The sequence below is a fragment of the Halomonas sp. JS92-SW72 genome (genome assembly GCF_003547075.1).
In the GTDB taxonomy this organism is placed as follows: Bacteria; Pseudomonadota; Gammaproteobacteria; order Pseudomonadales; family Halomonadaceae; genus Halomonas; species Halomonas alkalicola.
The window spans coordinates 3,759,401-3,815,112 of record NZ_CP032147.1 but is presented as its reverse complement, the minus strand read 5'-3'; the positions used below and the strand labels follow the sequence as shown (position 1 = coordinate 3,815,112).

54 protein-coding genes, 3 tRNA genes and 1 pseudogene (3 of these 58 only partly in view) are annotated in these 55,712 nt (G+C 65.2%); 28 read left to right on the top strand and 30 right to left on the bottom strand.

Annotation, left to right across the window (positions count from 1 at the left end; all coding sequences use genetic code 11):
* On the top strand, positions 1-3 hold the 3' end of the coding sequence (locus D1793_RS18015; protein WP_119023362.1) for an MFS transporter. The gene continues 1,206 nt to the left of window position 1, outside the view; 3 of the gene's 1,209 nt are visible here — the last part of the coding sequence; its start codon lies beyond the left edge, outside the window; the stop codon is at positions 1-3.
* Positions 1-569, top strand: partial view of a phosphonate metabolism protein/1,5-bisphosphokinase (PRPP-forming) PhnN gene (phnN, locus tag D1793_RS18010; RefSeq protein WP_119023361.1) — the 3' portion only. Its footprint begins 1 nt before the window's first position; 569 of the gene's 570 nt are visible here — the last part of the coding sequence; its start codon straddles the left edge of the window (only 2 of its three bases are visible, at positions 1-2); it ends in the stop codon at positions 567-569. Before D1793_RS18015 ends, phnN begins: the two co-directional genes overlap by 4 nt.
* Complete coding sequence (phnP, locus tag D1793_RS18005) at positions 560-1,315, top strand: phosphonate metabolism protein PhnP (RefSeq protein WP_119023360.1); 756 nt, start codon at positions 560-562, stop codon at positions 1,313-1,315. The genes phnN and phnP overlap by 10 nt, the downstream gene beginning before the upstream one ends.
* A gap of 202 nt (positions 1,316-1,517) precedes the next feature.
* Here phnP and D1793_RS18000 read toward each other — a convergent pair whose 3' ends face one another.
* Entirely contained in the window at positions 1,518-3,692 is a 2,175-nt protein-coding gene (locus tag D1793_RS18000; RefSeq protein WP_119023359.1) for an AAA family ATPase, read from the bottom strand.
* A gap of 64 nt (positions 3,693-3,756) precedes the next feature.
* Between D1793_RS18000 and D1793_RS17995 the strand changes: the two genes are divergently transcribed.
* Together D1793_RS17995 and D1793_RS17990 are read left to right on the top strand one after the other, a co-directional pair.
* A complete protein-coding gene (locus tag D1793_RS17995; RefSeq protein ID WP_119023358.1) occupies positions 3,757-4,911 on the top strand; it encodes a DUF927 domain-containing protein in 1,155 nt (384 codons plus the stop codon).
* A gap of 20 nt (positions 4,912-4,931) precedes the next feature.
* Entirely contained in the window at positions 4,932-5,762 is an 831-nt protein-coding gene (locus D1793_RS17990) for a hypothetical protein (RefSeq protein WP_162900023.1), read from the top strand.
* Between the two features lie 925 nt (positions 5,763-6,687).
* On the opposite strand, the gene D1793_RS17985 is transcribed toward D1793_RS17990, so the two are convergent.
* Together D1793_RS17985 and D1793_RS17980 are read right to left on the bottom strand one after the other, a co-directional pair.
* The gene (locus D1793_RS17985) at positions 6,688-6,984 is read right to left on the bottom strand and encodes a BrnA antitoxin family protein (RefSeq protein ID WP_119023356.1); all 297 of its coding nucleotides are present in this window, start codon (positions 6,982-6,984) and stop codon (positions 6,688-6,690) included.
* Positions 6,944-7,228, bottom strand: a complete 285-nt coding sequence (locus D1793_RS17980) for a BrnT family toxin (protein ID WP_119023355.1) — start codon at positions 7,226-7,228, stop codon at positions 6,944-6,946. Before D1793_RS17980 ends, D1793_RS17985 begins: the two co-directional genes overlap by 41 nt.
* Before the next feature lie 173 nt (positions 7,229-7,401).
* Here D1793_RS17980 and D1793_RS17975 point away from each other — a divergent pair, with 173 nt between their 5' ends.
* Both D1793_RS17975 and D1793_RS17970 read left to right on the top strand, forming a co-directional pair.
* Positions 7,402-8,016 (top strand): recombinase family protein, encoded by a 615-nt coding sequence (locus D1793_RS17975; RefSeq protein ID WP_119023354.1) that lies wholly within the window; start codon positions 7,402-7,404, stop codon positions 8,014-8,016.
* A 135-nt stretch (positions 8,017-8,151) separates the two neighbouring features.
* On the top strand, positions 8,152-9,090 hold the full coding sequence (locus D1793_RS17970; RefSeq protein WP_119023353.1) for a replication initiation protein: 939 nt from the start codon (positions 8,152-8,154) through the stop codon (positions 9,088-9,090).
* A 59-nt stretch (positions 9,091-9,149) separates the two neighbouring features.
* Here the strand turns inward: D1793_RS17970 and D1793_RS17965 are convergent, their stop codons facing one another.
* Together D1793_RS17965 and D1793_RS17960 are read right to left on the bottom strand one after the other, a co-directional pair.
* Positions 9,150-9,413 carry a hypothetical protein gene (locus D1793_RS17965; protein WP_119023352.1) on the bottom strand — a complete coding sequence of 88 codons (264 nt, stop codon included), beginning with the start codon at positions 9,411-9,413 and terminating at the stop codon, positions 9,150-9,152.
* Positions 9,410-10,351 (bottom strand): integrase domain-containing protein, encoded by a 942-nt coding sequence (locus tag D1793_RS17960; RefSeq protein ID WP_119023351.1) that lies wholly within the window; start codon positions 10,349-10,351, stop codon positions 9,410-9,412. The genes D1793_RS17965 and D1793_RS17960 overlap by 4 nt, the downstream gene beginning before the upstream one ends.
* A 966-nt stretch (positions 10,352-11,317) precedes the next feature.
* On the opposite strand from D1793_RS17960, the gene D1793_RS19575 reads away from it, so the two are divergent.
* The 6 genes from D1793_RS19575 (at position 11,318) to D1793_RS17940 (ending at position 13,775) form a co-directional block, all read left to right on the top strand.
* Positions 11,318-11,491: a hypothetical protein gene (locus D1793_RS19575; RefSeq protein ID WP_162900022.1), complete on the top strand. Its 174-nt coding sequence runs from the start codon at positions 11,318-11,320 to the stop codon at positions 11,489-11,491.
* 106 nt (positions 11,492-11,597) lie between these two features.
* Positions 11,598-11,750: a hypothetical protein gene (locus D1793_RS19570; protein ID WP_162900021.1), complete on the top strand. Its 153-nt coding sequence runs from the start codon at positions 11,598-11,600 to the stop codon at positions 11,748-11,750.
* Entirely contained in the window at positions 11,747-12,088 is a 342-nt protein-coding gene (locus D1793_RS17955) for a hypothetical protein (protein WP_119023350.1), read from the top strand. The genes D1793_RS19570 and D1793_RS17955 overlap by 4 nt, the downstream gene beginning before the upstream one ends.
* Positions 12,081-12,464, top strand: a complete 384-nt coding sequence (locus tag D1793_RS17950; RefSeq protein ID WP_119023349.1) for a hypothetical protein — start codon at positions 12,081-12,083, stop codon at positions 12,462-12,464. Before D1793_RS17955 ends, D1793_RS17950 begins: the two co-directional genes overlap by 8 nt.
* Positions 12,457-13,014, top strand: a complete 558-nt coding sequence (locus tag D1793_RS17945) for a hypothetical protein (protein WP_119023348.1) — start codon at positions 12,457-12,459, stop codon at positions 13,012-13,014. Before D1793_RS17950 ends, D1793_RS17945 begins: the two co-directional genes overlap by 8 nt.
* Before the next feature lie 2 nt (positions 13,015-13,016).
* On the top strand, positions 13,017-13,775 hold the full coding sequence (locus D1793_RS17940) for a hypothetical protein (RefSeq protein ID WP_162900020.1): 759 nt from the start codon (positions 13,017-13,019) through the stop codon (positions 13,773-13,775).
* 1 nt (position 13,776) lies between these two features.
* Here the strand turns inward: D1793_RS17940 and D1793_RS19565 are convergent, their stop codons facing one another.
* Positions 13,777-14,175 (bottom strand): entry exclusion protein 1, encoded by a 399-nt coding sequence (locus D1793_RS19565; protein ID WP_162900019.1) that lies wholly within the window; start codon positions 14,173-14,175, stop codon positions 13,777-13,779.
* 211 nt (positions 14,176-14,386) lie between these two features.
* On the opposite strand from D1793_RS19565, the gene D1793_RS19560 reads away from it, so the two are divergent.
* The 5 genes from D1793_RS19560 (at position 14,387) to D1793_RS17915 (ending at position 15,952) form a co-directional block, all read left to right on the top strand.
* A complete protein-coding gene (locus D1793_RS19560; RefSeq protein ID WP_162900018.1) occupies positions 14,387-14,638 on the top strand; it encodes an AlpA family phage regulatory protein in 252 nt (83 codons plus the stop codon).
* The gene (locus D1793_RS17930; protein ID WP_119023345.1) at positions 14,635-14,835 is read left to right on the top strand and encodes a hypothetical protein; all 201 of its coding nucleotides are present in this window, start codon (positions 14,635-14,637) and stop codon (positions 14,833-14,835) included. Before D1793_RS19560 ends, D1793_RS17930 begins: the two co-directional genes overlap by 4 nt.
* An 11-nt stretch (positions 14,836-14,846) precedes the next feature.
* Positions 14,847-15,122: a hypothetical protein gene (locus D1793_RS17925; RefSeq protein WP_119023344.1), complete on the top strand. Its 276-nt coding sequence runs from the start codon at positions 14,847-14,849 to the stop codon at positions 15,120-15,122.
* Between the two features lie 2 nt (positions 15,123-15,124).
* A complete protein-coding gene (locus D1793_RS17920) occupies positions 15,125-15,328 on the top strand; it encodes a hypothetical protein (protein WP_119023343.1) in 204 nt (67 codons plus the stop codon).
* A gap of 156 nt (positions 15,329-15,484) precedes the next feature.
* Positions 15,485-15,952, top strand: a complete 468-nt coding sequence (locus D1793_RS17915; protein ID WP_119023342.1) for a hypothetical protein — start codon at positions 15,485-15,487, stop codon at positions 15,950-15,952.
* 1,594 nt (positions 15,953-17,546) lie between these two features.
* Here D1793_RS17915 and D1793_RS17895 read toward each other — a convergent pair.
* Genes D1793_RS17895 through D1793_RS17885 form a run of 3 tightly spaced genes read right to left on the bottom strand, consistent with a single transcriptional unit; the run spans position 17,547 to position 20,913 of the window.
* Complete coding sequence (locus tag D1793_RS17895) at positions 17,547-18,770, bottom strand: sodium ion-translocating decarboxylase subunit beta (RefSeq protein WP_119023339.1); 1,224 nt, start codon at positions 18,768-18,770, stop codon at positions 17,547-17,549.
* An 11-nt stretch (positions 18,771-18,781) separates the two neighbouring features.
* Entirely contained in the window at positions 18,782-20,605 is a 1,824-nt protein-coding gene (gene oadA / locus D1793_RS17890) for a sodium-extruding oxaloacetate decarboxylase subunit alpha (protein WP_119023338.1), read from the bottom strand.
* A gap of 56 nt (positions 20,606-20,661) precedes the next feature.
* Positions 20,662-20,913, bottom strand: coding sequence for an OadG family protein (locus D1793_RS17885; protein WP_119023337.1), 252 nt, complete (start codon positions 20,911-20,913; stop codon positions 20,662-20,664).
* 180 nt (positions 20,914-21,093) lie between these two features.
* Here D1793_RS17885 and D1793_RS17880 point away from each other — a divergent pair, with 180 nt between their 5' ends.
* The gene (locus tag D1793_RS17880; protein WP_119023336.1) at positions 21,094-22,053 is read left to right on the top strand and encodes a tRNA-dihydrouridine synthase; all 960 of its coding nucleotides are present in this window, start codon (positions 21,094-21,096) and stop codon (positions 22,051-22,053) included.
* A gap of 163 nt (positions 22,054-22,216) precedes the next feature.
* Here D1793_RS17880 and D1793_RS17875 read toward each other — a convergent pair.
* The 9 genes from D1793_RS17875 to D1793_RS17835 form a co-directional block, all read right to left on the bottom strand.
* Positions 22,217-22,293, bottom strand: a tRNA-Arg gene (locus tag D1793_RS17875).
* Positions 22,294-22,341: 48 nt separating this feature from the next.
* Positions 22,342-22,418, bottom strand: a tRNA-Arg gene (locus D1793_RS17870).
* 55 nt (positions 22,419-22,473) lie between these two features.
* Positions 22,474-22,566, bottom strand: a tRNA-Ser gene (locus D1793_RS17865).
* A gap of 80 nt (positions 22,567-22,646) precedes the next feature.
* Positions 22,647-22,844: a carbon storage regulator CsrA gene (csrA, locus tag D1793_RS17860; RefSeq protein WP_119023335.1), complete on the bottom strand. Its 198-nt coding sequence runs from the start codon at positions 22,842-22,844 to the stop codon at positions 22,647-22,649.
* 199 nt (positions 22,845-23,043) lie between these two features.
* Entirely contained in the window at positions 23,044-24,294 is a 1,251-nt protein-coding gene (locus D1793_RS17855) for an aspartate kinase (RefSeq protein ID WP_119023334.1), read from the bottom strand.
* A gap of 106 nt (positions 24,295-24,400) precedes the next feature.
* Positions 24,401-27,013, bottom strand: a complete 2,613-nt coding sequence (gene alaS / locus D1793_RS17850) for an alanine--tRNA ligase (protein ID WP_119023333.1) — start codon at positions 27,011-27,013, stop codon at positions 24,401-24,403.
* A 134-nt stretch (positions 27,014-27,147) separates the two neighbouring features.
* A complete protein-coding gene (locus D1793_RS17845; RefSeq protein ID WP_119023332.1) occupies positions 27,148-27,636 on the bottom strand; it encodes a regulatory protein RecX in 489 nt (162 codons plus the stop codon).
* A gap of 3 nt (positions 27,637-27,639) precedes the next feature.
* On the bottom strand, positions 27,640-28,701 hold the full coding sequence (gene recA, locus D1793_RS17840; protein WP_119023331.1) for a recombinase RecA: 1,062 nt from the start codon (positions 28,699-28,701) through the stop codon (positions 27,640-27,642).
* A gap of 107 nt (positions 28,702-28,808) precedes the next feature.
* On the bottom strand, positions 28,809-29,321 hold the full coding sequence (locus D1793_RS17835; protein WP_119023330.1) for a CinA family protein: 513 nt from the start codon (positions 29,319-29,321) through the stop codon (positions 28,809-28,811).
* A gap of 106 nt (positions 29,322-29,427) precedes the next feature.
* Here D1793_RS17835 and mutS point away from each other — a divergent pair, with 106 nt between their 5' ends.
* Both mutS and fdxA read left to right on the top strand, forming a co-directional pair.
* Positions 29,428-32,010: a DNA mismatch repair protein MutS gene (mutS, locus tag D1793_RS17830; RefSeq protein ID WP_119023329.1), complete on the top strand. Its 2,583-nt coding sequence runs from the start codon at positions 29,428-29,430 to the stop codon at positions 32,008-32,010.
* A gap of 167 nt (positions 32,011-32,177) precedes the next feature.
* Positions 32,178-32,501, top strand: coding sequence for a ferredoxin FdxA (fdxA, locus tag D1793_RS17825; RefSeq protein WP_102627034.1), 324 nt, complete (start codon positions 32,178-32,180; stop codon positions 32,499-32,501).
* A gap of 507 nt (positions 32,502-33,008) precedes the next feature.
* On the opposite strand, the pseudogene eno reads toward fdxA, so the two are convergent.
* Positions 33,009-33,323 (bottom strand): annotated as a pseudogene (eno, locus tag D1793_RS17820) (phosphopyruvate hydratase); the annotation flags it as partial.
* Between the two features lie 220 nt (positions 33,324-33,543).
* Here eno and D1793_RS17815 point away from each other — a divergent pair.
* Positions 33,544-33,903: a hypothetical protein gene (locus D1793_RS17815; RefSeq protein WP_119023328.1), complete on the top strand. Its 360-nt coding sequence runs from the start codon at positions 33,544-33,546 to the stop codon at positions 33,901-33,903.
* Between the two features lie 31 nt (positions 33,904-33,934).
* Here D1793_RS17815 and D1793_RS17810 read toward each other — a convergent pair whose 3' ends face one another.
* Positions 33,935-34,636, bottom strand: a complete 702-nt coding sequence (locus D1793_RS17810; protein WP_119023327.1) for a SprT family zinc-dependent metalloprotease — start codon at positions 34,634-34,636, stop codon at positions 33,935-33,937.
* Positions 34,633-37,980 (bottom strand): type I restriction endonuclease subunit R, encoded by a 3,348-nt coding sequence (locus tag D1793_RS17805; RefSeq protein WP_119023326.1) that lies wholly within the window; start codon positions 37,978-37,980, stop codon positions 34,633-34,635. The genes D1793_RS17810 and D1793_RS17805 overlap by 4 nt, the downstream gene beginning before the upstream one ends.
* A gap of 86 nt (positions 37,981-38,066) precedes the next feature.
* Between D1793_RS17805 and D1793_RS19555 the strand changes: the two genes are divergently transcribed.
* The gene (locus tag D1793_RS19555) at positions 38,067-38,231 is read left to right on the top strand and encodes a hypothetical protein (protein ID WP_162900017.1); all 165 of its coding nucleotides are present in this window, start codon (positions 38,067-38,069) and stop codon (positions 38,229-38,231) included.
* Positions 38,232-38,343: 112 nt separating this feature from the next.
* Here D1793_RS19555 and D1793_RS17800 read toward each other — a convergent pair whose 3' ends face one another.
* The 5 genes from D1793_RS17800 to D1793_RS17780 form a co-directional block, all read right to left on the bottom strand.
* Positions 38,344-39,438 (bottom strand): macro domain-containing protein, encoded by a 1,095-nt coding sequence (locus tag D1793_RS17800; protein ID WP_119023325.1) that lies wholly within the window; start codon positions 39,436-39,438, stop codon positions 38,344-38,346.
* Positions 39,435-40,091: a DUF4433 domain-containing protein gene (locus D1793_RS17795; RefSeq protein ID WP_119023324.1), complete on the bottom strand. Its 657-nt coding sequence runs from the start codon at positions 40,089-40,091 to the stop codon at positions 39,435-39,437. Before D1793_RS17795 ends, D1793_RS17800 begins: the two co-directional genes overlap by 4 nt.
* The gene (locus D1793_RS17790; protein ID WP_240407857.1) at positions 40,064-40,231 is read right to left on the bottom strand and encodes a hypothetical protein; all 168 of its coding nucleotides are present in this window, start codon (positions 40,229-40,231) and stop codon (positions 40,064-40,066) included. The genes D1793_RS17795 and D1793_RS17790 overlap by 28 nt, the downstream gene beginning before the upstream one ends.
* 197 nt (positions 40,232-40,428) lie before the next feature.
* Positions 40,429-41,739: a restriction endonuclease subunit S gene (locus D1793_RS17785; protein ID WP_162900016.1), complete on the bottom strand. Its 1,311-nt coding sequence runs from the start codon at positions 41,737-41,739 to the stop codon at positions 40,429-40,431.
* On the bottom strand, positions 41,732-44,155 hold the full coding sequence (locus tag D1793_RS17780; protein ID WP_119023322.1) for an N-6 DNA methylase: 2,424 nt from the start codon (positions 44,153-44,155) through the stop codon (positions 41,732-41,734). Before D1793_RS17780 ends, D1793_RS17785 begins: the two co-directional genes overlap by 8 nt.
* Before the next feature lie 801 nt (positions 44,156-44,956).
* Here D1793_RS17780 and D1793_RS17770 point away from each other — a divergent pair.
* The 3 genes from D1793_RS17770 to D1793_RS20065 all read left to right on the top strand — a co-directional run bounded on the left by D1793_RS17770 (position 44,957) and on the right by D1793_RS20065 (position 47,699).
* The gene (locus D1793_RS17770) at positions 44,957-45,607 is read left to right on the top strand and encodes a hypothetical protein (RefSeq protein WP_119023320.1); all 651 of its coding nucleotides are present in this window, start codon (positions 44,957-44,959) and stop codon (positions 45,605-45,607) included.
* Positions 45,604-47,151, top strand: coding sequence for a DEAD/DEAH box helicase family protein (locus tag D1793_RS17765; protein ID WP_119023319.1), 1,548 nt, complete (start codon positions 45,604-45,606; stop codon positions 47,149-47,151). Before D1793_RS17770 ends, D1793_RS17765 begins: the two co-directional genes overlap by 4 nt.
* A gap of 425 nt (positions 47,152-47,576) precedes the next feature.
* Entirely contained in the window at positions 47,577-47,699 is a 123-nt protein-coding gene (locus D1793_RS20065) for a hypothetical protein (protein ID WP_276110605.1), read from the top strand.
* Positions 47,700-47,807: 108 nt separating this feature from the next.
* On the opposite strand, the gene D1793_RS17760 is transcribed toward D1793_RS20065, so the two are convergent.
* The gene (locus D1793_RS17760) at positions 47,808-48,551 is read right to left on the bottom strand and encodes a DDE-type integrase/transposase/recombinase (RefSeq protein ID WP_119023318.1); all 744 of its coding nucleotides are present in this window, start codon (positions 48,549-48,551) and stop codon (positions 47,808-47,810) included.
* A 274-nt stretch (positions 48,552-48,825) separates the two neighbouring features.
* Here D1793_RS17760 and D1793_RS17755 point away from each other — a divergent pair, with 274 nt between their 5' ends.
* On the top strand, positions 48,826-49,056 hold the full coding sequence (locus D1793_RS17755; protein WP_119023317.1) for a hypothetical protein: 231 nt from the start codon (positions 48,826-48,828) through the stop codon (positions 49,054-49,056).
* A 188-nt stretch (positions 49,057-49,244) separates the two neighbouring features.
* Here D1793_RS17755 and D1793_RS17750 read toward each other — a convergent pair whose 3' ends face one another.
* The 3 genes from D1793_RS17750 to D1793_RS17740 form a co-directional block, all read right to left on the bottom strand.
* Positions 49,245-49,556 (bottom strand): copper-binding protein, encoded by a 312-nt coding sequence (locus D1793_RS17750; RefSeq protein WP_162900014.1) that lies wholly within the window; start codon positions 49,554-49,556, stop codon positions 49,245-49,247.
* Positions 49,557-49,696: 140 nt separating this feature from the next.
* Positions 49,697-53,611: an EAL domain-containing protein gene (locus tag D1793_RS17745; protein WP_119023315.1), complete on the bottom strand. Its 3,915-nt coding sequence runs from the start codon at positions 53,609-53,611 to the stop codon at positions 49,697-49,699.
* A gap of 235 nt (positions 53,612-53,846) precedes the next feature.
* The gene (locus D1793_RS17740; RefSeq protein ID WP_162900013.1) at positions 53,847-55,163 is read right to left on the bottom strand and encodes a GGDEF domain-containing protein; all 1,317 of its coding nucleotides are present in this window, start codon (positions 55,161-55,163) and stop codon (positions 53,847-53,849) included.
* A 180-nt stretch (positions 55,164-55,343) separates the two neighbouring features.
* On the opposite strand from D1793_RS17740, the gene D1793_RS17735 reads away from it, so the two are divergent.
* Positions 55,344-55,712, top strand: the 5' portion of a protein-coding gene (locus D1793_RS17735; RefSeq protein ID WP_119023313.1) for an EAL domain-containing protein. It continues 2,343 nt past the right edge of the window; 369 of the gene's 2,712 nt are visible here — the first part of the coding sequence; its start codon is at positions 55,344-55,346; its stop codon lies beyond the right edge, outside the window.

The window sequence follows — 55,712 nt, the reverse complement described above, 5'->3', positions numbered from 1 at the left end:
TGAAAGGGCGACTGATATACGTCATTGGTGCCTCCGGCAGTGGCAAGGACACCCTGATCAAAGCGGCGGCCAAGGCCCTGGCCGAGCATCCGGATATCCGTTTTGCCCGGCGCTGCATTACCCGCCCGGCTGACCCGGATGGGGAAAACCACCTGCCGATGAGCCGGGATGCGTTCAATACCCGGGCGCAGCAGGGTCTTTTTGCCATGCAATGGTCGGGTAACGGGCACGACTATGGTATTGGTGTGGAGATCAATACCTGGCTGAGAAACGGCAACACCGTTGTGGTGAACGGCTCAAGGCAGTGGCTTGGCCAAGCCTTTGTTCGTTATCCGGGGCTGGTTCCGGTGTTGATCGAGGTGTCGCCTTCGGTACTGCGCCAACGATTGCAAAAGCGCGGCAGGGAATCGGCCGCAGAAATCGAGGCCCGCCTGCGGCGGCATCAGCAGATCCAGCCGCCAACTGAACACTGCATAGTGATCAATAATGATGGCGCTTTGAGTGAAGCATCACGGGCGTTTATCGAAACAATCCGCCAACCGGTCAGAGACACCGCCTTATGCAGATAACCTTCACAGGCACCGCCGGTGCCGGCGGCGTGCCACGTTACGGCTGTGAATGTGCGGCCTGTGTTCGCGCCCGGCAGCAACCGGAATACCGGCGCCGACCCTGCTCGGCACTGGTTGAAACGGATCAGGTGCGGTTGTTACTCGACGCCGGCCTGATGGACATTCACGACCGGTTCCCTGCGGGCAGCATGAATGCCATTGTTCTTACCCATTTTCATGCAGATCACGTTCAGGGGCTTTTTCATCTGAGATGGGGCAAAGGGGCACGCCTTCCGGTGTTCTGCCCGCCTGATCCCGACGGCTGTGCCGATCTGTATAAAAACTCCGGCATATTGGATTTTCAGCACCTTGAAGCCTTCAGGCCATTCGAAATCGGTGATCTGAAAATCACGCCTTTGCCGCTGAATCACTCGAAAATCACCTACGGCTACGCCATCGAAACTGCTTCCGGGCACCGGTTTGCCTACCTGACCGATACGGTCGGTCTGCCAGAAAACAGTATGCACTTCCTCAAGTCTTGGGGACCTTTTAGCATGGCGTTAGATTGCAGCTATCCCCCAAAGGTTCACTCTCCCGCCAATCATAATGACTATAACCTTGCCTTAGATATCATAGACAATGTCAGGCCCCAGAAAAGTTGGTTAACTCACCTAAGTCACGAACTGGATCTTTGGCGAATTAAAAATAATTGCAAACTGGAAAGTAATCTCGCTTGGGCAGCTGACGGTCTGATAGTGCAAGTTTGAAGGACGTCTGCGGCAAGCCCCCGATACTGAGAAAGAGTTCCGACCGGTACAAACTGAGCTCAAACTTTGATCGCCGCGAATGTTCGCTTTTGTTTATGAGCTGATTTCGAGGTATTTGACGACCAGCGATGATCGTTTAAGATGAAGTTGCGGTACAGGGAGAGGTCCCGATGGCCGCGACCGGCGATGAGGGGGCGTGCCGTTAAGGACTAACCCCCGAATCCCTCTCATCCAGCAACTCCCTTAAGAAGCTCGCCCGCCTTGTCGCATTGCTTGCCGACTTTACGATGGACGCAAAGTCACTAGCTCGCCCGACAATGTGAATCTCTGCCTCGGCACGGGTAATCGCCGTGTAAAGCCACGCACGGTCTGAGATGCGACCCTTCTGGACTGCCACGATGATTCTCGGGAACTGGCTTCCCTGAGCCTTATGGAGCGTGATTCCGTAACCAAGCTCCATGCAATCGAAGACTTCATCCGTAATTGAAATGGCCTCTCCGGTATCCAGGGTCACGATACCAAATGTTTCCTGGCCATCCTGAGTGTCGCGCTCTGTTGAGGATAAGATGCCAAGTGACCCATTCTGAATGCCGATGTTGTAGTTGTTTCTGGTGAAGAGGATCGGGTCGCCCACTCTCATATCGAGGAAGAAGTCATCGCCATGCAGCCTAAACTGCAAGCGCTCCCCATCGGGATTGATCAGCTTTTGGCACTCACGGTTCACCTCGCCAACGAGAACCTTGGTGGCTCCGATGATCTGGGTGTTATAGGGCGACTCCGCGTACAAGGATTTGCACTTATCGACCACCTGCTGCGGAGGCGTCTCGTGGAACGTGATTGCGCCAACCGATAACGAAGGAGGAATCTCACCCCGATTGATGGTGGCCGAGTATTCCGGGATGCCCGTCGAGCCTTCTTGGCGTTTGACGATGTTCAACTCAACCGTAGCGATTGCACCGGATTCGACAATGTCTGAGAGGACTTTGCCACATCCGATGGCTGGCAGCTGGTTCGGGTCGCCTGTCAGGATGATACGTACTGAAGGATCGAGGTGAGTAACGATCCGATACATGGTCGGGAGGTCGATCATACTGGCTTCGTCGATGACCAGGAGATGCTTCGGCTCATCTAATGACGGCGAGATCGGCTCTTCCCGTAACAGGCGAGCAATCGTCATGGTGACGAATCCGATGCTCTCGTGCAGCCGCATGGCTGCTCGCCCTGACAGAGCGACGGCATGAACCTTATAGCCCAGCGCAGCATAGGCTTTGAGCACGGTTCGAAGCACCGTGGTCTTGCCCGTACCGGCACCACCCGTGATGCAGGACGCCGCATTGGTAAGACTCGACTCGACCGCTTGCACCTGCTGCTCGGTCAGGTCGTAGGGCAACTCCTGAACGGCCTCGGTGAGCGCCTTGAAAACGGATTCATCTTCATCCTTGTTGGCGGCCAGGGCCTTGAGCCGCTTGGCAACGACCGACTCCATCATGATTTGGGCGGTGGGATGGTAGGTGCCGGTCTCTGGCCTGAGAATGAACTGGCCGTTGCGATAACCGCTGGCGAATGCCTCTGCAACCAGAGTTTTATCGCCTAGCAGTTTGATCATCTCGGGCCTGAGCGCCTGATGAGTGGCGTAGGTGTGCCCCTTTTCTACCTCTTTTCGTATCGCGCTTTCTAAAGCAGCTGCGAGCCGCATCGGTGCCGATTTCTCCATACCCATCTGTTCAGCAATGGTATCGATATCGGCAAAAGACATCCCGAATCCGAGCAATGCGTAAGGATTGCTCTTGAGTATCTCAACGGTACGATTATCGTGGTATTTCAGGATGCGTTGCTGAATGCGCAGCGGCACTCCCAGAGAGGCCAACCAGTTGGCATGCGCGAGGTTTTTGTACTTGGCGTACCCGTTGTATAGCGCGGTTACCGAAACCTCGCTGAGAACCTCCCTGAGGCGGCCTCTGTGCTCTGAGGTCTCGAACTGGAGCATGGGGTGCAGTTCACTGCCAAAAGCGTCCCAGAGGGCTCGTGCTTTAGCCTCACCGATACCGGTGAACTCCTTTTCATTGGCAATGAAGCGGATCAGCGCCTCGCCCGTTTCCGGCAGCATGCACTCCATCTCAGCTGGGGCATCATACAAATGCTGCTGAAGCTTATAATCGCCTGCTTGAACGGTCTCCAGCGTCCTTACGCCACGCACCCGCCATTGCTGACCAACAGACGGCTTGATAGGCAGGGACTGGTTTTCGCATCGGATGCTAACGATGTATTTGCCCGAGTTGATTTTGTAACTGTCGGCTTTAAGGGGAATGCCCGTGAAGATCGCGTATTTATAGCCGTTGTGTTGGCAGCTGGTGACACGGAAATACTCTTCATGCATCGGGCGCGACTCCGAAGAGTTAAGCTCAAGTCTTGTGTATGGAGGGAAGTCGAGAGGGTGACGTATCCTGCTGATTCCGCTGCTGCGTCCGCTGAACATCCAGGGCGGCGGCATCCACCTGGTGGGCGACTCCAGCTCCGGCAAGTCGCTGGCTCAGCTGCTGGCCGCCAGCGTGTGGAGCGCTCCCGAGCGCTTCGCGGGCTCGTGGGACGTGACCCCGGGCGGCCTGGAGATCGACGCGGCCAGCCGTAACGACACCGTGCTGATCCTGGACGAGATCAAGCGGGCCAACGCCAAGCGGGTCCAGGAGATGGCCTACAGCCTGGCCAACGGGGTGGGGCGCTCCACCATGACCCGGGAGCGCGAGAGCCGCGCCCGCCTGACCTGGCGTGTGCTGACCCTCTCCAGCGGCGAGCGCTCCCTGGCAGAGCATGCCGCCATTGCCGGCGACACCGCCCACGCGGGCGCGGAGCTTCGCATGGTGGACGTAGACGCGGGGCGCCGCGCCTTCAAGGCGTTCGACGATACCCACGGCATGGACGGCGCCACCTTCCACAAGCGGCTGGGCGACAGGCTCCACGAGCACCATGGCCACCTTGGGCGGGCATTCGTCCAGCGACTGGTCCAGGAGGGCGACCACGAGGGTCTGAAGGCGCGGCGCGACGCCATCCGGGCCGAGTTCCCGGACCACCACCCCCAGGCGGGGCGCGTGGCGGACCGCTTCACCGCGATTGCCCTGGCCGTCGAGGTGGCCATCGGCTGGGGGCTGCTGCCCTGGCAGGCCGGTACCGGGCTGGCCTCCTGCCGGCGGCTCTATGGCGAGTGGCTGGCCTCATTTGGCCGCATGGGCGCCGAGGATCGCCAGATCCTGACTGGCCTCCAGGACTTCCTCCAGGTCCACGGCGACAGCCGCATGAGCGACATTCGCTCCGCCGGGATCGCGGACGTTCGCAACCGGGCCGGCTACTACGAGTTTGTCCCGGGTGATAGCGGCGAGACGAACCGGCTGGCCCTCCTCCACAGCAAGGCCCTCGCTGAGGCGGCGCCCGGCTTCAGCCTGAAACGCATCGTCCAGGCCCTTGTCGAGTTCGACATCCTTCGCGTGGCCGGCGACGGCCGCAACATGACCAAGCGTTACCGGCTTCCCGCTGGCGGAACGGGGCGCTTCTACGTGATCGACACCGAAAGACTGCAAACCGCCATCGAGCAGGCAGCATGACCACTACCAGGAGCACGACCATGACCACGAAGTACGCACCGAAACCGATGTTCAGCACCGATGCCGCCCTGGAGCGACTGGAGCCAGCCCGGACCGAGTACCTGGAGAAGCGCCAAGCTCTGGAGAAGGAGCACGGCGAGCTGAAGGCGCTTCGATCCACGCTGGCCAGCCACCGGCAGCAAGCCCAGGCCGCCCAGCGGCAGGCCGAGGAGGCGATTCGCGCGGCCAAGGGCCACGAGACCGAGGAGACCATCAGCCTCCAGGAGATGGCGATTCGCAAGGAGCGCCAGATTCGGGTAGTCGAAAGCATGGTGGCCGCCCAGGAGCCAGCCGTGGAGCTGCTGAGGATCGACACCTATGGTGCCCGCGTGACCTATGAAGAACGGCTCAAGAAGGCCCGGGAGGCGGCAGGGTTCGACCAGCTCCATGAGCGGGCGGCGGCGCTCTTCCAGGGCGAGGAGGCCGCCCCCTTCCTGCGACAGCTGCCCGCCCTCCTCGAGGAGATCAAGGAGAACGTCTTCAGCGACACGGTATACATGGCCACCCACGGGGTGGACGTGAGTACGATCACCTCCCCCCGGGTGGCGTCGGCAGTCGCGCCCTGGCTTGGCGACGCCCAGCGCCGGGAAGTCATGGACAAGGTGCGCAAAGAGCAGATGGCCGCCATCGGCGAGATCGTTGCCCAGCACATTCCTGACGTGGAAGGCGATGCGCTCGAAGGCGCGAACGAGATCCTGAAGCCAATCGAGCCGCTTTCCTGCGAGGCCGATCGCAGAGAGCTGGGCAGCGGCCTGGCTGTCGCGCGGCGTCGGCGGGAGCTAGTCGCCCAGATGGAGGAGCAGGCCGCCTGACACCCTCCATATCGCCCAGAGAAGCCGCGCAACAAGCGCGGCTTTTTCGTGGGCGATTGGTCGCGGCGACAGCGCATCGAGGCGAGAGGCGCCCCGCTGGACGGCCTGACCCCCACCCTACCCCCTGGCGACCCACGGCGCGCAATCGTCACCCCGCCCCGCCCGCGCTCTAAACCTGTCATTTTTTCGGCACCCTTGCACCGCCCGCCAACCCGCGCCGTTGCTGGGCTGCGTGGCAGTCACAGCGGTGCAAGAAATTTTGCAGATTCATGCACTTTTGCGCACCCCGGGAGCGGCCCCGGGAGCACCCAAATGCCGATTCGGCACAGCCAGGGGGCAAACCACCCCTTGGCGGGCCTATTTCGTGCCCGTGGAAGCCCGTGTGTGCCTTTAGGTGGAGGCGGCAGCCTAGCCGAATCGGCCAGGGAAGGGCGGGCAGGGAAGGCTGTTCCGACTTTTGTTCCGACTTGTTCCGACAAGAATTCGCCAATGTCGGAACAGATAAACCCGCATGCTAGAGCCTCTCGCGGTGCCTTGTTCCGACATTCCGACTGTTCCGACAAAAAATCAGAGGTTCGTGTAAGTCTCCCGGAGTTCTGGAGCGGAGCCGCTGGTCTTCTCGCGCGACCGCTCTAGTTTGTGTCGGAACAGTCGGAACAAAGGGGGTTATATATACAGTAGTAGCCTATAAACACATACATATCATATAGATACGAGCCTAAATCTGTTCCGACAGGGGGCCTTTTTTTGTCGGAACAATGTCGGAACAGGTCGGAACAAAGTCGGAACACGGGAGGGGATGGGGTATCGAGACGCCTTTCCCTGGCTGGAGGGGGTTCGCTGCCGGGCTCGCCTCAGCCGGGCAAAGAAAAACCCCGCCTGAAGGTCAGGCGGGGCTACAGCGGTAACGGGTGCATAGATGACCTCATCGGCCGTTGAGCTCTCGGATGTTGTGCTCTGCGAGGAACTGGCGAAGCGCCTTGTTCATTCGGGTCTGCCAGCCGGGGCCAGTCGCCCGAAACGCCTCTACGATGTCCTGGTCATACCGGATCTTGACCGGCACCTTCTTGGCCGACTCCGGCAGCGGCGGCCGACCACGGCCACGTTTGACCAGCTTGTCGCCCTCGTAGATGTACGCATCCTTCACCCACTTGGCATCGATTTCCGGTGCATCGTCCGGGTCAATCCAAGTCTCTGCTGATTTCCCGTCTTTCGCGATCATTGGCATACCTCATCGATATAATCCGGCGCTTTTCATCGCGCCAGGTCCACACCAGCATCACGTACCGATCGTCGAGCTTGCCGGCCGTGATGATTCGCTCTTCGCCGTAGTCTTGCCTGTCATCGACCTTGGACAACGTGCGGCCAGCGAATACCCGTGGTGCGTCTTCAAAGTCCAACCCCCTGTTTTTCAGGGTGATGTCGCGCTTCTCTACGTCATATTCAATCTCACAGTTTGGGGCCATAGGGTTCTCCTTGTTATGGGTAATAATTGTACCCCCAAAAAATAACCGTGTCAACGAGGTACACCCCAGGCGGCACGCCTGCACCCTGCGTCTCAGGGGGCAAATGTGGCCCGGAATCGCCCTTGAATCGGTACACTGTCGGGACGCAACCCTAAACCGCACAGGTGCCCCGCATGCTGATCCGCGCCTACCTCCGCGCCTCCACACTGGAGCAAGATGCCCAGCGCGCCGCCGCTGACCTGGAGCGCTTCGCCCAGGAGCATGGCAAGCCGATTGCCGCCCGCTATGCCGAGAACGCCAGCGGCGCCCATGCCGACCGCCCGGAGCTGCGGCGGCTGCTGGCCGATGCCCTACCCGGGGACGTGCTGCTGGTGGAGGCCGTTGACCGGCTGTCACGCATGCCGGCGTCGGACTGGAAGCGCCTGCGGTCCGAGATCGACGCCAAGGGCTTGCGGGTGGTGTCGCTGGACCTGCCGTCCAGCCATGCGGCGCTCAAGGCGCCCGAGGGTGACGAGTTCACCGCCCGGGTCCTGGACGCGGTCAACGGCATGCTCCTGGACACCCTGGCCGCCGTGGCACGCAAGGATTACGAGGATAGGCGGCGCCGGCAGGCGCAAGGGATCGCCAAGGCGAGGGAGGCCGGCAAGTACCAGGGCAAGCCGCGCAACCGGGAGAAACGGCAGCGGGTGGCGGCGCTCCTGGAGGCCGGTTTCAGCATTCGCCGCGCAGCCGAGATCGCAGGCGTGAGCCCGTCGACGGTGCAGAGTGTGAAGCGGGAAGGCGTGTGACGCTGGACGCCAGCGGCGCCGGAGGGTTACAACAACAACCGGACCGCCTGAGGCGGAAAAGACAACGCCCCCACCCCGGAGATCTTGGCGGATAGACGGGATGAGGGCGCCACGTGCGAAACGCGTGAGGAGATTATGGCCCACCCCTGGCCGGCCTGCCAAGAGCAGCCGGGTACAACATTCGACCTCTTCCGCGACCGGCTGCCCCGGGCGCCCTACCACACAGACGAGCTGTCCGAGGGGCTGCGCATCGCCTACCGCCACCAGGCGGAGGCATCGCGCTACATCCAGCCCAACGGCCCGACTCATCGTTACTGGCTGGTCTATGACGTGGACCGCTCCGGCGCCGCCCTGGACTGGAGCGACCGCAACGCGCCCCCGCCGTCGATCGTGGCCACCAACCCTGCCAACGGCCACGCCCACCTCCTGTACGGCCTCCAGGTGGCCGTCCGCACGGCGCCTGACGCGAAATCTGGCCCGTTACGCTACCTGGCCGCCGTGGATTGCGCGCTGAGGGAGGTACTGGAGGCAGATCCGGGCTACTCCGGCCTGATATGCAAGAACCCGCTGCGCTCCGACGCCTGGAGGGTGGCCAGCTGGGAGCCGCGGCTCTACGAGCTGGGCGACCTGGACAGCTGGCTGGACCTGAGCGCCTACAGCGACCGCCGCCGCCGCCTGCCGGACTACGGGCTGGGAAGAAACTGCAACCTGTTCGAGTCGCTGCGGCGCTGGGCTTACCGGGCCATCCGGCAGGGCTGGCCCGACTACCGCCGATGGCTGGAAGCGGTCCACCAGCGCGCCCGGGGCTACAACGCCCAGTTCCCCGAGCCGCTGCCCGCGAATGAGGTGCGCCACACCTCCGTGAGCGTGGCGAAGTGGACCCACCAGCACATGAGCCCGGCAGGCTTCTCCGCCGCTCAGTCCGCGCGCGGCGCCCGCAAGGGGGCCAAGCGCCGGGAGGCGCTGTTGCCGCTGGTCCTGGAGCTTGCCCAGGAAGGCAGGACGCAGCGGGAGATCGAGAGCGTGACCGGCGTTCCTCAGAAAACCATCAGCCGCTGGCTCAGTCGGGCTTGAGTCAAAGCCATATCAGATAATAGAGCCCGGAGGGCTGTCGCGAGTGAGCGGAAGCCATATCAGCTCTCCGGCCTTGGCGGCTCACCAGGGCGGCCCATCACCCGCCACAGCAGCCGGATGGCGTACCAGTGGTCGCGGGCCGTGGTGGGCGCGTAGCCCTTGGCCGCGAAGTACCGATGCACATGGCCCCGGCCTGTCTGCCGGGGATCGCAGCCGCACCAGGCCACGAACTCCTCCACCCGCTTCAGCTGCCGGCGTCTGGCCGTCTTGCCGCCCTTGGCGCCGTGCTGGTGGAGCGCGTGGCGAATGTCGCGCGGGATCATCGCATCGACCCCAGGTAGGAGACGGTGATGGCAATCCGTGAATGGCCCAGCTCGTGGGCCACCACCAGGCGGGCCGCCCGATCCGCTGTCCGGCTGGCCTGGCCGCCCATCATCCGAGGGAGGTGGCCCGTCTCCTGCCGGTAGCGGTCCACCGCGTAGGCGGCCCGGAGATCGTGAAGCCTGCCGATGCCCTGCCCCTGGAGCGCTTCCCGCGCCTCCCTGAGCCCACCAGCCCGCCATTGCGCCCATGTCTGGGCGGCGGGCACCAGGCTGCGCGCCTGACCCTGCACAGCGGCGGCCCTGGCCAGCGTCGCCAGCTGGCCGGGGTGGGTTATCGGCACCTCCCGGACGCGCCCGCCCTTCGTGCCGGCGGAGATCGTCACCGCGCCCCGCTCCTGGCCCTCCTGGAGCGCCCGCCCGGCATCGAGCAGGCTGGCTTCCTTGCCCCTGAGCCCGAAATCCCGGGCCAGCTCCACCACCGCCGCGCCGTGGGCATTGCCCCCGCCGCGCAGCTGGTCCGCCACGCTCGCCACCGTGGCCCTGTCGAGCCCGCCGGGGGCCTCTGTGCGCACGTTGACCCGGGCGGCTATCCCGCCGTCCCTCGTGGGGCTCACGCTGGTCCACGCGCCCCGGGTGGCGAGCGTCATCACCGTGTTGACGGCGCTCACCAGATTCTGGCCATAGGCCGGCGACAGCTCCTCCGCCCTGACCCTGGCCGCGATGTCCTGCGCGTAGGACGCCACCAGCTGCCCTGTGACGCCTTCCAGGCGCCGGACGCCCTCTCCCTTGGCATAGTCCGCGAACGCCTGCCAGCGGTCCCCCACGGCGGCGGCGGAGGCATACGCCATGCTGCCCTCCCGGGCCGCCGCGTTCGCCGCGAACTGGCCCGCCTTGCCCATATCCCGGGTCCTGAGCCCGTAGTTGTTGCCCTTGGCCATGCCTGGCTCCTCGTGCTGCGGATGGTGTAGCCCCCATGCCCCGTCGATTCGGTAAGTGATACGCGCCTCTGTGACGGCGGGCGCAAACCGTGGGGGTGCCGCTTTCGCAACGCAGGCGGCGGACTGCGGACTGGCTTTGGCAAAGGGTGACGGCGTCCCATGCGGGTGCTATGGCGCGGGGCTGCGCATGCTGGTGGCGTTGCCACCGGCTCCGGCGTAGGCACGAGGCCCGCCCTGGAGAGGGCGCCCGGGATCGCGGTCACGTCACGACGCTGAGGCGTCGTCTTGAGGGTCACGGCGTTGCGCCGTTGAGTGGTTTCGTCGGCTTTCGTCCGACGGAGGAGCCCGGGAGGCCGCATGGCAGCGGCGGTCGCGGGGCCTGAGGCCCCGCGTCTCTGTGCTGTCGCTACAGAGACGCGGGATGACGGCGTCGCATGCGCTGGGCGGCATGCTGGCACGGGTGCGCATAGCGTCGGCGGTAGACAGCCTGCGAAGCGCTGGGCACAAGCGCCCAGACACGCAGCGTCAGCAGCATGCGACACCGTCAGTCAGTGAGCCCGGTTGGGCTGGAGGAGTCACCGCGAAGCGCGGTGCCACGGAGAGCCCCGTGGATCATGCATGGCCGGTTGCAGTGAGCGCGCGGCGATTCATCCGCACCAGGGCAGGGCGGAGGGTCCAGGCACGCCCGAGGGAGGCGTGGCGGGAGAAGAAACGACCAGCGCCGAAGCGCTGGACGCGAGATGCAGTAAGCCCGAGGGCTGTGCCGCAAGGACCGGGGGTGGTCACAGGGGCAGGCGAATACTGTTTGTTGCTAACCGGGGCCAGTTACCCCGGACCGCCAGCGGCGATAGGTGCACCACCGAATGTATCACCGGGGCATCGAATCGGGAAGAGGGCTTGACGCCCCCGTGTGGCGTGCTATGTTTGCATGCAAGCACGCAAACAACGCAGCTAGAGGATTCCCCAGTGTCACAGCGAGTCACCGTCGCCGCGAGAGTCGACAAGCCGGTAATTGACGCCCTGGAGGAGATTGCCCGGCATCGCCGGCAGTCCACCGGCGAAGACCTGCGCAAGGCGGACTTGATCCGTGAGGCGCTGGAGGAGTACGTCAGGACGCACCTGCCAGACCGGAAGCCCTGACGTGAAACGGCCCCGCGACGGTTGCAGCCGTCCGAGGCCATGGCATCACCGGAAGCACTTTAACGCCAGCCCAACGCCAGAAATGGCAAATGAGAGGAATGCCCCGATGACACACCCCCATTCTAGCGCAATCGGCGCCCTGAATCGCGCCCAGCTGGCCCGGCTGCTGGAGATCCTGGAGCCCTTCCGCCACGAGCCCGTGACCGTCGCTGTCATGGCCCTGGCTGCCCGCCTGGCCCGTCAGGAGGTGGCCCAATGAACCGCGACGACCTGCCCCGCCTGCGGCCCCTGGCCGATACCCACCATGCCGGGGCCGCTGCGCTGCTGGTGGACGAGGCCGCCGGCCCCGAATCCCTGCACCAGGAGGCGTCCCGCCGCCTGTCCGCCGTGCAAGCGCTGATGTTCTCCGCCACGTTCGCCGCCGAATCCCGCGAACTGGAGGGCCATGACCTTGCCGGCTTCGCCCAGGCCGCCCAGATCCTGGCCGCCGATGCCATGGAGCTGGTGGACGCCCTCCACCTGGCCCACGACCGCGCGGCGTGGTGCGCCCTGCGGAAAGTCGCTACCCGTGCACAGAAGGAGACTGACCATGTCTGACATCAAGGCGTTGGCTCGCCGCGTGAGGAGCGCCGGCAGCGCCGTGGCCAAGGAGGGCAGCCGCCTCCAGGCGAAGGGCGAGACGCTGGAAGCCGATACCCTGGCCGAATCCGTCCAGGAGCTGATGGCCGCGACGGAGACGCTGGAGCTGTGGCGCCTGCGTCAGGCCGAGGAGCTGCGGCGCATCGCCCTGGCCGTCGCCACGCAGCGCGCCCAGCTGGACATGTGGGCGCGGCATGATGGCCCCGAGATGCGCGCCCGGGAGCGGGTGGCATTCAACAAGGCCGCCAACATCACCAGCGGCACCGCTGAGACGCTGGGCGAGATCGCCCAGCAGCTCGACCCCCGCGACCTGGAGGAGAACGACCATGCCTGAAGTCATCCACCGCATCGACCGCCCGTTCACTGAGGGCACCATCGAGGTCTACGGCGATCCAGCCAATGGTTGGTACGAATGGCGCATCCTGGAGCGTGGCGCGGTGATCCGCGATACCAAAACGGCAGGCTATGGCGCGGCTTCCATCGCCCTGCGCGATGCCCTCAACCATGACGAGCCGCCGCAGGATGGCACCGCCATCGACAGAGCGTGGGCGCAGCTGGGCGCCCTGGCCACCGTCCTGGAGGGCATCCCCGAGGGAGACCGCGCGGCGAGCCTGATCCACGACGCGAGGGACGCCATTGCCGGCGACGGGAGATGGCCGGAGCCCGCCGACCTCTCCGACGAGTTCAAGGCCAACGTCGCCACCTGGCAGTACAAGGGCAACCTGTGGGGCGGCCTGCACATCGTCAAGGACGTGAGCGGCCTGATTCACCCCATGGTGGCCGATTACGGCAACTTCGAGACGCTGCACAGCGGCGGCCTCTACGGCTCATGGGCCGAGGCGTTCGCCGCCTTTGGTGCCGCCCTGGACGCGTGGGAGAAGTAGCGATGGGGAAGCGGCGCTGGGGTAAGCGGCTATGCCGGGGCTGTGGCCACGAGCTGAGCGCAAGCCAGGGCTCGAAGGAGACATCGCCCGGCAATCGCGAGGTGCGCTGGCACTGCAAGCGCTGCGGGGCACGCTTCAAGAGCCAGGAAGCCGCCTTCGACGCCTGCTATCACGCGGCGTGGGAGTGGATCGCGGATGACCAGGGGCGCCCCTTCCTCCAGCTGGACGTGGAGGGCTGGCCGATCCTCACCCGCCTGTGCATTCAGCGCCTGGAGAAGCCGACACGTGTCGCTCCGTGGCAGGCCGTGACACCGAGTGGTGAGCGCCTAGCCGGCCTCGAGGTCACCAACGGCGGGCCGCTGGACCGGCTGATTGTCGCCCTGATCAACCAGCGGCTGGACGCCCTGAACCGAGGCGAGGAGATCGCGCCTTCAGTGATGCCGCACCTTCGCCCAGGGCAGCGGGAGAAGACCCCGGAGATGGGCTGGGCCTGGCAGCCGTTCGGCTATGGCGTGCATCACCTGACGCTGACCCTGGACGGCTGGCCCGTGGAGGTGGGGGCCTACCTGCTGGAGATCCACCGAGACCCCGAGTCCGGCGTCTGGCAGGCCATCACGGCCAGCGGCGAGCGTGTGGAGCACGTGGAGGGCCTCCCGGGCGGTGCCGTGGGCGATGTCGTGGCGCAGCTCTACAACGAGCGGCTGGCTTTCCTGCGCGCCAATGATGCCGCCCTGGTCCAGGTCACCCCGCGCGGCGGCTGACTCAATGACGGCGAGACTCGAACCGGGCCAGCACGTCCTCCAGGGAGCGCACCTCGTCGGGGCGGTCCTGCCGAGGGGGCGGCTCAGGCTCAGCCGGGGCGGGCAGGGCAAGCTGCTGACGCAGCTCCGCGACCTCCCGGCGTAGTGCCTGAAGCTCCTCCAGCATCGCGCGCCACACCAGTGCCTCACCTTCGCGTGTCACCCCTACCGCTGGGTGTGTGTCATTTCCGTGTCGCTGGCCGGGCGGTTCCCCATAGACGCGAATCAGCTCCGCGAGATCCAGAGCGCGACGCCCCGACCCGAGAACCTGATAACTGAGCCTCCCGGCGTCCATGTGGCGGTACAGCGTCTTGCGCTGTTTGCCGTAGAGCCTGGCCGCTTCCGCGATGGAGAGTTGCATGTGTCGAAGTGTGGTCCTGACGTGTCATCGGCGAGTGTGTCACCGCCCATTCTGGCTCATTTCGGCGCCCGACACCCGGGGCAAGCCGGCTATCACGCCAGCGCCCGGACCAAATGTCCTCAAACTCCCGGTTTTAAGGACATCCCGACCCCACGGGCTTGAAAAGATCGCTCACCATGTCTGCGAGCGCCCCAGATCCACAGGAGGAAGCATGGCTGAGGCAACCAACGAACTGCGCATCATGAGCGATGACGAGGTGGCCCGAATCACCGGCCTCTCCCGTGGCACCCGCTACACGCTCACCGCCCGGGGAGAGTTCCCGTCGCCCGTCTGGATCACCAGCCGGACGCGGGGATACCTGAGCGACGAGGTTTACGCCTGGCTGGAGAACTGCCGAGACAAGCGCACCACCCGCCAAGTGAAGCCATGGACCCCCGAAACCTCACGAGGAGCCGCCCAATGACGGCCATCAAGCTGACCCATGGCGGCCAGCGCCTGGACCTGAGCGAACACGAGGCCGTGAGCCTGCACAACGCCCTGACCCAGGCCCTGGACGCGGCGGGCATCGATCCGCTGAAGCATTCCACCCTGAAGGCGCCCAACGGCGTCCAGACCTTCCAGCGCGGTGACCAGCGCGCATCGATCCTGACTGACTGCTGAGGAGACGCCCCATGTCGACCAGGCACCGCAATATCTTGAGATTGACCCGCCCCGGCGGGGGAAGGCTGGAGATCCACCCGGATGAATGGCCCGCCCTGCAACAGGCAGTGACCGATGCCCTCCAGCTGGAGGCCGATCCGGCGGTTTCTTACGAAGAACTCCCTCAAGGGAAGTTCCGGGCGCCTTCCCCTCTCGGGGATGCCCGTACGCTGACCGCCGAGTTTGTTCGCTTCGGCGTAGACCGGCCCCTGGCAGGCCATCACCGGACCAACTTCGGGAGCGACTGAGCATGGCAGAGCGAGTCATCACCCTGACCGTGGGAAGCGCCTCGATGCCGTTCTATGCGCAGGACTGGCCGGCGGTGAAACAGGCTGTCGAGGAGGCGCTGGCAGGACGCAGCAATCACGGTTACTGCGTGCCAGGGAAGCGTGAGCGCGTCCAGGCAGCGCGATTCACCGTGGCGGACAAGAGCCGCCTAGCTGCCGAGGCATGAACGAAGAAACGCCCCGGGGCACCACCCCCGAGGCGTTTCAAGAATTGGGCCACCGCCCATAACCCGAACCGCACCACTAGCGATCACGAGTCAGGCACCAGTATAGCGAAAACGGGTAAACCTGACACGTGGGCGCCCTGAGAAGGACCGCTCCACATGACCTACGCCATTATCCCCCCGACACCAGGCTATCCCGAGCTGGTGACCGACATCCCCGCCCGCGACCAGGGCTCCGTCGAGGCCGGCGCGCGGGCCGCTGAGCTGTGGATGGCCCGCCCGTGGGATGACCTCCAGCCCTACTACGCCCACCTGAATGAGGTCCTTCCCGACAGGTTCCATGAGCACCGCGACGCCTTCACGGCGGGCTACCTTGGCCGCATCCACCAGCACCTCCGCACGCCCCGCGTGGCAGGCCGTGGCCAGCAGCTGGTCAGCGGCAGCGACGAGCTGACCGTGGTGCTGTTCAACATGCTCAAGGATGTGGCCGCCCAGAGCAGCAAGGGCAAGCTCAAGGCGAAGAGCTTCCAGGCCCGCGACCTGATGCGTCGCGTTGAGCAGTTGGCCAACGCCATGCACGACGTGACCGACGAGGTGAACGGCATGGCAGGGGGCCGCCATGAGTGACAACAAGATCCGCGCCGTTGCCCAGGCGGCGGCGCCCCATGCCGAGCGGCTGGTGATGGCCTGGCTGCCGGAGGGAAAGCGCAAGGGTGACGAGTGGGAGGCATGCAACCCGGTTCGCGGCGACCGCAAGCCTGGCAGCTTCTCCGTCAACCTGAGCAGCGGCGCCTATTACGACTTCGCCGACCCCGACGCCAAGGGCGGCGACCTGGTATCGCTCCGCGCCTACCTGGACGGCATCCGCCAGGGGGACGCGGCCCGGGTTATCGACAACGAGCTGGGCTTGGGGCTCTTCCAGGAAGGCGGCTCCGCGAAGCCTGACCCGGAGACTCAGGCCCGTCGCGAGGAGGCCCGCAACCGCCACGACCAGAAGCGCGCCCAGGAGGAGGAGGCTCAGCGGAAGTCCCAGGCGGACAATGCCGCGCGCGCCCAGCGCGAATGGGAGGCCGCGCGCCCTGCCGATCCTGCCCACCCCTACCTGGCCCGCAAGGGAGTCCCCGCCTACAACCTCCGGCAGGAGGGGGAGCGACTGGTGGTCCCGCTCTACCACCAGGGCCAGCTGGTCAACCTGGAGCGCATCGCCGCAAACGGCGACAAGCGCGGCATGAAGGGCGCACGCAAGAAGGGCGCCTATACCCTGATTGGTCGCCTGACCGCTCAGGCCCGCCGCGTCTACGTCTGCGAGGGGTGGGCCACCGGCGCCTCCCTGCACCGTGCGACCGGCGAGCCAGTCGTGTGCGCCATGACCGCGAACAACCTGGCATTGGTGGCCAGCGAGATCCGCGCCAAGTTCGGACCCGACATCGAGATCCTGATTGCCGGCGATGAAGACCGCGACCAGGAGAACAACCCGGGCCGCCTGGCGGCGCTCAAGGCGGCGGAGAAGGCGCGCGGTACGGCGCTCTTCCCCGAGAAGCCGGCAGACACCCCAGAGGACGCGAAGTGGGACTTCAACGACCTGGACGCGGCCCTTGGCGACCAGGGGGCGACGCTCCTCGAGAACGCGGTGTCCATCGTGCCAGCCCGGCCCGCGGCTGACCCCATCGAGCGCCCAAGCTTCCGGGTCTACGAGAACTGGACCGAGATCGACGGCAACAGGTACGCCCCTGGCGTGTGGCTGCACACGATCAAGGCCGGCGATGACGGCGGCGTTCCCGTCGACACCCGCATTTGCGCCCCGCTCCACGTGGTGGCCAAGACCTTCAACGTCGAGGAAGGTCGGACGGGGCTGATGCTGCGCTTCACCAACAGCACCACGCGCCGGGAAGCCGAGTGGGTCATGCCCATGCGCTACCTAGCCGGCAAGGCGGACAAGCTGCTGGAGATCCTGATGGAGATGGGGCTGGAGGTCACCCACCGGCAGCGTCCCGCCGTCCAGGAGTACATCGCCAGTCGGCAGAGCGTGAGCGAGCGCCTGGAGACCATGAGCCGGCCCGGCTGGTACGAGGGCGACGCCAACCCGCTGAGCTGTTTCGTGCTGCCGGATGGCCCCATTGGACGGGATGACGTGGTGTGGCAGGACTCCGGCAAGGTGCCGAGCCCCTTCACCCGGCGCGGCTCCCTGGAGGGCTGGCAACGCGATGTCGCGCCGCTGGCCTCAGCCCAGGTACTTGATCATCACCCCCGCGGCCACCGCCGAGCCGATCACCCCGGCCACGTTGGGCCCCATGGCGTGCATCAGCAGGAAGTTGTGCGGGTTGGACTCCAGCCCCACCTTGTTGGCCACCCGGGCTGCCATGGGCACCGCGGAGACCCCGGCGGCGCCGATCAGCGGGTTGATCGGCATCTTGCTCATCACGTTCATCAGCTTGGCCATCAGGATGCCGGCGGCGGTGCCGATGGCGAAGGCCACCATGCCCAGCGCCATGATCCCCAGGGTCTCCAGGGCCAGGAAGCTCTCGGCCATCAGCCGCGAGCCCACGGCCAGGCCCAGCACGATGGTGACGATGTTGATCAGGGCGTTCTGGGCGGTGTCGGTCAGGCGCTCGACCACGCCGCACTCGCGCATCAGGTTGCCGAAGCAGAACATCCCCAACAGCGGCGCGGCGTCCGGCAGGAACAGCGCCACCAGCATCAGCAGGGCCAGCGGGAAGACGATCTTCTCGAGCTTCGACACCGGGCGCAGCTGCGTCATGGTGATCTCGCGCTCCTTCCTGCTGGTCAAGAGCTTCATGATCGGCGGCTGGATCATCGGCACCAGCGCCATGTAGGCGTAGGCGGCCACGGCGATGGCCCCCAGCAGCTCCGGGGCCAGCACGCTCGACACGTAGATCGAGGTGGGGCCGTCGGCGCCGCCGATGATGCCGATGGCGGCGGCCTGCTCGAGGGAGAAGTCCATCCAGCCCAGGGCCGACAGGCCCACCGCGCCGAACACCGTGGCGAAGATGCCGAACTGCGCCGCCGCGCCCAGGAACAGGGTGCGCGGGTTGGCCAGGAGCGGCCCGAAGTCGGTCATCGCCCCCACGCCCATGAAGATCAGCAGCGGGGCGATGCCCGAGGCGACCGCGACCTGGTAGAAGGTGTAGAGCAGGCCGTCGCCGTAGCCGACGTTCATGGCCACGTCCTTGGCGGCACGCAGCTGGTCCGGCGAGGCGCCGTGGTCGACCAGCGCCTTGAGGGTGGCCCGCCAGGCCTCCTCGCCGGCCAGCGGGTCCAGGGTCGCCCCCAGCGCCATGGCCATCTGGTGGAGCACCGCGGGGCGCGCCACCTCGATGGCCTGGTCCAGGGCCGAGATGGCCAGGCCCGCCTCGGGAATGTTGGCCTGGCCGAGGGTCAGGTTGTAGGCCCCCGAGCCATACCAGAGGGTTACCAGCTTATCCATGGTGAGGCCCCTTAGAGCTCGATGAGGACGTCACCGACGGCGACGCTGTCGCCCTCGCCGACCTTGACCGCGGAGACGGTACCGGCGCTCGCCGCACGCACCTCGGTTTCCATCTTCATGGCCTCGAGGATGATCACCACGTCGCCCGCCTTGACCGCATCGCCCGGGCGCACGTTGACCTTGAAGATGTTGCCAGCCAGCGGCGCGCTGATCACCTCGCCGGTGGCGGCCGGCGCGGCCTCGGCGGCGGGCTGGGCGGCAGCGCCCTGCGCCTGGACGTCGGCGATCTCGCCGCCCTCGGCGACCTCGACCACGTAGGCCTTGCCGTTGACCTTGACGGTGTAGGTCTCGGGGCCGGCCGGCGCGCCTGCACTGACGGCAGGCGACTTGGCCTGCGGCGAAGCGGCCGGCAGGTTGGCGCTCGCGTCGGGCGCCTGGGGCGCCGGCTCGAAGGCGTCGGGGTTGTCGCGGTTCTTGAGGAACTTCAGGCCGATCTGCGGGAAGAGCGCATAGGTGAGCACGTCATCGATCTCGCGCTCGCCCTCGGCCAGGCGGATGCCGTCGGCCTTGGCCTTCGCCTTGAGCTCCTTGGTCAGCGTGTCCATCTCCGCCTCGAGCAGGTCGGCGGGGCGGCAGGTGATGGGCGCCTTACCCTCCAGCACGCGGGCCTGCAGCTCCTTGTTGAAGGGCGCCGGCGCGGCGCCGTACTCGCCCTTGAGCAGCGCCTGGACCTCCTTGGAGATGGACTTGTAGCGCTCCCCCATCATCACGTTCATCACCGCCTGGGTGCCGACGATCTGGGAGGTGGGGGTGACCAGCGGGATGAAGCCCAGGTCCTCGCGCACCCTCGGGATCTCCTGGAGCACGTCGTCGAGCTTGTCGCCGGCGCCCTGCTCCTTGAGCTGGCCCTCCATGTTGGTCAGCATGCCGCCCGGCACCTGGGCGATCAGGATGCGCGAGTCGATGCCCTTCAGCGAGCCCTCGAAGGCGGCGTACTTCTTGCGCACCTCGCGGAAGTAGGCGGCGATCTCCTCGAGCAGCGCGAGGTCCAGGCCGGTGTCGCGCTCGGTGCCCTGGAGGATGGCCACCACCGACTCGGTGGGGCTGTGGCCATAGGTCATCGACATCGAGGAGATGGCGGTGTCGACGTTGTCGATGCCCGCCTCGGCGGCCTTGACGATGGTGGAGGTGGAGAGGCCGGTGGTGGCGTGGCACTGCATGTGGATCGGGATGTCCACCGCGGCCTTGAGCTTGGTGACCAGCTCATAGGCGTCATAGGGCTTGAGCAGGCCGGCCATGTCCTTGATGCACAGCGAATCGGCGCCCATGGCGGCGATGGTCTTGCCGAGCTCGACCCAGCCGTCCAGGGTGTGCACCGGGCTCACCGTGTAGGAGAGGGTGCCCTGGGCGTGGCCCTCGACGTTGCGCACCGCCTGGATGGCGCGCTCCAGGTTACGCGGGTCGTTCATGGCGTCGAAGACGCGGAAGACGTCGACGCCGTTGGTCCTGGCGCGCTCGACGAAGCGGTCCACCACGTCGTCGCCGTAGTGGCGGTAGCCGAGCAGGTTCTGGCCGCGCAGCAGCATCTGCTGGGGGGTGTTGGGCATGGCCGCCTTGAGCTCGCGGATGCGCTCCCAGGGGTCCTCGCCCAGGTAGCGGATGCAGGCGTCGAAGGTGGCCCCGCCCCAGGACTCCAGCGACCAGAAGCCGACGCGGTCGAGCTTCTCGGCGATGGGCAGCATGTCATCGAGGCGCAGGCGGGTGGCGAACAGCGACTGGTGGGCGTCACGCAGGACGACGTCGGTGATACCGAGCGGGCGAGCGGTGTCAGTCATTGGCTTGACCTTGTCGTAATAGTGAAGGGAACGTCGGGAAAGCGGGGACGCCGGCGTCAGCGACGATGGCGCTGACGGTAGCGATGCAGGGCGGCGCCGATCACCGCCATCAGCTCGTCATCCTGGCGGGGGGGCGCCGGCGAGCGAGCGGGCGTGGCGGCGGGCGCGGGCGGCTCGGGGGCGAGGCGCCGGATCACCAGCGACATCAGGGTGGTCACGATCACCAGAACGGTAAGAAAAACAAAAACGAAGCCCATGCCGAGCCCCATCAGGGCCAGGCCCTCTTCCAGCAGTTCCACATCCTGCATGCCGTGCCTCCGTATCAATCGTCAGCCACCGTGCCGCCAACACTCAGCAAGATAGCGTCTTGCGCAAATTTTCCGATGGTATAACCTGCCACACTCCCGTCAGATTGCAATGAGGGCATGGTGGAAGTCAGCGTTGTTAATTTACTACAAGACTGTAGCGGACGGCTCGGACTGGCGCCCATGGAAGGCGTCATCGACGCCCATACCCGTGACCTGCTGACCCGCCAGCCGGGCTTCGACTGGACGGTGACGGAGTTCGTGCGCGTCGTCGATGCCCGGCTGCCGCCGCGGGTGTTCCACAAGCACTGCCCGGAGCTGCTCGGGGCCAGCGTCACGACCCCGAGCCGGATACCGGTCCATCTTCAGCTGCTGGGCTCCGACCCCGCGACCCTGGCCGCCAACGCCTCCCAGGCGCTGAGCCTCGGCGCCGTGAGCCTCGACCTGAACTTCGGCTGCCCGGCCAAGCTGGTCAACCGCCACGACGGTGGCGCCTCGCTGCTGCGCGACCCGCGCCGCGTCTATGCCGCCGTAGCCGCCGTGAACGATGCCGTGGGCCACGCGATCCCGGTCACCGCCAAGGTCCGCCTGGGCTTCGCCGACAGGCGCCTGGCGCTGGCCTGCGCCCTGGCCGCCGAGGCCGGCGGTGCGCGCCAGCTGGTCGTCCACGCCCGCACCCGCAACGAGGGCTATCGGCCACCGGCCCACTGGGAGTGGATCGGGCGCATCCGCTCCCGCCTGTCGATCCCGGTCGTCGCCAATGGCGACATCTGGAGCCTCGAGGACTACTGGCGCGCCCGCACCCTTTCGGGCTGCCGCGATGTGATGATCGGCCGCGGCGCCCTGGCCGACCCCTGGCTGGCCCCGCGCATCCGCCACTGGCAGCTCACCGGCGAGCGCCTGCCGCCGACGCCCTGGGCGGCGCGGGCCGAGATCCTGACCCGCTTCGCCGAGCTTCAGCGCAGCACGCTTCCCGAGCGGGTCGTGGCCTCCCTGATCAAGCAGTGGCTGAACCACATGCGCGCCCGGGACCCGGAGGCCGCCCACCGCTTCGAGCGCCTCAAGCGGATCAATGACCTGGAGGCCCTGCTGGAGGGGCTGGCGACTCGGGAGGAAACCGCGGGTGCCGCGGCAGGTGCATAAGCCGTAAACAAGCCATAAAAAAGAGGCGCACGTCGCAATGGCGACGGCGCCTCAAACGATCGCGGAGTCACGCTCGAACTCGGGCGACTCCGGCTAGCAGAAAACGAAGGGGACGACCCCGGAAAGCAGAAGACCCGCCCTCCTGAGAGGACGGGTCCGAGTCTGGCGCGCCCGGGAGGATTCGAACCTCCGACCACCTGATTCGTAGTCAGGTACTCTATCCAGCTGAGCTACGGGCGCGTGGTGCGATGATTAGCGTGATCGCCATCACGTACTGGTGTTCTGAAGTGGCGCGCCCGGGAGGATTCGAACCTCCGACCACCTGATTCGTAGTCAGGTACTCTATCCAGCTGAGCTACGGGCGCCCTGTCTTCCTTCAGTCGTGCCGACCCTGATTGCGAGACCTGAGCCTTGCGGTCATGGCGGAGAGGGAGGGATTCGAACCCTCGATGAGGCTATAAACCCCATACTCCCTTAGCAGGGGAGCGCCTTCAGCCACTCGGCCACCTCTCCCTCATCGACACGGGGCGTATCCTACCGTTTATGAAGCGCTTTGTCCAGCGAAGCCCGCCTCTTTTTTCATGGGCGCGGGATCAGTCGTCGTGGCCGGAGGCGGCCTCCTCGCCCTTCTCGCGCTGGATGCGCTGGTAGATCTCCTCGCGGTGCACGGCGACGTCCTTGGGGGCATTGACGCCAATCCGGACCTGATTCCCCTTGACGCCCAGCACCGTCACGGTGATGTCGTCTCCGATCATCAGGGTTTCGCCGACTCGGCGGGTCAGGATGAGCATGGCTGATCTCCTTCTCAGGCTTGTTCTGAAACTCGGCGGCGGCGGCATGTTCGCCGCGGGAAGCACACCGGGTCATTATGTGGCACGGCGTCGTCCGTGACCAATTCGGCAGCCGATGACACCTGACCTCCCCGTTGAAGGGAAGCCCCGTCACGGGCCTCCCTGTCAGCGTAGAAGGTGTCGGTCGCCCGAGGCAGCCTTATTCGCTCTCGATATCGCTCTTGTCGAGGCCGAAGGCGGTGTGCAGGGCGCGCACGGCGAGCTCCATCTGCTTCTCGTCGATCACCACGGAGATCTTGATCTCGGAGGTGGAGACCATGCGGATATTGATGCTTTCGTCGGCCAGCACCCGGAACATCTTGGAGGCCACGCCGGCGTGGGAGCGCATGCCGACACCCACCAGGGAGACCTTGGCGATGTTCTCGTCGCCGCGCACCTCACCGCCGCCCAGGTCGGGGATCACCTGCTCCTCGAGGATCTTCAGGGTCTTCTTGTAGTCCCCCTTGGCCACGGTGAAGGTGAAGTCGGTGTAGTCACCGGCCGGCGCCACGTTCTGGACGATCATGTCCACTTCGATGTTGGCATCGGCGATCGGGCCCAGGATCCGCGAGGCGACGCCCGGCACGTCCGGGGTGTTGAGCAGGGTCAGCTTGGCCTCGTTGGCGGTGAAGGCGATACCGGAGATCAGCGGTTCTTCCATGGAGTCCTCGTCTTGGTCGGAGTCTGCAACGATCAGGGTGCCGGGGCCGTCCTCGAAGCTGGAGAGCACGCGCAGCGGCACGTTGTACTTGCCGGCGAATTCGACGGAGCGAATCTGCAGCACCTTGGAGCCGAGGCTGGCCAGTTCCAGCATCTCCTCCACGGTGATGGAGTCCAGGCGCCGGGCCTTGCTGCAGACCCGCGGGTCGGTGGTGTAGACGCCGTCGACGTCGGTATAGATCTGGCACTCATCCGCCTTCAGGGCCGCCGCCAGGGCCACCCCGGTGGTATCGGAGCCGCCGCGGCCGAGGGTGGTGATGTTGCCCTCCTCATCCACGCCCTGGAAACCGGCGACCACCACCACCTTGCCCTCGTCCAGATCTTCCTGGATCTCGTCGGTCTCGATGCGTTGGATGCGCGCCTTGGTGTGGGAGCTGTCGGTGAGGATGCCCACCTGGGAGCCCGTGTAGGAGGTGGCCGGCACGCCCAGCTTGTGCAGCGCCATGGCCAGCAGCGAGATGGTGACCTGCTCGCCGGTGGAGACCAGCATGTCCATCTCGCGCGGCGTCGGCTCGTCGTTGATCTCGTTGGCCATGCCGATCAGGCGGTTGGTCTCGCCGCTCATGGCGGAGACCACGACCACGACCTGATGGCCGTTGTCGCGGAACCCCTTGACCTTCTCGGCCACGGCCTTGATGCGCTCCACGGAGCCCACCGAGGTGCCGCCGAATTTCTGTACGTATAGTGCCATATGCCGATTTTCCCTCGTGAGTCGAACGCCAGGGGCGCCCGGATGAGTGAAAGGTGAATCCCTGCAAACAGGGCCGGTACCCTGCGGTCACCGGCCCTGTCGATGGTTACTGGAGGCGCGCCTCGACCCAGGCGGGCACGCTCGCCAGGGCCCCCGGCAGGGCGGCGACGTCGCTGCCCCCGGCCTGCGCCATGTCGGCACGGCCGCCGCCCTTGCCGCCCACCTGGGAGGCCACGTGGTTGACCAGCTCGCCGGCCTTGACCCGGCCGGTGAGGTCGTCGGTGACGCCGGCTATCAGGCTGACCTTGCCGGCCTCCTTGTCCGCCACGCCGAGCACCACGATGCCGGAGCCCAGCTTGTTCTTGAGCTGGTCCAGAACGTTGCGCAGCTCCTTGGCGGAGACCCCCTCCAGGCGGGTCGCCAGCACCTTGACCCCGGCGACCTCGGCCGCCTGGCTCAGCATGTCGCTGCCGGCGGCGCTGGCCAACTTGGCCTTGAGCCGCTCGAGCTCCTTCTCCAGGCTGCGATTGCGCTCCACCAGCGACTCGACACGCTCCTCGACCTGCTCGGGCTTGGCCTTGAGGCGCTCGCCGATGCGGGTGAGGCGCGCCTCCTGCTCGTGGAACCAGGCCAGCGCCCCCTCGCCGGTGATCGCCTCGATGCGACGCACCCCGCTGGCAATGCCCTGCTCGCTGACGATATGGAAGCAGCCGATGTCGCCGCTGCGCGCCACGTGGGTCCCGCCGCACAGCTCGATGGAGAAGTCGTCGGCGCCGATGGTCAGCACCCGCACGCTGTCGGCGTACTTGGCCTCGAACAGCGCCGCCGCCCCCTTGGCCTTGGCCTGATCGAGGGTCATCTGCTCGATCTGCGTGGCCGCGTTGGCCAGCACCTGCTCGTTGACCAGGCGTTCCACCTCGGCGAGCTGCTCCGCGCTCATCGGCTCGAAGTGGCTGAAGTCGAAGCGCAGGCGCTCCGGGGTCACCAGCGAGCCCTTCTGGGCCACGTGGTCACCCAGCACCAGGCGCAGCGCCTTGTGCATCAGGTGGGTGGCGGAGTGGTTGCGGATGGTGGCGGTGCGCAGCTCGGCGTTGACCTCGGGACGCACCTCGGCGCCCACGGCGAGCGCGCCCTCGAGCAGCACGCCGTGGTGCAGGTGGTGGCCGGACTGCTTCTGGGTGTCGGTGACCAGGAAGCGGCTGCCATCGGCGAGGTGCAGGTAGCCGGTGTCGCCCACCTGGCCGCCGGACTCCCCATAGAAGGGGGTGCGGTCGAGCACCACGATGCCGCGCTGCTCGGGCACGAGGCCCTCCAGGGCATTGCCCTCGCGGTCGACGATGGCGGTGACGGTGGCGCGATCCTCGAGGCGGTCGTAGCCGGTGAAGGTGGTCTCGCCCTCGAGGTCGAGCGCCGCCCCGTAGTCGGCGCCGAACTGGCTGGCCGCCCGGGCGCGCTCGCGCTGGGCCTCCAGGGCTCGCTCGAAGCCGATCTCGTCGAGGGTCACGCCGCGCTCGCGGCAGACGTCGGCGGTCAGGTCATAGGGGAAACCGTAGGTGTCGTAGAGCTTGAACACCGTCTCGCCGGGCAGCACCTCGCCGTCGAGACCGGCCAGCGCCTCCTCGAGCAGGCCCATGCCGTGCTCCAGGGTGCGGGCGAACTGCTCCTCTTCCTTGAGCAGCACGCGCTCGATCTGGTGGCGCGCCTCGCGCAGCTCGGGGTAGGCGTCGCCCATCTCGACGTCCAGCGCCCCCACCAGCTTGTGGAAGAAGTTGCCCTGAGCGCCCAGCTTGTGGCCGTGACGGATGGCGCGGCGGATGATCCGGCGCAGCACGTAGCCGCGCCCCTCGTTGGAGGGCAGCACGCCGTCGGCGATCAGGAAGGCGCAGGAGCGGATATGGTCGGCGATCACCCGCAGTGAGGGGTTGCGGGTGTCGGCATGGCCGGTGTGGCGGGCCGCCGAGGCCAGCAGGTTCTGGAACAGGTCGATCTCGTAGTTGGAGTGCACGCCCTGCATCACCGCGGCGATGCGCTCGAGGCCCATGCCGGTGTCGATGGAGGGCTTGGGCAGCGGATGCAGGGTGCCCGCGGCGTCGCGCTCGAACTGCATGAAGACCAGGTTCCAGATCTCGATGTAGCGGTCACCGTCCTCCTCGGGGCTGCCGGGAGGCCCGCCCCACACCTCGGGGCCGTGATCGTAGAAGATCTCGGAGCTGGGGCCGCAGGGACCGGTATCGCCCATCTGCCAGAAGTTGTCCTCGTCGAGCTTCGAGAAGCGTGCCGGGTCGATGCCCATCTCCTCCTTCCAGATCGCCTCGGCCTCGTCGTCGCTGATGTGGACCGTCACCCACAGCTTCTCCTTGGGCAGGCCCAGGGTCTCGGTGAGGAAGGTCCAGGCGAAGCGGATGGCGTCGCGCTTGAAGTAGTCGCCGAAGCTGAAGTTGCCCAGCATCTCGAAGAAGGTGTGGTGGCGGGCGGTGTAACCGACGTTGTCCAGGTCGTTGTGCTTGCCGCCGGCGCGCACGCAGCGCTGGGACGAGGCCGCCCGCACGTAGGGGCGCGGGTCACGGCCCAGGAAGACGTCCTTGAACGGCACCATGCCGGCATTGGTGAACAGCAGGGTCGGGTCGTTACCCGGCACCAGGGAGCTGGAGGGCACGACGGTATGGCCGTGCTCCTCGAAGTAACTCAGGAAGGCCTGTCTGATGTCTGCGCTTTTCATGGGGTATCCGTGGCGATGGGCAGGGTGGTCGTCGGCAACGAGGCCACCCGGGGCGTTCGCAAAGGGAGACATTATAGCGCAGCTGTCAAGGGACTGAAGAGGCAGCACCCGCAAGAACGGGGCGGATCCTGCCACTAGTCGAGATCCGGTGCCGAGTCCCAGGCGTGATCCAGGGCGTGAAGCACCTGCTCGAAGTCGAAGCCGCGACCGGCCAGGAAGCGCTCGCGCCGGGCGCGCTCGCGGGGGGTGTCGCCGGGGCCGGAGAAGCGCCGGGCAAGGGTCTCGCAGGCCAGGGCGAACCAGTCGACCCCGCCCTGCCCCTCCTGCTCGCTGAAGGCGCTGCGCACCAGCTCGCGCTCGATGCCGCGCTGCGAGAGCGCCTGGCGGATCTTCAGCGGGCCCTGCCCGCGCAGGATGCGCGAGCGCAGGAAGCTCTCGGCGAAGCGGGCGTCGGACTGCAGGCCCTGCGCCTCGAGGGCATCGAGGCACTCGCCGATGGCCGCAGGCGCGTGCCCCTTGGCCGCGAGCCGAGTGGCCAGCTCGGCGCGGGAGTACTCGCGCCGGGCCAGCAGGCGGATCGCGTCGTCACGGGGCGTGGCGTCGGAGTCGGCCTGAGCGAACATGGCTTACAGCAGGTCGTCCTCGCGACCGGCCTCGGCCGCGGCGGGCTCCTCGGCTTCCTCCCTGGGGGCCGGGGCGGCGAGCAGCTGGGCGCGGATCTGGCTCTCGATCTCCTCCATGATGGCCGGGTTGTCCTCGAGGAACTGGGCGGCGTTGGCCTTGCCCTGGCCGATCTTGTTGCCCTGGTAGCTGTACCAGGCGCCGGCCTTGTCGACCAGGTTGCACTGCACGCCCAGGTCGATCACCTCGCCGGCATGGTAGATGCCCTTGCCGTAGAGGATCTGGAACTCGGCCTGGCGGAACGGCGGGGCCACCTTGTTCTTGACCACCTTGACCCGGGTCTCGTTGCCGGTGACCTCGTCGCCCTGCTTCACCGAGCCGGTGCGACGGATATCCAGACGCACGCTGGCGTAGAACTTCAGGGCGTTGCCGCCGGTGGTGGTCTCGGGGCTGCCGAACATCACGCCTATCTTCATGCGGATCTGGTTGATGAACACCACCAGGCAGTTGGCGTTCTTGATGTGGCCGGTGATCTTGCGCAGGGCCTGGGACATCAGGCGCGCCTGCAGGCCGACGTGGGAGTCGCCCATCTCGCCCTCGATCTCGGCCCGCGGGGTGAGTGCGGCCACCGAGTCGATGATGATCACGTCGACGCCGCCGGAACGCACCAGCATGTCGCAGATCTCGAGGGCCTGCTCGCCGGTGTCGGGCTGGGAGACCAGCAGGTCATCGAGGTTGACGCCGAGCTTCTCGGCGTAGCTCGGGTCCAGGGCGTGCTCGGCGTCGATGAAGGCGCACACCTTGCCCTGCTTCTGGGCCTGGGCGATCACCGAGAGGGTCAGAGTGGTCTTGCCCGAGGACTCCGGGCCGAAGATCTCCACCACGCGGCCGAAGGGCAGGCCGCCGATGCCCAGTGCGATGTCGAGCCCCAGGGAACCGGTGGACACCGACGGCATGACCACCCGCGGGGCATCGCCGAGGCGCATCACGGTGCCCTTGCCGAACTGGCGCTCGATCTGGGAAAGCGCGGCGCTCAGCGCCTTGGAGCGGTTGTCATCCTGAGCCATGTCGGATCTCCTGGTCGAGGTGTCTGAATACTGTATGACTGGACAGTAGTATGGCGAAAAAGGGTGGGCAGGACCAGTGCAAATTCGGCCCGGATACGGGGCGGGGCTCAGCGAGCCTCGAGGCGACGGACCAGACCCACCAGGGCCTCGCGCACCGCCTGCTCGCGCACCGCGCGGCGATCACCGGGATAGCGATGGCACTCGGCGCTGGCGCCCTGGGCATCGCCCCAGGCCAGCCACACGGTGCCCACCGGCTTCGCGTCGCTACCGCCGCCGGGGCCGGCCACGCCGCTGATCGCCACGCCGAGGCCGGCGCCGCTGTCGCGACAGGCGCCGACCACCATGGCCTCCACCACCTCGCGGCTCACCGCCCCATGGGCCTCGAGCAGCGCCTCGGGAACGCCCAGCAGGCGGGACTTGGCGGCGTTGGAGTAGGTCACGTAGCCGGTCTCGAACCAGTCGGAGCTGCCGGCCACCGCGGTGATGGCGCTGGCCACCCCGCCGCCGGTGCAGGACTCGGCGGCGGTGATCGTCACGCCCCGCTCTCGACAGAGCCGGCCCAGGCGCTCGGCCAGGGTGATGAGGTCGAGGTTGGCCAGGCTGGCGGCGGAACGGGGCATGGGGCGGTCTCCTGAGTCATCTGCAATCGCTCCTGACGGAGCCGATGCCTGGACGGTAGAATACTGGCTTTTGCCAGCGAGTGCAGAGCCTCAACAGGGAGCTCCGATGTCACAGGCCGCAAGCCCCTCTCATACGCCGATGATGGTCCAGTACCTGAAGATCAAGCGCGACCATCCCGACGTGCTGCTCTTCTACCGCATGGGCGACTTCTACGAACTCTTCTTCGACGACGCCCGCCGCGCGGCGGCGCTGCTCGATATCACCCTGACCCAGCGCGGCCAGTCGGCCGGCAAGCCGATCCCCATGGCCGGGGTCCCCTACCACAGCGCCGAGGGATACCTCGCGCGCCTGGTGGCGGCCGGCGAGTCGGTGGCGATCTGCGAGCAGGTCGGCGACCCGGCCACCAGCAAGGGGCCGGTGGAGCGGCGCGTGGTGCGCATCGTCACCCCCGGCACCCTCTACGACGAGGCGCTGCTCGACGCCCGCCGCGACAACCTGCTGGTGGCCGTTCACGCCGCGGGCGAGCGCATGGGCCTCGCCTGGCTGGAGCTCTCCAGCGGGCGCTTCAGCGTGCTGGAGGTCGAGGGTGAAGGCGAGATGCTGGCCGAGCTCCAGCGCCTCGACCCCGCCGAGCTGCTGGTGGCCGAGAGCCAGACCCTGCCCCCGGCCCTGGAGGGCCGGCGCGGCCTGCGCCGTCAGGGCGACTGGCTGTTCGACCTGGAGAGCGCCACCCGCCTGCTGTGCGACCAGTTTCGGGTCCAGGACCTGCGCGGCTTCGGCTGCGCCCATCTCACCGCCGCCCTCACCGCCGCCGGCGTGCTGATCGAGTACGCCCGGGACACCCAGCGCTCGGGCCTGCCCCATGTCACCGCCATCGGCGTGGAGAGCCGCGACGATGCCGTGGTGATCGACGCCGCCAGCCGCCGCAACCTGGAGATCGACATCAACCTCGGGGGCAGCGGCGACAACACCCTGGCCAGCGTGCTCGACACCACCGCGACGGCCATGGGCTCGCGGCTGCTCAAGCGCTGGCTCAACCGCCCGCTGCGCGACCGCGAGCGGGTGCAGGCCCGCCAGGCCGCGGTGGCGCTGCTGCTCGAGGCCGAGGGGTTCGTGGCGCTGCGCGAGTCGCTCAAGGCGATCGGCGACGTGGAGCGCATCCTGGCCCGGGTCGCCCTCTACAGCGCCCGCCCGCGGGACCTGGCCCGGCTGCGCGATGCCTTCAACGCCCTGCCGGCACTGGAGCAATCGCTTGCCGACTACCCCGAGGGCACCGCGCTGGACGAGCTCCGGCGCCATATCCGCCCCTACCCGGCGCTCGCCGATACCCTGTCCCGCGCCCTGATCGAGAACCCGCCGGTGGTAATTCGCGACGGCGGGGTGATCGCCGAGGGCTTCGACGCCGAGCTCGACGAACACCGCGGCCTGGCCGAGCACGCCGGCGACTACCTGGTGAGGCTGGAGACCCGGGAGCGCGAGCGCACCGGCCTGCCCGGCCTCAAGGTGGGCTACAACCGGGTCCACGGCTACTACATCGAGATCCCCCGCGCCCAGGCCAGGGACGCCCCGGCGGACTACGTGCGCCGCCAGACCCTGAAGAACGCCGAGCGCTTCATCATCCCCGAGCTGAAGGAGTTCGAGGACAAGGCGCTGTCGGCGAAGTCGCGGGCGCTCGCCCGGGAGAAGCTGCTCTACGACGGCCTGCTCGACACCCTCAACGCCGAACTCGACGCCCTGCAGGCCAGCGGCCGCGCACTGGCCGCCCTGGACGTGCTGTGCGCCTTCGCCGAGCGCGCCCAGGCGCTGGACTTCGTTCGGCCGCGGCTGGCCGAGACCCCCGGCATCGCCATCCGGGGCGGCCGCCACCCGGTGGTGGAGCAGGTCTCCGACGCCCCCTTCGTGCCCAACGACCTAGTGATGGGCGACGACCGCCGCATGCTGGTGATCACCGGCCCCAACATGGGGGGCAAGTCCACCTTCATGCGCCAGGCGGCGCTGATCGTGCTGCTCGCCCATACCGGCAGCTTCGTGCCGGCGGACGCCGCCGAGATCGGCCCGGTGGATCGCATCTTCACCCGCATCGGCTCCTCGGACGACCTGGCCGGCGGGCGCTCCACCTTCATGGTGGAGATGACCGAGACCGCCAACATCCTGCACAACGCCACCGACGAAAGCCTGGTGCTGATGGACGAGATCGGCCGCGGCACCAGTACCTTCGACGGCCTGTCGCTGGCCTGGGCCAGCGCCGAGCAGCTGACGCGTACCCGCGCCTTCACCCTCTTCGCCACCCACTACTTCGAGATGACCGCCCTGCCCGAACAGGCCGAGGGGGTGGCCAACGTGCACCTGACGGCCGCCGAGCACCGTGACGGCATCGTCTTCATGCACCGCGTGGAGGAGGGCCCGGCGAGCCAGAGTTACGGCCTGCAGGTGGCCCAGCTCGCCGGCGTGCCCCAGGGGGTGATCGCCCGGGCCCGAGAGAAGCTCGCCCAGCTGGAGCAGCAGGAGGTGGACCAGGGTAGCCGGACCGCGCAGCGCCTCGGTGACCATCCCCCGATGCCGCAGCAGAGCGACCTCTTCGCCAGCGCCCCCCACCCGCTGATGGAAGAGCTCGGCGGCCTCGACCTGGACGAGCTGACCCCGCGCCAGGCGCTCGAGCTGCTCTACCGCTGGCGGGAGTCCTTATAGCGAGGCGTATCACGAGGCGCGCCGCCCCTTCTCTTGCGAGGCCAGGGGGCCGCGACTAGAATGGTCAGATTCACCGCCGCCTTAGCATAAGAAACACGGCTTTTATAACCGTTTTATCAACTATCCACAGTGGCCGTGCGACGCCGGCCCGAGGAAGGGAGAGTGGCATGACATTCGTCGTCACCGAGAACTGCATCAAGTGCAAGTACACCGACTGTGTCGAGGTGTGCCCGGTGGACTGTTTCTATGAAGGCCCCAACTTCCTGGTGATCCACCCCGACGAGTGCATCGACTGCGCCCTGTGCGAGCCGGAGTGTCCCGCCGAGGCGATCTTCTCGGAAGACGAGTTGCCGGAGGGCCAGGAGCCGTTCATCGAGATCAATGCCGAGCTCGCCGAGGTGTGGCCCAACATCAGCGAGAAGAAGGACCCGCTGCCCGACGCCGAGGAGTGGGACGGCAAGCCGGGCAAGCTCGAGCAGCTGGAGCGCTGAGAGCGTCGCCTGCCTCGCACGCGGGCGCCAGCACGCAAAAAGGAACGCCGAATGTCTCGCGACATTCGGCGTTCCTGTTCCTGCCTGCCATGCTGGAGAACACCGGCAAAAAAGGCGGCCCGCAGGCCGCCCGCTCCAAGCTGTTCCTTGAGCGGCTCCCTCCGCCCGACTCCCGTGATGCCTTCCCTGCCCGGAAGCAGCTTCCTGCCGCACCTGGCGCATCACTCAGCATCCCGTTGCATCCTGCCGGGAGCAGCGCTGCTGCCCCCTTGTCCCGAGTTCATTGTGGCAGAGCTGCATTGCAACACAAGCGCGACCAACGGCGACCGACCTCGACCGGCGTGTTGGTCCAGCAGCGAGCTCTCAAGAAAAAGATCTTCAATAACATATGGTTAAAAAAAGACCGACGCCAACGGCATCGGTCTTCCCGCCGAACTCGAGCGAATCTCTTCGCCAAATTGTCAGCGATTTCCTACACGGGTTCCCGCCTCAAGCAACAGTGTTCGCTTACTGCCCCTTGATGGCCGAGAGGCCCGGGTAGCGGGCGCGCTCGCCCAGCTCGTTCTCGATCACCAGCAGGCGGTTGTACTTGGCCACGCGATCGGAGCGGCACAGCGAGCCGGTCTTGATCTGGCCGGCGCAGGTGCCGACGGCGAGGTCGGCGATGGTGGTGTCCTCGGTCTCGCCGGAACGGTGGGAGATCACCGCGGTGAAGCCGGCCTCCTGGGCCATCCTGATGGCATCCAGGGTCTCGGAGAGTGAGCCGATCTGGTTGAACTTGATCAGGATGGAGTTGCCGATCTGCTCGTCGATGCCGCGCTTGGGGATCACACTCTCCGGGCCTGAAACCTGAGAGCGTCTGGCCGGCCCGGTGCAATATCCGGGCTAAGTGCGCAGATTCGCAATTGAGCCTACCTCTCGCCTCCTGTGAACAGATAAGGGGTACAGAAAGATCTGTACCCCTTATCTGTGACGTGGGAGGGGGGACCCCCTTCCCAGCCGCGGGCGGACATTCCCGCTTTCAATTGACAGGAGAATTCAAATGGCCAAGAAGCGGAGAACCGTAGAGCAACAGCTGGCTGAGGCAGAGGACCGCCTCAATCAGCTGCGTGAGAGGGCCCGGCGAGAGGAGGCCCGCAGGCATATGCTGATCGGCAAAATGGTGTTGGAGAAGGCGAGAGGATGTGACCGGAAAATGCAGCAGTTGATGCGCGAACTGGACAATTGGTTGCCCAGTGGCAACCACCCAGATCGCAAGAAGTTCAGCTCACTGGGGGCGGTTCGAGGGCTCTATGGTGTGGCACTGCACCCCGACAAGCGTCATTGGGGCTGGGTTTTCAACAGGGAGCTGGCGGAAGCCGAACCGGAGACGGATCGGTACGGTAACTCGATGATCCGGTAATCCGGCCTCGGTCCGCAGTGGAATAGAGGGCTCACACCCCCTCCACCTCGATGCCGTGCCGGGCGAGCCAGGCCTTGCGCTGCTCATAGTCCGGCATGGCGCGCTCCAAGCGGCGCCAGAAGGCCGGAGTGTGGTGGGGCTCGTGAAGGTGAACGAGCTCATGGACGACCACGTACTCGGCGATGTGGCGGGGCAGCAGGATGGTCTTCCAGTGGAAGTAGACCATGTTGCCCTTGCCGCAGGAGCCCCAGCGGTAGCCCAGATCCTGGACCTTCACGCCGGCGGGCTCGACACCCATTCGCCGGGCGTGCTCCTTCACCCTGGCGGTGAGCCAGTCGTTGGCGCGGGCGCTGTACCAGCGGATGAAGTGCTCACGGGCGTCGTCCAGGGCGTCCTCACGCAGCTGGAAGCGCCCGGCGACGAGCTTGAGCGGGGCGTCCTGCTGCTCCTGGGCAACCCGCTTCAGCCGGTAGCTGCGCCCCAGGTAGAGGAAGCCCTCGCCGTTGACGTACTCCTTGCGCGGCAGCCGGCGCCGGCGCTCGGCCTTCTCGGCCAGCTTCTGGTAGATCCACAGCCGCTTCTCGAGCACGAAGTCGCGCAGGAGCCGCTCCTCGGTGCCACGTGGCGCGGCGATGACCAGCTCGCCGTCGCGGTCCACGGTGATCTCCAGGGTCTTGCGGCGCGAGCTCTCGCGCACCTCCAGGGTCAGGTCATCAACGGCGAGCTGCGTCATGCGTTCACCAGCTTGTCGTGATTGCTGCGGGCGAGATCGAGCAGCCGCTGGGCCACCTCGCTGGCCTTATCGAAGGGCACGAGGCGCTTGATCATCAGCCGGGAAAAGATATGTTGGCGCAACGTCTCTTGGTCCGGGATATGGGAGGGCTTCCAGAAGTCGGGGATGGCGATCTCCTGCTGGATCAGCCCGACCAGCTCCTCGGTGGCCTCGAGCAGCGTCTGGGCGCTGGCCTCGTCCAGCTCCTCCACAGAAAGGCCGCTGCTGGCCACCAGCTCCCGCCAGAAGGGCTCGGCGTGGGCCGGCATCTCGGGGATTTCCTCCCCCTCCACACGGGCGCCATCGCGCAGCTGCTGGATCAGCGTCTTGAGCGCCTCCACCTGCTCGGCCCACTGGCCATCGAGCTGCTCCAGCAGCTCCTCCAGGCGCTCGCTGAGCCGGCCGTACTTCACCGGGTCCTCGTCCAGGTGTTTGCGAGTGTGGGCACGAACGGCATGCTCCATCTCCGAGGCCTTGGCCCGGTCGCCCACTTGGCGGCCGAGGTGCTCGTCGAACTCGGCGTCGGTGAGCTGCACCGGCGGGATGCGCGGGTCGATGCCGAGCGAGATCACGTAGTCGTCGATCAACTTGCGCACCTTGTTGCCGATGTCACGGCCAAGCTCCGGGGTGTCCTTGTAGCGGTTGCGGGCCAGGGCGTGGATGTAGGCCAGCCGTTTGGCATCGTTGACGAACTCGAGCCCCTCGGGGCGCGGCAGCACGTCGTCCAGGCCGCGGTTGAACTCCTTGAGCTTGACCACGAACTCGGCTCGCACCCGTTCGTCGGCGAGCGCTTGCACCGCCTCCTCGGTGTCGTCGAGGTCATCCACCCCCTGGCTGCGCAGCACATCGACCACCCGCAGGTGGCGGTCGCGCAGCAGGGGAATCTCGTCCTTGAGGCTCTGTAGGGCGCCCTCGATGTCCTCCTCGCTGTAGGCGGCCAGCGCCTCCTTGAGGTGGTTGGCCACGCCGAAGTAGTCCACCACGATGCCGTGGCTCTTGCCGTGGCCGGTGCGGTTGACCCGGGCGATGGCCTGCAGCAGCTCCGCCTCGCGCAGGGAGCGGTCCAGGTACATCACCCCCTCGATGGGGGCGTCAAAGCCGGTGAGCAGCATGCTCTTGACGATCAGGAAGGCCAGCGGGTCGTGCTTAGCGGGGTCCTGGGGAGGCGTCCCATCCAGCGGCGGCAGCGGCTTCTTGAAGCGCTTGATGTGGTTCTCGACGGCGGCGCGGTCGCTCCACCTGGCCCAGGTGGCGTCGTCGTTGTTGCCGCTGCTGAACACCACCGCGAACTCCAGCTCGCCCAGCACCTTGCGATAGCGCCAGGCCTGGATCGCCGCCTTGACCCGGGGCGGGCGCGTCAGCAGCTGGGTGTCGTCCAAGGCCTTATCTTCGGGGGAGAGCGCCAGCGCCTCCTCCAGCAGGTCGGCCTTGGCCTGCTCGAGAGCCTCGAAGTAGCGCAGGGCCGCCCGGCGGCTGTAGGCCACCAGCTGGGCCTTGTAGCCGTTGGGAAGGATGTGGGTGATGTAGTGGCGCAGGATGTCCTGGGCCTTCTCCTGGATCAGCTGCGGCGCCTCGAAGATCTGCCCCTTGGTGGCGTACTTCTTCTTGATCGCCTCCAGCTCCTCCTTGCTGTGGTCGCGGAACAGGTCCTCGAACAGGCCGTCGAGGCTGGCGCCGTCCTTGATCGCCCCCTTGGCGGTGCGCCCCTCGTACAGGATCGGCACCGTGGCGCCGTCCTGCTCCGCTTCCTTGATGGTGTAGCAGTCGATGTACTCGCCGAAGATGTCGTGGGTGCGCTTCTTGTCGCCCATGATGATGGGCGTGCCGGTGAAGCCGATGCGGGCGGCGTTGGGCAGGGCGCGCATCATGTTGGCGTGCAGGTCGCCGGCCTGGGTGCGGTGGGCCTCGTCCACCAGGATCAGGATCTCCTCGCTGGTATTGAGCACCTCGAAGGGCTCGCTCAGGGTCGGCTTCTTGAGGGCCTCGGCGGCATCGCGGCGGCCGGTGTCGAGCCCGGCACCGGCGCCAGCCTCCTCGTCGCCCTGACCCTCCTCCCCTTCGGCGTCCGGGTCGCGATACTTCTGGATGGTGCCGAACACCAGGCCGGGGCCGTCGCGGCCCAGCAGCTTCTTGAGCTGGGCAGTGTTGCCGGCCTTCTCGACGCTCTCGCCGGTGAGCTCGGCGGTGGCGGAGAGCTGGGCCTGGAGATCCTTGCGGTCGGTGATCACCACCACCTTGAAGCGGCGCAGCGTCGGGTCGGTGCGCAGCTTGCGCACCAGGAAGACCATGGAGAGGCTCTTGCCGCTGCCCTGGGTGTGCCAGACGATGCCGCCACGGCGGTCGGCCTCGCCGTCCTGGCGGCGCGTCTTGCCGCTTTTCAGGCGCTCTACGGCCCGGGTGACGCCGCGGAACTGTTGGTAGCGGCACACCAGCTTGATGGTCTGGCCGCCGGCGTTCATGAACAGGGTGTAGTGGCGCACGATGTCGAGCAGGTTGGCCCGTGTGAGCATGCCGGCGATCAGGCGCTGCTGGGCGGAGAGGTCCGCTACGCCGAGATCGATGGCCACCTCCGCCTCGCGCATCGGCGCCACCGTCTTCCAGCTCAGGTAGTGAGCGAAACGGGCGCCGATGGTGCCGACGCGGGCCTCGTCGAAGTTGCTGGCCACCAGGAGCTGGCTGGTGGCGAACAGTGCCGGGGCGCCCTCGTGCTCGCCGACCTCGCCCTCCAGGAAGCGCTGGTCGTGGTAGCGGCGTAGCTGGTCCACCGCCTGACTGATCCCCTCCGGCACGCTGCGGCTCTTGCACTCCACCACCACCAGCGGGATGCCGTTGACGAACAGCACCAGATCCGGGATCACGTGGCCCTTGGCGCCATCGTGGCCGGGCGGGCACTTCACCTTGAACTGGTTGACCACCGTGAAGACGTTGTTGGCGGGCTCCTCCCAGTCGATATAGCGCAGGGTCTGGCCGCGGCCGCCGTCCCAGCCCTTGAGCCCCTCCACCGGCAGGCCGCCCAGCAGCAACTCAGTGGCCTGCTGATTGGCCTCCAGCACCCTGCTGGCGGGCAGGCGGGTGATGGCGGCGACGGCCTGATCCAGGCGCGCCTCATCGAGCCAGGGCTGCCCATCACGCAGGTTGATCTCGCGCAGCCGCTCGCGCAGCAGGGGCTCCATCACCACCTGAGCGAAGCCCTCGCGGTGGGTCACGGCGGGATCGTCCACCGAGCCGGCCAGGAACTCCCAGCCCTGACCGACCAGCTGGTCGATAAAGGGCTTCTCGACATCCGTGTACTCGGGACCTGCCATGCCTTAGCTCCAAGGTGCTGTTGGGTGTTTGATGCAGGGGCCGCGGTATGCGCGTAAAATGAGCATATCAGCAAGGTGAGACAGGCATGACCACATCCCGCTCCCCCAAGCAGCGCCGTACCGTGAGCCGTGACGCCCTCCTGAAGAGCGTTGCCACCTCCACCGCCGTGGAGACCGGCGAGGCCAGCCGCGGTATCGAAGCCAGGCTTCGCGCCGGCAAGTCCCGCTTCAAGTCCCTGCCGCTGGCCTGACCCGCTCCATCATCGGCGCATAGTCGCCGGCCAGCCTCGCCTGATGGGCTGTGGCATTGGCCATCACAGGAGGCCAGGGCCTCTCTCGGGAATGACGTCCGAAGTGGTGCGCTTACCTTTCGGCGATCTGTGGGTAAGGTTGCATCGCTTCACCGGTAAGGCGCTCCAGCGCCAGCGCGATCAGGCGGTCCGAGAAGAGCCGCAGCTTGCGCTGACCAGCGAGGTCATCAGGCCATTGCTTCAAGCCTTCCTTGATAGCCTCGACGGTCGGTTCGACATGCTCCTGGCTGATCAGCCAGTCCAGGGTAGTCAGCACTTCCATCCCTAGCGGTGACTGGAAACCGTCGATCAGGGCATCGACCTCCTCAAGTACCTCGGCATAAGGGCGCGCCTCGGCGCTGCGCAGATAGGCGCTGAGGCGCTCGCGCCGGGACTCATCGAACCACACCACTTCCTCGGGCGAGGCATCGTTGATGCGCTTCTCGCTATGCAGGTAGCTGCCGTCCAGGCCATTGAGCAGGTGACGCAGCCGGTCGGAATAGGGGCCGTAGCGGTGGGGCTGGAACTGCAGAACGAGGGGATTCTTCAGACCATGGTCGAGAATACGGCGCTCCATCAGCCAGGCGAGCTTCTGGACCTCCAGCAGCGAACACTCGATGCCCAGCACCCAGTAGCGGCGCACCAGCTCGGCGATCAGCGCCCGCGCCGGCGTCAGCTTCTCGATGCCTGAGCGCTTGGCGACATTCTGATACTCGGCGGTGGGCTCGAAGACCAGCACCCGGACGTTATCCAGCTCACCCAGCGCGGCCTCTATGCGAGGGCGCACCCTGCCCCAGTCGAGCCCCCCGTTGCCGCAGCCCAGCGGCGGCAGGGCGATGGAGCGAATACCCCGCTCTCGGATCACCCGCTTGAGGTCCTCCAGCCCTGACTCGATCCACTCCATGCGCGTCCTGGCGCGCCAGTGCTGCTTGGTGGGGAAGTTGATGATCCAGCGCGGCCCCAGCAGGGCATCCCGTTCGGTGACGAACATGCGGCCGGTCACCACCTCCTGACCCTTGCAGGCGGCCGCGTAGGCGGCGAAGTTCTCGGGGAAGGCCTCCTTGAACATCAGGGCGATCCCCTTCCCCATCACGCCGACGGTGTTGACGGTATTGACCAGCGCCTCGACGTCGGCCTCGAGGAGGTTGCCACGGGTGTACTCAATCATCGGAAGAACCAGTTGGGTCGTGTCACCACCTTCAACGGAAGCTGGTTTGCAGCCACCTGTACTTCGACGGCGGCGCGCATCTCGTCAGTATACGTGCCAATGCCCAGCAGTGCCGAGGCCGGAAGGTGGTGATGAATCAGGGCCTCTGCCTGATAGCGATCCGTCTTGTCGGGGTTCTCGAGGTCGCGCTTGAAGTCCTTGGCCTGCAGCAGCGCCCAGGGCACGAAGTCGGCCAGATCCTCCAGCCGGTCGCTGAACTCGGCATTGGCCAGATAGGCATGCCGGTCGCTGAACAGGAAGGGCAGGCCGAGCTCCTGCAGGCGGGGAAGCGAACTCACCAGCACAACGATGTCCTCCCGGAGCTGTTGCTGAACGCCATGGCCGGTCACGATGTTGAAGAGCATCATCGACGCCGGCGTGAAGTAGAACGGGATGTAGTCGCTCAGCACGCCGCCCGGTGGCGCCGGCACCACTCGCCTCGCTCGCTTGTCTATCAGCTCCTGCTTGCCGATGGTGATAAAGCCCGGATCCTGCTCTACTGCCGAACGGCAGTAGAGGCCATGCGCCAGCAGCCACGGCAGGTTGTCGCGGTGCGTGATCCGGAAGATCAGCGCCTTCCGGGGGTTCAGGCTGCGAGAGAGATCGGTCGCCACTGGTCCGGCTCCTTGGTGACGCTGTCCGGTTCGATGCCCTCCACCGGGCGGGTCTCGAAGCGCACCTCCCCGCCGGTCTCCATCAGCATCACCGCCCCCACCGGGAAGGAGCGGGCGATGCTGACCAGCAGGCTCTGCACGTGATCGTCGTCCCACACCCAGCCGCGCTGGAAGTCGGGGAGCTGGATCTTGCCGGTGGTGATGTCCTTGAGCCCGATCTTATGTGAAGAGGGGGCAGCGAGCGCCTGAACGTTGCAAGAGCACTGTCGAAGGTGGTCATGGCGGTTCCCTGTGCGATGTGATCCTGGTGTTGTGATGTTGTTGTAAGAGCCCCGGTCTACGCCGGGCTGGTGGCCTGGGCCTTTTCGAGCAGCGGGGTGACGCGGACGCGGCCGGTAAGGAGATCGCCCATTAGGCCTGCCTTAAGGGTTGCTGAACTATCGCGCGCAGATTTCTCTTTCTCAATCCGACTGGCCATTGAAGATAATGCACCGGCAACCCGCCTCTGCTCTTCAATGCTGGGAGCCTTTACTTGTATTGAGTTTATTTGGTTCTGGGAAAGATTTTTTTGCCCGCTGCTCCCGCTTATAAAAGAAGCAATTTGCTTCCTTGTGCTTGCACTTCCCATAAGAAGAAAAAGAAAGAGTGGATCGAGGCCTTCTCCCGCCCTCAGTCGGAGCGTTTTATCTGAAAGCATCAGCCTCCTTGGAGTGGAAAACACATACGCTGTTCTTCCAACTAATTCGGCAACACCATTTGCACGGACACAAATCACATCGCCAGAATTGACTTCAATTTCTTTGATCGGAGAGAGGCCTTCCGGGAGAGTCTTTGACTTATGGGGTAGATAAGCCCCTGTAGAGATAGCGCTCACCTTCAGCACACCCCATTCCCCTTCTTTAGGCACAACATCTGAGCAGCTGGGGCTCCAACCTGCATCAATGCCGTCAATCAGCCCACCCAACCTCTTAACCTCCCACTGCCTCGGAATCAACCCCAGAGGCGACTCCTTGTAGAGCTCCGGCGCCTGCTCGGGACTGGGGCGCAGCCGACCGTTCTCGTCGATGCCACGGGTCAGCAGGTCGTGGAGCAGGCCCTCCTTGACCTTCTCCAGCTTGGTGATCAGCGCCTCGGTCTTCTGGATCTGGGTGTCGAGGGCGTCGAGGATGTGGGCGATAAGCCGCTGCTCGGACAGTGGTGGAGTGAACACAGAAAGCTTTTTCAGCTGACCCGTATTCAAACTCACTTGATTGATGGCTTTCTGGCACTCTTTTTGTGCGTAATGCCGTGCATTGTGGTTATTTAAGTAGTGGAATAAATATCGCTTATCCACTTCGTCATCTAAGCGAAGAAGAAGCAGGTTCATGCCATGATAAAGGGTCTTTTTTTCGCCAAAGTACTGAGCTACTTTTCCGACGTGCTTGATGCTGTTGATATGGCTATACAGGATATCGCCAGGCTGTAGCTCGTAGCCTTCAGCTGGCGCCGCCAAGTACCCAACCTTGCCGAAATTGATCGTTCCATCAGCTATGGTTTCTATCCGAGTAACCGGGTACTCGGTGGAAAATTGCACTTGGCTTTGCGTTGTGCCGTTTCTTGCCACCGCTAGATGGTTGCCAAGTGGCTGATACAGAGATGGCTCAAACATACCCAAGCCCCTCCAGATACTGCTGCAGCTCCCTGGCGGCGGCATCCCGCTCGGCCTCGATATCGGCCAGCGTCACCCGGTACTTGTCCCACCAGGTCTCGAAGGCGGCGATCACCTGCTGGCGCTGCTGGCGGATATAGCGCTCGAGGATGCCCTTCAGGTCGTTGTGCATAATGGTATTCACCAGCTCGGCGGCCGCGAGCTCGTCCAGGGCGTCCACGGCGGCATTGAGGTGCTCCTCGAAGCTGGCCACCTTGGCCTTGTGCTGCTTCCTCACCTGGGTGCGCTGGCTCTTCCAGGCCTTGATCTGCTCCGGCGTCGGGGCATCGTCATCCTCGCCGTCGCTGGCTTCCACTTCGTCGGCGTCGTCGCCCTCGGGCTTGGCCTCGGCGGCCTTGATCTGGGAATCCAGCTCCGCCTTGCGGGCGGCGAGCTCCTCGAGCTCGGCCACGTACTCCTCCAGCAGGAAGTGGACCAAGCGGTGGTCGAGGGGGTTGGCCTTGCTCTGCTCGTCCTCCAGCAGGCTATTGATGCTGGTGCGCCAGGCATCCACCACGCCGAGGCAGCCGCGGGCCTGCAGGGTGCGGAACTCGTTCTTGTTGTCGAACCAGAAGCCCGCAATGATGCCGCGCACCGCGAAGCGGTCGAGCATGGCGGTGGGCTCCAGGGCCGCGGTGAAGCTGCCCAGCAGCTCGTCGCGCAGCCGGGTGAGGCGACCGCCGTTGCCGGTCAGCCCGGTAATGCTGCCGCCGTGTTCGGCCCACCAGGCCTCGAAGGCGGCCATCACGCTGGCCTCCTTGTGCTGCAGGCCGGCATCCATCTCGATGGCGGGCTTGAGGTCGCGCTTCTCGCTCAGGTGCTCGGCGAAGTCCACATAGTCGGGATCGTTCGCCCTGTGGATAAAGAGCGCCATGGGGTCGAGGCCCTGGGCGTCGAACAGCGGGCGCCTGGCGTCGATCTCGGCCACCGGCACGCCGCCCTTGAGGTGGGCGCGCACGTCCTGGGGCTCCGGCGGTGGGGTGTTGTCGGCGTAGCGGCGGATGTTGAGGTTGTAGTCGTTGTCGCGCAGCTCCGCGAGGGGTACCACCCGGGCGAAGCCGGGCACGTCCTCGAAGGCGTCGTAGGTGCTGGCGATCTTTTCGATGTGCTCGGGCAGCAGGTGGTTCTGGGCGCGGCCTTCAAAGAACTCGCGGTCGGCGTTGATGAACAGCACCTTGCCCCGGCGCTCCTCGGGCTTGGCGCCCTTGGCGCGCAGCACCAGGATGCTCGCCGGGATGCCGGTGCCGTAGAAGAGGTTGGGGGCGAGGCCGATCACCGCCTCCACCAGGTCGTCCTCCAGCATGCCGGCGCGGATGCGCTTCTCGTCGCCGCCGCGGAACAGCACGCCATGGGGCATGACGGTGGCCAGGCGGCCGTCGGACTTGAGGCAGGCGACCATGTGCTGCAGGAACATTAGGTCGGCCTTCTTGGCCCCCTCCGGCACGCTGCCGTAGTGGAAGCGCTCCGGGAAGTGCTGGCTCGGCGCGTAGCCGATGGAGAACGGCGGGTTGGTGAGGATGCGGTCGAAGCGCGTTAGCTCGCCACCCTCGACGTGCTGCGGGTCGGTGAGGGTGTCGTCGTTGCGCAGGTCGGCGCTGCTCACTCCGTGCAGCAGCATGTTCATCTTGGCGATGGCCCACACCGAGCCGGAGGCCTCCTGGCCGAAGAGGTTGAGCCGGCGCGGGTCACCGCCCTGCTCCTCCAGGTACTCCTTGGCGTGGATCAGCATACCGCCGGAGCCCATACAGGGGTCGTAGACGCTGTGGCCCTCCTGGGGGTCCATCAGCCGTACCATCATGCGGACCACCGGGCGCGGGGTGTAGAACTCGCCGCCTTTCTTGCCGGCAGAGTCGGCGAAGTCGCGGATCAGGTACTCGTAGGCGGCGCCCAGCAGGTCGGGGAACTCGAAGTCCTCGTTGCGCAGCCGGTACTCGCTGAAGTGGACGATCAGATCCCGAAGCTTCTTGTCCGGCAGGGTGGTGGAGCCCACCTTGCGGGTGAAGTCGATATGCTCCAGCACCCCGGCCAGGCTGGGGTTGTGCTCCTCCAGGCCGGCCAGCGCCTTGTTGAGCGCGCTACCGACGCCCTGGTGGGCCTCCTTAAGCAGGTGCGACCAGCGCGACTGCGGCGGCACGTAGAAGGTGGCGCGATACCAGTCGGGGAACTCGACCTGATGGACGATATCGATCTCCCCGGCTCCGGCCTGCTTGAGCTCGGCACGGACCTCCTCCTGGCGCTGCTCGAAAACGTCCGAACAGCGCTTCAGGAAGAGCATGCCGAAGATGTATTCCTTGAACTCCGAGGCGTCCATCCGCCCGCGCAGGATGTCGGCGGCCTTGAAGAGGTGCCGCTCCAGCTGGTTGAGGGTGAGGATCATGGTCAGCGGTTCCCTTTGCGATGAGCCGGCCGCGTCGGCGGCCATGGTGACTGGCACCTATCTCACCAAACTTGGGACGGGAAGGCCACGGGCGATTGGTGGCAACCAAGGCTAGGCCGGCCAGGTATAGCTCTCGGAGGCGAAACACCGGCCCTCCGCTCCACCCCGGGAAGACGCCCTCTGTACAGCCAGTCCAGCTCCTGGCGCCCCTCATTGCTGGTGAGACTTCATCGACTCACGCTACATAAGGGGCACAGAGGTTGGTGACTCGCCGAAGCCTTCCCAGCCCTCAGCCAGCCCCTGCGCTCGAAATTTATGCTTCCCGTGCGCTGCTTGCTTTACAGGCAGAAATCGCGTTGCTACTGTACGTTTGTCGAGTCAAATTACTCGGCCGGGTTTGGCGACCCGAATCATCCGAGGCGCATGAGCGCCGCTGCCATGGCAGGCGCTTTTTTAATGCCTGCCATGTCTATGGCGGTCGTGCGTGGGAGACCCTTGGGTCTGCCGGTCCCCTTGGATGCCGGTTCGCCAACCCGCGTACGGCCGCCCCCATCCTGTTTGGCGACAGCGGGGTCGGCTCCAAAATCCAAGGAGCGTACCTATGGTCACCCCGACCTTTACCCGTCGCAGCAGTCGCCGCGCGCGCGCTGCCGCTCATCATGCCATGGCCATGGCAGCCCTGGCTTCCAACTGCAGCCTGTCTGTCCGCTACCGCCGATATCATGCTCATATGCATATGGCCAGGGCACTCTCGCGTGCTGCTGAAGCGGTCACTCCGGAGGCTGTGCGGGAGGTGGGCGAATGAGCATGCGCGTTGATCCCACGACCATCCTGCCCCGCCCGCAACCCCGTCACAATGACCCGCTGTCGCACAGGGTCTCCGAGGCGCTCAATCATCAGTTGCTCTGCTACGCCAAGGCTAATGCAACCTTCACTATCCCCGAGATCCGCGACCAGCTACTCGAGAGGCCAGAGCTGGAAAGCGCTGACCCCACCCAGCTGCGGTTTCGCGTGCGCGATCGACTCAACAGGCTGAAAAAGCACGGCGTGCTCATGGAGGTCGGCGTTCGCGGAAAAAACCGTCGGGTGTTCCGAGTGAACATTGAGCCTTCCTCTGAGCCAATCGAGGACACCCCCTCACCCTCCTCCTATTCATCGTCAACGCACGAGCCGCCCGCGCAAGAGGATCACGCTACCCTCCTCGACCATTTGGAAAGGGAACGCCACTGCCTACAGGCGGCCATGCACACCGCGATCGGTGAGGCAGAGCATTATCGGGACCTGATAGAGAAATTCCCCGACGCCCGAGCGCAAATCACTTCCCTGCTGGAAGCAGCCCTCGAGCAGAGTGGACGACTGCGAGGCCAGTGGGATGCCAACGTCAACGTCCGCCGCGCCCTGGCAAGCCAGGCAATGTCGGCAACAGTGGATAATACGGAGGACCTAGTATGAAACGTTCTCCTGCATCCAGGCAGCCACAGTATACACTGCCGCCCCTTCGCCCCTGGCAGTCGGAATGCCTTCAGAGTGCTCTGGCAACTCTCTCGCGAGAACACCCGCACTTTCTGTGCCAGGCAACACCGGGCGCCGGCAAAATGCGCTTGGCCGCCGAGCTGACCCGGGAATTGATGGCGCGCGGTGATATCGACTACGTACTCTACTGCGGCCCCACTCGAGCCGTGGTGCAGGCCGCCATCGAGACGCTGCAGGAGGTTACCGGGCAACCTATGCACGGCCAGCTGGGCGCCGCCGGCACCGGGATGACCTACCATGCCCTGCCGGGACGTTTAGGTGCATTGCAACGCCTGGGCCGGCAGCATCGCGTGCTGCTGATCTGGGATGAGGCCCATCACGGGGCGGGACATTTCGGCGGAGAGGGGCCGAATCAGTGGGGCAGCACGCTGATAGCGCTGGAGCGGCACATGACCTATACCCTGGCGCTGTCAGGGACCCCGTGGAGGACCGACGGAAGCTGCCTGCCGCTGCTGCGCTATCTGGATGTGATCGATGGCCCCAATGAGGAACCATCGTCGTTGGACCCAGCGGCAAGGACGGCATCAGACATGACCGGCCATGTGCCGCCAACAACGAAGGTACTGCAGCCAGATTTTGTTTACACCCTGCAGGACGCTATCCACGATGGTGTGTGCCGTTATCCACGCGTGCAGCTGGTAGATAACCGTGCCATCGAACTGACGGGTTATCATCCGCGCACCGGTCGCCAGGAAACGTATCGCTACGCCAGCATTCCCCAGCTCCTGCGGCACCCTGCCATCGATTACGGCAGCCTGGTCCGTGTGGATGCGCCGATGCAGCGAGTCCTATCACTGGGTGGCCGGCAACTGAACGCTCTCCGCCAGCAGGACTCCAGCGCGGCCGGACTGGTAGTCGCCGCTGATATCGAGCATGCCGAAGTGGTAACCCAGCATCTGGAAGAAGTCGGAAACGAGGTCTGCCTGGTTACAAGCCGCGACCCTTATGCACATGACCGGCTCAAGGCGTTTCGACAGGCCAGCACACCCTGGATTGTATCCGTGGGGATGGTATCGGAAGGCGTTGATATCCCGCGACTTCGGGTCTGCTGTTATCTGAGCCATATTCGGACAGAGCAATATTTTCGGCAGGTACTCGGTAGAATCATCCGTCGCCAGGGAGTGGGAGACCCTGATTGTCACCTCTATGCTCTGAACGACGCTCGGCTGGCACAGATGGCACGCCGCCTGAGCGACGATCTCCCTCAGGACCTGGCCAGGGTATCTCTGACAGACGAGTCAACGGTACCGACAGGCGGCCACGGCGCTGCCCCCCCTCAGACTCACTCCTCAAACACTCCTACCGGAACGATGGGCGACCCGTCTGATGCGGCAGCGACCGGTAGCAGTGTCTCGGTCACGATGGGCGAACACAGTTCGCTGGCCACGGCTAGCGTGGCGCCCGATGTGGCGTTTTCGCAGAGATTTTTTGAACGGCTGATCGCCCTTCGGTTGACAACCTAACAGCCGCCCACCGGCATTCATCGGATTTGTGGCATCTACCCATGGTGCATAACACCAAGGGGCTACATGCAACCGTAAAAAATTGCGGCTTCTAACCGCAGGCCTTCTAACCCCTGATACAGACTAGGGTTAGAAGGCGTCTCTCATCGATTAGAGAAACGGCAGCCCGGCAGCCCGGGCCGAGTTCCACTTTCTGGCACTTTCTGTCACTTTTTTCCACTTCGGCATCCCTCGCGCCACTTTCTGCCACTTTCTGCCACTTTCTGCCACTTTCTGCCACTTTCTGCCACTTTCTGCCACTTTCTGTCACTTTGTGCCACTTCGGCTTTTCTCGCACCACTTTCTTCCAATGTGGATTTTCGAGGGTATGAAGTTGCCCATTCCAGAGTTTGTATAGGCTATAGCGCAGCGATCAGAAGGGTGAGATGAGCAACGAACTCACCGTCAAACGCTGGACAGTGAAGCGCAAAGTTGCCGTGGCTATGGACATCCTAAAGGGCAAGACCACGATCGCTGCAGTAGCTCGCCAGCATGATCTCGCCGTCTAAAAATCCAGGAATTAGAGAGATAGATCGAGCAGGCCCAACTCAGTATGGAGAACGAATTCAGGGCCCGCTCCCGGTAGTTGTCAAGGAATCTGTCGCCTCTGAGGTCATTCAGGCCACCTGTTTTTCCGGTTCGGCGACGGTGACCTGGAGCTCCCGCTCCGGGTTGAGTGACACGGTACCGATCGGCGTCCAGTTGCGGGTCTTGCCGCTCCATCGCGCAGGGTTGGCGTCACGCGCCGCCTGATTGATGACGTGGCGCTTGGCCAGCACCTCCTTATCTTCGCCCGCATGGCGCTGTGCCGGTGTCACCAAGCGAATGCCGCTGTGCCGGTGCTCGTGGTTGTACCACTGCACGAAGCCAGCCACCCACTCGCGGGCGTTGTCGAGCGTGGCGAACCCGTCAGTGGGGTAGCAGGGGCGGTACTTGCAGGTGCGGAACAGCGCCTCTGAGTAGGGATTGTCGTTGCTGACCCGCGGTCGGCTGAAGGATGGCGTGATGCCGAGCTCGTGAAGCTTCTCCAGCAGCGTCGCACCCTTGAACGGGCTGCCGTTGTCCGCGTGAAGCACCAGCGGCTGGTCAATGATCCGCTCGGCCAGCACGGCCCGCTCCAGTACGGTGCGGGAGTTGTAGGCCGACTCGGCCAGGAACACCTCCCAACTGGTGATCTTGCGGCTGAAGATGTCGACCATCATGACCAGGTAGTAGTGCTGTCCCTTGATCGGGCCGCCCAGCCACGTGCAATCCCACGACCACACCTGATTCGGCGCAGTGGCCTGGTAGGTCGTGGGCTTGGCGCGGCGTTGAGGTGGCTTGGCACGGCCCCGATGCACCATTTCCTGGTGCTTGCGCATCACGCGGTAGAACGACGAGGATGAGTGTTAATGGCCAAGTAAATTGACCCAGTACCTTGAGCAGTTGCCGCTCGGCCACCTCGGCGAAGATCACGTGCAGACCGAACCAGATCGCCAGGTTGAGGAACACCCCCACCACCGCGGCGGCAATAGTCGCCAATGTAGTTGCCGTCGCTGTCACGCACGAACAACTGAGGCGTATGGGAAGAGGAGTAACGAGACTCTGCCGGGAGGGCAGCTGCTAAAGAGTGTGTCATGACCAGAACCTCCGGACATGACCGCGACCGCCCTCTCCGGGAGCGATATCCCGGTCGGGGTGGATAGTGATGAAGGGTTACGCGGCGAAGAGCAGCGCGTGGTTAAGTTCGTCGTGGCCAGCCACCAGCAGGAAGTCACCGTGCTGACGGTCGTTCTGCACCACGAGGGCCTCAAGCTCGAGAGCCAGAGGCTGGTGGGGGTTACCGCTTGGCGGGATGCGATGATGATCCGATCCGAGCTTAGATAACCTGTCAGGTGGTCCGAAGGATGGGGTCCTCACTTCACGCTGCAGCAGCAGCTGGAATCACTCGATGGGCGTGACCCAATGGTCCGGAACCCTACATCTATTCGCTATAAACAGATTTATATCAAACCTCGCTCACGAGAAAAAAGCCGCATCGGTTTACGATACGGCATTGCCTTAACTAGGGCGACTTACTGGGCCCTCACCTGCTCGATCGACACAATGACATAATCGGTCTCGCCGGTCTGGCGCAGCACGAAGCGAACACGTTCCTCGGCGTCAATACCCTCTGCCAAGGCTGGATCGGCCAAAGCCAACTCCATGGTCATGGCCGGCCAGCGAAGCTCGGCGATTGGTTCATGGGCCAGCACGACACTATTGCCATCCTTCGTGATCGACTGCACGGTGCCGAAGCCTTCGGCTGTGCGCATTTCCTGATGCTCATGCCCTGCCTTGGTACCATGACCGGCATGCTTGCCGTGTCCATGATCGCTGGTCGCCATCGCAGGTAGCGCCACCATATGCGCTGCCGGTATTCAGCGTCACCATGCTCTACTTTGCGCTACCGCTGACAGCCCTGACGCTCGCCGTACTGGCGTTGCAGGAGCGCCATCGGGGGATACGGCCGTGATGCCTTGCGCCTTCAATCCGTGCATGGGACCGTCCATAGGCCAGCTGCTCGCTTGATGCTATGGCCGATAGCGAACGCCCTGACATCATCGGCGGGTAGCGGCTTGGCGAACAGGTAGCCCTGCCCGGCGTTGCACGCCATGGCTCGAAGCTGGGCCTGCTGGTCTTCGGTCTCGATGCCTTCGGCCAGGACGTCCAGGCCCAGGCTGTGTCCCATGTGGATGATCGCCTGGGTAATGGCCTGGCTCTCGCGGTCTTCCGGCAGGCCGGCGGTGAATGACTGGTCGATCTTGAGACGGTAAAGCGGGAACTGTTTCAGGTAGCTGAGGCTGGAATAGCCGGTGCCGAAATCGTCGATGGCCAGCTTGACGCCGAGTTCGTGAAGACGGCGCAGTTTGTCCTGCACGACCGTCATGCCCTGCATCACCACGCTTTCGGTGAGTTCTAGCTCCAGGTGCTCTGCGGGCAGGCCAGTGCGTTTCAACACGGCCTCCACCACATTGACGAAGTCCGGCTGCTCGAACTGGAAGGCCGATACGTTGACGGCGATGGTGCCGACTGCCAGGCCCTCAGCCAGCCAGCGGGCATGCTGGCTACAGGCTTCTTCCAGGATCCAGGTGCCGATCGAAACGATCTGACCACTCTCCTCGGCGATGGGAATGAACTTGCCGGGAGGCACCAGCCCGTGGTCGGGGTGGCGCCATCTCACCAGCGCTTCGAGCCCGAGCAGAGAGCCGGTGGCCAAGTCGAGCTGTGGCTGGTAGTGCAGGTAAAGTTGGTGGCGCTCGATAGCCCGCCTCAGATCCCCTTCCAGCATGAGGTGCTCTACCGATCGGGCATGCATGTCCGCGGCGTAGAACTGAAAGCGGTTCCGCCCACGTTCCTTGGCCTCATACATGGCGGCATCGGCATTGCGCAATAGGATGTCGGCCTGGTTCCCGTCGGCGGGGAAGTAGGCGATGCCGATACTTGCCGTGAGCACCACTTCGGTATCCTCCGCCTGGAAGGGCATCGCGAAGGTGTCCAACAATTTCTGGGCGACACGCTTGGCCTCCTGGTCGCTGCGTAGCTCGGGCAACATGACCAGGAACTCGTCGCCGCCCTGGCGGCTGACGGTATCTATGGCGCGAACCGCCCCACGGAGGCGATCGGCGATCTCCTTGAGGATCTGGTCACCGAAGGCGTGGCCATAGACGTCATTGATATTTTTGAAACGGTCTACGTCGAGGAACAGCAGTGCCAGGTGCTGGCCACGGCGCTGGGCTTCCGCTAGGGCAACTTCCAGTCGGTCCGTGACCAGGAAGCGGTTCGGCAGGTCGGTCAGCGCGTCATGATGGGCCATATGTGCGAGCCGCTCGTCGGCCAATCTTCGCTCGATGGCGGTGCTCAGGACATTGGCGATACTCTGCAGGAAGCGGATATCGTCGGAGGAAAACACGTGAGCTTCCTGGGCATAGGCGCCGAGGATGCCCAGCGGGCCCTCGACCCCTTGGATCACGACATTGACGCCGCTGACGATGCTGTGCCGTATCAGCAGGGGGGATGGAGAGAAGCGTGTCTCCTCATGGAAGCTCTCGATGACGACAGGTTCTTGTGAGTCGATGACATGATCGGTCTGGGAGTAAGCCCAACTATCACGGTAGACCTTGCGGCCGATCCACTCCGGTGACCAGCCGACGCCGGCCACCAGAGTGCAGCTCTTGCTGGAGGCGTCACAGAGCAGCACCTTCGTATAGCTGATGCCCAGACCATCGGCCATCAAGGTGGCAGCCTCGCGCGAGATCTGATCGATGTCCGTGGTGGCCAGGGCCGAGCGCCCGAACTCGGCGACCAGCACCTGCTGATGGGCGCGGGTCAGCAGAGTGCGTTCCGCACGTTTCTCCTCGCTGATGTCTTGGACCGTCCCGTAGAGGCTGGTGACCTGGCCGCGGTCATCCTTGTTGGGCACTGCCATGACGCGCACGTGTAGCTCCCGTCCGGTGGGATGATTGACCAGCAGTTCATACTCCTGAGGGTCACCCGTGGCTATCGCCAGTTGGACCTTGGCGGAGAGCAAGGGACGGCTCGATGGGGTATAGAGCCGGGCATTCTCTTCCAGGCTTTGTGGCGGTCCCAGTGCCGGGTCGCGGCCCAGGATCTCATAGACCTGTGAGGACCAGCTGATCGTCTGGGTCGAGATCTCATACTCCCAGTCGCCCATCCTGCCGATGCGCTGTGCTTCGGTGAGTCGCTCTTCGGTTCGCTTTAGCTCGTGGATGTCGGTGCAGGTGCCGAACCACTTGACGATCTGGCCGGTGCTGTCACGCAACGGTAGGGCTCGTCCCAGCATCCAGCGGTAGACGCCATCGGCACGGCGAAGTCGGTACTCGATCTCATAGGTGGTTCCTGCGGTGACGGCTGCCTGCCAGCGTTCCGCTGCACGCTGGCGATCATTGGGGTGGAAGGCTGTCTTCCAGCCGTGGCCGATGCTCTCTTCCTGGGAGAGGCCGGTGAAGGTGAACCAGTTCTGGTTGAATTGGAGGTGCCAACCGTCGGGGCGGGTGACCCAGACGATCTGCGGCATGGACTCGATCAGGGTGCGGAACTCGGTTTCGCTGTCGCGCAAGGCCGATTCGGCGCGCAGTCGCTCAGTGATGTCGTGGGCCAGCACCAGTTCGGCGGGCTGGCCGTTGTACTGCAGGCGGTGGGAGTGGATCTCGACCATGATGGGCCGGCCATCCTGGGTAATGTGTTGCCAGACCGCGACCATGTCCATGGGTGAGGCGCCACTTGCCACCCGTTCCACGTTGGCGATCAGGCGGGGAATGTCCTCGGGCGGGCGAATGTCCTTGATGGTCATGCCCAGGAAGTCTTCGCGGCTGTAGCCGTATTGGCGAACTGCGGCGTCGTTGACGGCTAGGAAGACCAGGGTATCCAGGCTGTAGACCCACATCGGGTGAGGATTGGCCTCGAAAAGCTCGCGGTGGCGTGCCTCGCTCGCGCGCAGTTCAAAGGCGTGATCGTCGAGCTGCTGTCTCGCGGCTGCGATCTCACGAATCGTGATAGGAACCGCGAGCATCTCAGGGTCGGCGAGTGCCGCAACCTGGCGGCTCAGGCGTCTGGCAGCCAGGCTTCCGCCGACCATGCCGCCCAGGGTGGCCGTGATGATCAGCAGAGCCAGCGTCATCCCCAGCATCAGGCGTGGGACGGCGATGGCTGACTCGGGAATCGACAGGGCAATTTCCCAGGGTGATTTCTCCGATGGGACTCGGAACGTCTCGACCATGGGGTTGGCGCCATCCAGTGTCCCTCCGCGGTGCGCGAGTCGCTCGCCGCGGCTGTCGATGAGAGTCAGTGACCAGTCCTGGGGCAGGGCCAGCGAATCTAGCCGCTGCTGGAGCTGGCCGGCTTCCAGGGTGCTGAGCAGCAAATGGGTAACCTCATCCCCACGCAGGCCTGGTACCACGATGGCGACCAGCGTCTCGTTGGCAATTGGGCCTATGAAGCTGTCACCGACCGCGGGCTGGCCGGTGGCCAGCGCCCGGGGAGCCGCGGCACTGCCTTCTGGGCGCGGAAGCGGCGGAAGTGCAGTGTCGAATGGGACGCGGGTGTTGAAACGCATCCGCATGGGGTCGCCCACGTCAGAGAAGATGACGTGGCTACCGAAACTGCGCTGGAAACCCAGCGCTTCGGCGTAGAGCTGTTGCCAGTTGGCGGGATTATCCGCCAAGGGGGAGTCCGCCAGCATCGACAGGGCGCGAATACGCGCATCCAGGTAGTGATCAATGGTGCTGCTGGCGTTATGTGCCAGCTGCTGGGCTTCTTTCCGCGTCTCCTGACCACGAGTCTGCACGCTGTCCAACGCCCACCAGGCGGAAAGGACAACGAGTGGCAGGACGCTCAGCAGGATCAAGCCGGTCAACACGGTGGCCAACGGGCGTTGCGTCATGGTGAGGGGTATCCCTGGCTACGGGGGAGAAGAGGCCTGAGGGCCGGCTCCGCGAGCTTGTTATCTGGTGTTGTTGTGAGTAGACCGCAGCACGGTGACGAGCCTTGGAGAGGATGCACCGCCGGTGAGTGACTATATCAGGTGGCTCAGCCAGGCAGCGGGCGATGCCGGGACCCGAGCAGAATTTTGATGATTGTTTGACGAGGGTCAGGGATTCCTGGTCTGGCGTTGGTTGTCAATCTCTGATCCGTGGGTTATTTACAGGCTCTCCATCGGTACTGCCGTGAGGCGAATAGCAGAGCGCAATGCCCCGCCCCGCCGCCTTGGCGTGATACATCGCCTCGTCGGCCGCGTGGGTAAGCGCCTCCGTGTCCTGGCCATGGTCTGGGTAGAGCGCAACCCCGATACTGGCCGACAGGCTGAGCGGATGGGAGTTGAGTGGAAAGGGAATGGCCATGGCATCGCAGAGCTTTTCGGCCACCTTCTGGGCAGTCTCGCTATCCATTGGCCCTTGCAGCAGCACCGTGAATTCATCACCTCCGATACGGGCGACCAGGTCAGTGCCACGTAGCTCGGCACGCAGGCGTTCACCGACCTGCCGAAGCAGCGCATCGCCAGTGGCATGGCCATAGACGTCGTTGATGGGCTTGAACCGGTCCAGGTCGATGAACAGCAGCGCCAGGGTCTGTCCTTGCCGCTCGGCAAGCTGGATCGCGAGATTCAGGTGGGAGAAGAATTCGGTGCGGTTTGCCAGCCCGGTGACCGGGTCGAACTGAGCCAGCTGACGATACTTTGCCTCGCTGGCTAACAGCGAGGCCTCCAGCGCTTTGCGTTCGGTGATGTCGTTCACGTAGCCGGTCCACAGGATGGTGCCGTCACCGAGCTTCTGAGGCTGGTCATGGGCCTCTACCCACTGGAGCCGCCCATCGCGGTGAAACATGCGAAATTCGCTGTGCCATGGGGTCAGATGCTCGGCGGCATGCAGGCTTTCGCAAATGACGCGCTCAATGTCTTCTGGATGGATCAGCCCAATCAGGGTACCGGCGTCTTCCAGGGCCTCGCCAACTGGCACGCCAAACATCGATTCGGCACGCTCACCCACGAAGGTGTATGTCCAGCGACCCTCTGGCGTCAGACACAGCTGGTAGACGAAGCCGGGGATATAGGCGGCGACAGCCGTCAGCTGCTGGGCGAAGTTGCGTGACCAGGTAATGTCGCGGGCGGCAATGGCCAGGGTGCGGCTCTCTGGTGGTCCCATCGGTCGCAGGCGAACATGCCAGGTCCGCTGACCACTGGGTACCTCGAAAGGCTGCTCGAACTCCACGACCTCTCCCTGAACCAGGCAGCGGCGGTACTCGGCCGCGAGGCGCTCCGCGTCCTCGGGGGGCAGCAAGTCATCGAGGCGAACACCCTCAACCTGCGCCCGGGAAAAGCCGGTGGCCTCGACGAAGCCTGTATTGACTCTCAAGAAACGAAATTCACCATCGGCTTCTGCCTGAACCACCATCAATACATCCGGGGAGTGTTCGAAGGCAGCGTGAAGCAGGTCCATCGGGGCTCCTTGATACATAGCGGTAGTTGGTTGCGCTCCGGTGATAGGGGATAGCATAACCGACTCGGCCCGGTGGGGGAGGTAGGTGCATTGCTCCTGGACTCCCTATCGGCTCGGTTCGTGTTAGGTTGAGCGTTTAAGAAACGCGATTGAGTCTTAGCTCGATAGGGATGCTGTGCCATGAAAGCGCGCATGACCGCCGAAGCGGCTTTTCGCCTGCTCGCCGACGGAATGTCGCGAGCGGGCACGGATGCCTTCCTGCCTACCTTGGTAGAGCACCTGGCCACGATCCTCGACGTGGACCACGTGCTGGTGGCCCAGGTGGAGGAGGGGCATTACGCCCAGACTCTGGCGGTCTGGTCCCAAGGCGCCCTTCAACCCAACCTTCGCTATCACCTGGCAGGGACCCCCTGCGAGACCGTCAGCGGCCGCCAGCCCTGCCTCTATGCCTGTGAGGTGCAGCAACGCTTCCCCGAGGATGAGCTGCTGGGAGAGCTCGGCGCCGAAAGCTACATGGGGCTGCCGCTGTTCGGGCTGGACGGAGCGCCG

Coding starts and splice junctions, on each gene's coding strand:
- phnP (WP_119023360.1), top strand. CDS start 560: ATGCAGATAACCTTCACAGGCACCGCCGGTGCCGGCGGCGTGCCACGT.
- D1793_RS18000 (WP_119023359.1), bottom strand. CDS start 3,692: ATGCATGAAGAGTATTTCCGTGTCACCAGCTGCCAACACAACGGCTAT.
- D1793_RS17990 (WP_162900023.1), top strand. CDS start 4,932: ATGACCACGAAGTACGCACCGAAACCGATGTTCAGCACCGATGCCGCC.
- D1793_RS17985 (WP_119023356.1), bottom strand. CDS start 6,984: ATGATCGCGAAAGACGGGAAATCAGCAGAGACTTGGATTGACCCGGAC.
- D1793_RS17980 (WP_119023355.1), bottom strand. CDS start 7,228: ATGGCCCCAAACTGTGAGATTGAATATGACGTAGAGAAGCGCGACATC.
- D1793_RS17975 (WP_119023354.1), top strand. CDS start 7,402: ATGCTGATCCGCGCCTACCTCCGCGCCTCCACACTGGAGCAAGATGCC.
- D1793_RS17970 (WP_119023353.1), top strand. CDS start 8,152: ATGGCCCACCCCTGGCCGGCCTGCCAAGAGCAGCCGGGTACAACATTC.
- D1793_RS17965 (WP_119023352.1), bottom strand. CDS start 9,413: ATGATCCCGCGCGACATTCGCCACGCGCTCCACCAGCACGGCGCCAAG.
- D1793_RS17960 (WP_119023351.1), bottom strand. CDS start 10,351: ATGGCCAAGGGCAACAACTACGGGCTCAGGACCCGGGATATGGGCAAG.
- D1793_RS19570 (WP_162900021.1), top strand. CDS start 11,598: ATGACACACCCCCATTCTAGCGCAATCGGCGCCCTGAATCGCGCCCAG.
- D1793_RS17955 (WP_119023350.1), top strand. CDS start 11,747: ATGAACCGCGACGACCTGCCCCGCCTGCGGCCCCTGGCCGATACCCAC.
- D1793_RS17950 (WP_119023349.1), top strand. CDS start 12,081: ATGTCTGACATCAAGGCGTTGGCTCGCCGCGTGAGGAGCGCCGGCAGC.
- D1793_RS17945 (WP_119023348.1), top strand. CDS start 12,457: ATGCCTGAAGTCATCCACCGCATCGACCGCCCGTTCACTGAGGGCACC.
- D1793_RS17940 (WP_162900020.1), top strand. CDS start 13,017: ATGGGGAAGCGGCGCTGGGGTAAGCGGCTATGCCGGGGCTGTGGCCAC.
- D1793_RS19565 (WP_162900019.1), bottom strand. CDS start 14,175: ATGCAACTCTCCATCGCGGAAGCGGCCAGGCTCTACGGCAAACAGCGC.
- D1793_RS19560 (WP_162900018.1), top strand. CDS start 14,387: ATGGCTGAGGCAACCAACGAACTGCGCATCATGAGCGATGACGAGGTG.
- D1793_RS17930 (WP_119023345.1), top strand. CDS start 14,635: ATGACGGCCATCAAGCTGACCCATGGCGGCCAGCGCCTGGACCTGAGC.
- D1793_RS17925 (WP_119023344.1), top strand. CDS start 14,847: ATGTCGACCAGGCACCGCAATATCTTGAGATTGACCCGCCCCGGCGGG.
- D1793_RS17920 (WP_119023343.1), top strand. CDS start 15,125: ATGGCAGAGCGAGTCATCACCCTGACCGTGGGAAGCGCCTCGATGCCG.
- D1793_RS17915 (WP_119023342.1), top strand. CDS start 15,485: ATGACCTACGCCATTATCCCCCCGACACCAGGCTATCCCGAGCTGGTG.
- D1793_RS17895 (WP_119023339.1), bottom strand. CDS start 18,770: ATGGATAAGCTGGTAACCCTCTGGTATGGCTCGGGGGCCTACAACCTG.
- oadA (WP_119023338.1), bottom strand. CDS start 20,605: ATGACTGACACCGCTCGCCCGCTCGGTATCACCGACGTCGTCCTGCGT.
- D1793_RS17885 (WP_119023337.1), bottom strand. CDS start 20,913: ATGCAGGATGTGGAACTGCTGGAAGAGGGCCTGGCCCTGATGGGGCTC.
- D1793_RS17880 (WP_119023336.1), top strand. CDS start 21,094: ATGGAAGGCGTCATCGACGCCCATACCCGTGACCTGCTGACCCGCCAG.
- csrA (WP_119023335.1), bottom strand. CDS start 22,844: ATGCTCATCCTGACCCGCCGAGTCGGCGAAACCCTGATGATCGGAGAC.
- D1793_RS17855 (WP_119023334.1), bottom strand. CDS start 24,294: ATGGCACTATACGTACAGAAATTCGGCGGCACCTCGGTGGGCTCCGTG.
- alaS (WP_119023333.1), bottom strand. CDS start 27,013: ATGAAAAGCGCAGACATCAGACAGGCCTTCCTGAGTTACTTCGAGGAG.
- D1793_RS17845 (WP_119023332.1), bottom strand. CDS start 27,636: ATGTTCGCTCAGGCCGACTCCGACGCCACGCCCCGTGACGACGCGATC.
- recA (WP_119023331.1), bottom strand. CDS start 28,701: ATGGCTCAGGATGACAACCGCTCCAAGGCGCTGAGCGCCGCGCTTTCC.
- D1793_RS17835 (WP_119023330.1), bottom strand. CDS start 29,321: ATGCCCCGTTCCGCCGCCAGCCTGGCCAACCTCGACCTCATCACCCTG.
- mutS (WP_119023329.1), top strand. CDS start 29,428: ATGTCACAGGCCGCAAGCCCCTCTCATACGCCGATGATGGTCCAGTAC.
- fdxA (WP_102627034.1), top strand. CDS start 32,178: ATGACATTCGTCGTCACCGAGAACTGCATCAAGTGCAAGTACACCGAC.
- D1793_RS17815 (WP_119023328.1), top strand. CDS start 33,544: ATGGCCAAGAAGCGGAGAACCGTAGAGCAACAGCTGGCTGAGGCAGAG.
- D1793_RS17810 (WP_119023327.1), bottom strand. CDS start 34,636: ATGACGCAGCTCGCCGTTGATGACCTGACCCTGGAGGTGCGCGAGAGC.
- D1793_RS17805 (WP_119023326.1), bottom strand. CDS start 37,980: ATGGCAGGTCCCGAGTACACGGATGTCGAGAAGCCCTTTATCGACCAG.
- D1793_RS19555 (WP_162900017.1), top strand. CDS start 38,067: ATGACCACATCCCGCTCCCCCAAGCAGCGCCGTACCGTGAGCCGTGAC.
- D1793_RS17800 (WP_119023325.1), bottom strand. CDS start 39,438: ATGATTGAGTACACCCGTGGCAACCTCCTCGAGGCCGACGTCGAGGCG.
- D1793_RS17785 (WP_162900016.1), bottom strand. CDS start 41,739: ATGTTTGAGCCATCTCTGTATCAGCCACTTGGCAACCATCTAGCGGTG.
- D1793_RS17780 (WP_119023322.1), bottom strand. CDS start 44,155: ATGATCCTCACCCTCAACCAGCTGGAGCGGCACCTCTTCAAGGCCGCC.
- D1793_RS17770 (WP_119023320.1), top strand. CDS start 44,957: ATGAGCATGCGCGTTGATCCCACGACCATCCTGCCCCGCCCGCAACCC.
- D1793_RS17765 (WP_119023319.1), top strand. CDS start 45,604: ATGAAACGTTCTCCTGCATCCAGGCAGCCACAGTATACACTGCCGCCC.
- D1793_RS20065 (WP_276110605.1), top strand. CDS start 47,577: ATGAGCAACGAACTCACCGTCAAACGCTGGACAGTGAAGCGCAAAGTT.
- D1793_RS17760 (WP_119023318.1), bottom strand. CDS start 48,551: ATGCGCAAGCACCAGGAAATGGTGCATCGGGGCCGTGCCAAGCCACCT.
- D1793_RS17755 (WP_119023317.1), top strand. CDS start 48,826: ATGACCGCGACCGCCCTCTCCGGGAGCGATATCCCGGTCGGGGTGGAT.
- D1793_RS17750 (WP_162900014.1), bottom strand. CDS start 49,556: ATGGCGACCAGCGATCATGGACACGGCAAGCATGCCGGTCATGGTACC.
- D1793_RS17745 (WP_119023315.1), bottom strand. CDS start 53,611: ATGACGCAACGCCCGTTGGCCACCGTGTTGACCGGCTTGATCCTGCTG.
- D1793_RS17740 (WP_162900013.1), bottom strand. CDS start 55,163: ATGGACCTGCTTCACGCTGCCTTCGAACACTCCCCGGATGTATTGATG.